Origin of the sequence: Pseudomonas sp. DL, from assembly GCF_047199225.1 — a bacterium.
In the GTDB taxonomy this organism is placed as follows: Bacteria; Pseudomonadota; Gammaproteobacteria; order Pseudomonadales; family Pseudomonadaceae; genus Pseudomonas; species Pseudomonas aeruginosa.
Genome location: NZ_CP178323.1, coordinates 3,995,792 through 4,052,134, shown reverse-complemented (window position 1 = coordinate 4,052,134; position 56,343 = coordinate 3,995,792). Strand labels below are relative to the sequence as shown.

Annotated in this window: 52 protein-coding genes (2 of these 52 only partly in view); 21 read left to right on the top strand and 31 right to left on the bottom strand. The window is 65.8% G+C overall.

Going from position 1 to position 56,343, the window contains the following annotated elements; genetic code table 11:
• Both ACI766_RS18780 and ACI766_RS18775 read right to left on the bottom strand, forming a co-directional pair.
• Window positions 1-1,336 carry the 5' portion of an NAD(P)/FAD-dependent oxidoreductase gene (locus ACI766_RS18780; protein ID WP_087823996.1) on the bottom strand. It extends 74 nt beyond the left edge of the window, so only the first 1,336 of its 1,410 coding nucleotides appear in the window; its start codon is at window positions 1,334-1,336; its stop codon lies off the left edge, out of view.
• 183 nt (window positions 1,337-1,519) lie between these two features.
• Window positions 1,520-2,296, bottom strand: a complete 777-nt coding sequence (locus ACI766_RS18775; RefSeq protein ID WP_003083169.1) for a DeoR/GlpR family DNA-binding transcription regulator — start codon at window positions 2,294-2,296, stop codon at window positions 1,520-1,522.
• 346 nt (window positions 2,297-2,642) lie between these two features.
• Between ACI766_RS18775 and eutH the strand changes: the two genes are divergently transcribed.
• Together eutH and ACI766_RS18765 are read left to right on the top strand one after the other, a co-directional pair.
• Window positions 2,643-3,878, top strand: a complete 1,236-nt coding sequence (gene eutH, locus ACI766_RS18770; RefSeq protein ID WP_003083171.1) for an ethanolamine utilization protein EutH — start codon at window positions 2,643-2,645, stop codon at window positions 3,876-3,878.
• Window positions 3,879-3,937: 59 nt separating this feature from the next.
• Entirely contained in the window at window positions 3,938-4,294 is a 357-nt protein-coding gene (locus ACI766_RS18765) for a DUF1937 family protein (RefSeq protein WP_003083172.1), read from the top strand.
• A gap of 81 nt (window positions 4,295-4,375) precedes the next feature.
• Here the strand turns inward: ACI766_RS18765 and ACI766_RS18760 are convergent, their stop codons facing one another.
• From ACI766_RS18760 to gcl, 10 genes are all read right to left on the bottom strand, one after another.
• Window positions 4,376-5,374, bottom strand: coding sequence for a sulfate ABC transporter substrate-binding protein (locus tag ACI766_RS18760; RefSeq protein ID WP_003087175.1), 999 nt, complete (start codon window positions 5,372-5,374; stop codon window positions 4,376-4,378).
• Between the two features lie 128 nt (window positions 5,375-5,502).
• Window positions 5,503-7,158, bottom strand: coding sequence for a mucoidy inhibitor MuiA (muiA, locus tag ACI766_RS18755; protein WP_019681922.1), 1,656 nt, complete (start codon window positions 7,156-7,158; stop codon window positions 5,503-5,505).
• 123 nt (window positions 7,159-7,281) lie between these two features.
• Window positions 7,282-7,908 carry a hypothetical protein gene (locus ACI766_RS18750; RefSeq protein ID WP_023086433.1) on the bottom strand — a complete coding sequence of 209 codons (627 nt, stop codon included), beginning with the start codon at window positions 7,906-7,908 and terminating at the stop codon, window positions 7,282-7,284.
• Window positions 7,895-8,746, bottom strand: coding sequence for an ion transporter (locus ACI766_RS18745; RefSeq protein WP_003083179.1), 852 nt, complete (start codon window positions 8,744-8,746; stop codon window positions 7,895-7,897). The genes ACI766_RS18750 and ACI766_RS18745 overlap by 14 nt, the downstream gene beginning before the upstream one ends.
• 65 nt (window positions 8,747-8,811) lie before the next feature.
• Window positions 8,812-9,726 (bottom strand): urea transporter, encoded by a 915-nt coding sequence (locus ACI766_RS18740; protein WP_023086432.1) that lies wholly within the window; start codon window positions 9,724-9,726, stop codon window positions 8,812-8,814.
• Between the two features lie 366 nt (window positions 9,727-10,092).
• Window positions 10,093-11,526 carry a pyruvate kinase gene (gene pyk, locus ACI766_RS18735; protein ID WP_087823995.1) on the bottom strand — a complete coding sequence of 478 codons (1,434 nt, stop codon included), beginning with the start codon at window positions 11,524-11,526 and terminating at the stop codon, window positions 10,093-10,095.
• Window position 11,527: 1 nt separating this feature from the next.
• Window positions 11,528-12,793, bottom strand: coding sequence for a glycerate kinase (locus tag ACI766_RS18730; RefSeq protein WP_023086430.1), 1,266 nt, complete (start codon window positions 12,791-12,793; stop codon window positions 11,528-11,530).
• 296 nt (window positions 12,794-13,089) lie between these two features.
• The gene (locus tag ACI766_RS18725; protein WP_003118701.1) at window positions 13,090-13,980 is read right to left on the bottom strand and encodes a 2-hydroxy-3-oxopropionate reductase; all 891 of its coding nucleotides are present in this window, start codon (window positions 13,978-13,980) and stop codon (window positions 13,090-13,092) included.
• A 74-nt stretch (window positions 13,981-14,054) separates the two neighbouring features.
• Entirely contained in the window at window positions 14,055-14,837 is a 783-nt protein-coding gene (hyi, locus tag ACI766_RS18720; RefSeq protein WP_003087181.1) for a hydroxypyruvate isomerase, read from the bottom strand.
• Between the two features lie 95 nt (window positions 14,838-14,932).
• Window positions 14,933-16,708: a glyoxylate carboligase gene (gene gcl, locus ACI766_RS18715; RefSeq protein ID WP_023086429.1), complete on the bottom strand. Its 1,776-nt coding sequence runs from the start codon at window positions 16,706-16,708 to the stop codon at window positions 14,933-14,935.
• 327 nt (window positions 16,709-17,035) lie between these two features.
• Between gcl and ACI766_RS18710 the strand changes: the two genes are divergently transcribed.
• Window positions 17,036-17,467: a GlcG/HbpS family heme-binding protein gene (locus ACI766_RS18710; protein WP_003083199.1), complete on the top strand. Its 432-nt coding sequence runs from the start codon at window positions 17,036-17,038 to the stop codon at window positions 17,465-17,467.
• Window positions 17,468-17,871: 404 nt separating this feature from the next.
• Here the strand turns inward: ACI766_RS18710 and ACI766_RS18705 are convergent, their stop codons facing one another.
• Complete coding sequence (locus ACI766_RS18705) at window positions 17,872-18,522, bottom strand: TetR/AcrR family transcriptional regulator (RefSeq protein WP_003083201.1); 651 nt, start codon at window positions 18,520-18,522, stop codon at window positions 17,872-17,874.
• 234 nt (window positions 18,523-18,756) lie between these two features.
• On the opposite strand from ACI766_RS18705, the gene moaA reads away from it, so the two are divergent.
• Complete coding sequence (moaA, locus tag ACI766_RS18700; RefSeq protein ID WP_003083204.1) at window positions 18,757-19,752, top strand: GTP 3',8-cyclase MoaA; 996 nt, start codon at window positions 18,757-18,759, stop codon at window positions 19,750-19,752.
• Between the two features lie 184 nt (window positions 19,753-19,936).
• Complete coding sequence (locus ACI766_RS18695) at window positions 19,937-20,266, top strand: low molecular weight protein tyrosine phosphatase family protein (protein ID WP_003145009.1); 330 nt, start codon at window positions 19,937-19,939, stop codon at window positions 20,264-20,266.
• Between the two features lie 91 nt (window positions 20,267-20,357).
• On the opposite strand, the gene ACI766_RS18690 is transcribed toward ACI766_RS18695, so the two are convergent.
• From ACI766_RS18690 to puuE, 11 genes are all read right to left on the bottom strand, one after another.
• The gene (locus tag ACI766_RS18690; protein WP_003083208.1) at window positions 20,358-21,725 is read right to left on the bottom strand and encodes a nucleobase:cation symporter-2 family protein; all 1,368 of its coding nucleotides are present in this window, start codon (window positions 21,723-21,725) and stop codon (window positions 20,358-20,360) included.
• Between the two features lie 682 nt (window positions 21,726-22,407).
• On the bottom strand, window positions 22,408-22,668 hold the full coding sequence (locus ACI766_RS18685) for a PAAR domain-containing protein (RefSeq protein WP_003083211.1): 261 nt from the start codon (window positions 22,666-22,668) through the stop codon (window positions 22,408-22,410).
• 12 nt (window positions 22,669-22,680) lie between these two features.
• Window positions 22,681-23,823 carry a T6SS immunity protein Tli4 family protein gene (locus ACI766_RS18680; protein WP_031628198.1) on the bottom strand — a complete coding sequence of 381 codons (1,143 nt, stop codon included), beginning with the start codon at window positions 23,821-23,823 and terminating at the stop codon, window positions 22,681-22,683.
• Window positions 23,820-25,529 carry an esterase/lipase family protein gene (locus ACI766_RS18675; protein WP_023086427.1) on the bottom strand — a complete coding sequence of 570 codons (1,710 nt, stop codon included), beginning with the start codon at window positions 25,527-25,529 and terminating at the stop codon, window positions 23,820-23,822. Before ACI766_RS18675 ends, ACI766_RS18680 begins: the two co-directional genes overlap by 4 nt.
• Window positions 25,526-28,054, bottom strand: coding sequence for a type VI secretion system Vgr family protein (locus ACI766_RS18670; protein ID WP_023086426.1), 2,529 nt, complete (start codon window positions 28,052-28,054; stop codon window positions 25,526-25,528). Before ACI766_RS18670 ends, ACI766_RS18675 begins: the two co-directional genes overlap by 4 nt.
• Before the next feature lie 181 nt (window positions 28,055-28,235).
• On the bottom strand, window positions 28,236-28,754 hold the full coding sequence (locus tag ACI766_RS18665) for an Hcp family type VI secretion system effector (protein ID WP_003083317.1): 519 nt from the start codon (window positions 28,752-28,754) through the stop codon (window positions 28,236-28,238).
• Window positions 28,755-29,372: 618 nt separating this feature from the next.
• Window positions 29,373-30,650, bottom strand: coding sequence for a urate hydroxylase PuuD (locus ACI766_RS18660; protein ID WP_003122923.1), 1,278 nt, complete (start codon window positions 30,648-30,650; stop codon window positions 29,373-29,375).
• A gap of 48 nt (window positions 30,651-30,698) precedes the next feature.
• Window positions 30,699-31,208: an ureidoglycolate lyase gene (locus ACI766_RS18655; protein WP_003083329.1), complete on the bottom strand. Its 510-nt coding sequence runs from the start codon at window positions 31,206-31,208 to the stop codon at window positions 30,699-30,701.
• A 54-nt stretch (window positions 31,209-31,262) separates the two neighbouring features.
• The gene (gene alc, locus ACI766_RS18650; protein WP_003083331.1) at window positions 31,263-32,261 is read right to left on the bottom strand and encodes an allantoicase; all 999 of its coding nucleotides are present in this window, start codon (window positions 32,259-32,261) and stop codon (window positions 31,263-31,265) included.
• Between the two features lie 17 nt (window positions 32,262-32,278).
• Complete coding sequence (gene uraD / locus ACI766_RS18645; RefSeq protein WP_014603106.1) at window positions 32,279-32,794, bottom strand: 2-oxo-4-hydroxy-4-carboxy-5-ureidoimidazoline decarboxylase; 516 nt, start codon at window positions 32,792-32,794, stop codon at window positions 32,279-32,281.
• Window positions 32,791-33,717 carry an allantoinase PuuE gene (puuE, locus tag ACI766_RS18640; protein WP_014603105.1) on the bottom strand — a complete coding sequence of 309 codons (927 nt, stop codon included), beginning with the start codon at window positions 33,715-33,717 and terminating at the stop codon, window positions 32,791-32,793. The genes uraD and puuE overlap by 4 nt, the downstream gene beginning before the upstream one ends.
• A gap of 372 nt (window positions 33,718-34,089) precedes the next feature.
• Here puuE and uraH point away from each other — a divergent pair, with 372 nt between their 5' ends.
• On the top strand, window positions 34,090-34,470 hold the full coding sequence (gene uraH / locus ACI766_RS18635) for a hydroxyisourate hydrolase (RefSeq protein ID WP_003087207.1): 381 nt from the start codon (window positions 34,090-34,092) through the stop codon (window positions 34,468-34,470).
• Window positions 34,471-34,710: 240 nt separating this feature from the next.
• Here uraH and ACI766_RS18630 read toward each other — a convergent pair whose 3' ends face one another.
• A complete protein-coding gene (locus ACI766_RS18630; RefSeq protein WP_003087209.1) occupies window positions 34,711-36,060 on the bottom strand; it encodes an NCS2 family permease in 1,350 nt (449 codons plus the stop codon).
• Between the two features lie 374 nt (window positions 36,061-36,434).
• On the opposite strand from ACI766_RS18630, the gene ACI766_RS18625 reads away from it, so the two are divergent.
• Window positions 36,435-37,214 (top strand): GntR family transcriptional regulator, encoded by a 780-nt coding sequence (locus ACI766_RS18625; protein WP_003083340.1) that lies wholly within the window; start codon window positions 36,435-36,437, stop codon window positions 37,212-37,214.
• Window positions 37,215-37,361: 147 nt separating this feature from the next.
• Here the strand turns inward: ACI766_RS18625 and ACI766_RS18620 are convergent, their stop codons facing one another.
• Window positions 37,362-38,423 carry an SMP-30/gluconolactonase/LRE family protein gene (locus ACI766_RS18620; protein ID WP_003082649.1) on the bottom strand — a complete coding sequence of 354 codons (1,062 nt, stop codon included), beginning with the start codon at window positions 38,421-38,423 and terminating at the stop codon, window positions 37,362-37,364.
• Window positions 38,424-38,563: 140 nt separating this feature from the next.
• Between ACI766_RS18620 and rnd the strand changes: the two genes are divergently transcribed.
• The 3 genes from rnd to ACI766_RS18605 all read left to right on the top strand — a co-directional run bounded on the left by rnd (window position 38,564) and on the right by ACI766_RS18605 (window position 41,165).
• Window positions 38,564-39,688 carry a ribonuclease D gene (gene rnd / locus ACI766_RS18615; RefSeq protein ID WP_003100123.1) on the top strand — a complete coding sequence of 375 codons (1,125 nt, stop codon included), beginning with the start codon at window positions 38,564-38,566 and terminating at the stop codon, window positions 39,686-39,688.
• On the top strand, window positions 39,685-39,978 hold the full coding sequence (locus tag ACI766_RS18610; protein ID WP_003082651.1) for a YcgL domain-containing protein: 294 nt from the start codon (window positions 39,685-39,687) through the stop codon (window positions 39,976-39,978). Before rnd ends, ACI766_RS18610 begins: the two co-directional genes overlap by 4 nt.
• 254 nt (window positions 39,979-40,232) lie before the next feature.
• Window positions 40,233-41,165, top strand: a complete 933-nt coding sequence (locus tag ACI766_RS18605) for a D-2-hydroxyacid dehydrogenase (RefSeq protein WP_015503252.1) — start codon at window positions 40,233-40,235, stop codon at window positions 41,163-41,165.
• An 11-nt stretch (window positions 41,166-41,176) separates the two neighbouring features.
• Here ACI766_RS18605 and aitP read toward each other — a convergent pair whose 3' ends face one another.
• On the bottom strand, window positions 41,177-42,133 hold the full coding sequence (gene aitP, locus ACI766_RS18600; RefSeq protein WP_023086424.1) for a CDF family iron/cobalt efflux transporter AitP: 957 nt from the start codon (window positions 42,131-42,133) through the stop codon (window positions 41,177-41,179).
• A gap of 67 nt (window positions 42,134-42,200) precedes the next feature.
• On the opposite strand from aitP, the gene ACI766_RS18595 reads away from it, so the two are divergent.
• From ACI766_RS18595 to hxuC, 5 genes are all read left to right on the top strand, one after another.
• On the top strand, window positions 42,201-42,476 hold the full coding sequence (locus ACI766_RS18595) for a metal/formaldehyde-sensitive transcriptional repressor (RefSeq protein WP_003082658.1): 276 nt from the start codon (window positions 42,201-42,203) through the stop codon (window positions 42,474-42,476).
• A 76-nt stretch (window positions 42,477-42,552) separates the two neighbouring features.
• Complete coding sequence (locus tag ACI766_RS18590) at window positions 42,553-43,002, top strand: YcgN family cysteine cluster protein (protein WP_003082662.1); 450 nt, start codon at window positions 42,553-42,555, stop codon at window positions 43,000-43,002.
• Between the two features lie 148 nt (window positions 43,003-43,150).
• Entirely contained in the window at window positions 43,151-43,678 is a 528-nt protein-coding gene (locus ACI766_RS18585) for an RNA polymerase sigma factor (protein WP_003082669.1), read from the top strand.
• Window positions 43,675-44,658, top strand: coding sequence for a FecR family protein (locus ACI766_RS18580; RefSeq protein ID WP_115282308.1), 984 nt, complete (start codon window positions 43,675-43,677; stop codon window positions 44,656-44,658). Before ACI766_RS18585 ends, ACI766_RS18580 begins: the two co-directional genes overlap by 4 nt.
• A gap of 128 nt (window positions 44,659-44,786) precedes the next feature.
• Complete coding sequence (hxuC, locus tag ACI766_RS18575) at window positions 44,787-47,342, top strand: heme receptor HxuC (protein ID WP_003112363.1); 2,556 nt, start codon at window positions 44,787-44,789, stop codon at window positions 47,340-47,342.
• A 6-nt stretch (window positions 47,343-47,348) separates the two neighbouring features.
• Here hxuC and lepB read toward each other — a convergent pair whose 3' ends face one another.
• Entirely contained in the window at window positions 47,349-47,888 is a 540-nt protein-coding gene (gene lepB, locus ACI766_RS18570) for a signal peptidase I (RefSeq protein ID WP_014834071.1), read from the bottom strand.
• A 76-nt stretch (window positions 47,889-47,964) separates the two neighbouring features.
• The gene (locus tag ACI766_RS18565; protein ID WP_023110232.1) at window positions 47,965-50,016 is read right to left on the bottom strand and encodes a S9 family peptidase; all 2,052 of its coding nucleotides are present in this window, start codon (window positions 50,014-50,016) and stop codon (window positions 47,965-47,967) included.
• 148 nt (window positions 50,017-50,164) lie between these two features.
• On the opposite strand from ACI766_RS18565, the gene ACI766_RS18560 reads away from it, so the two are divergent.
• The 4 genes from ACI766_RS18560 (at window position 50,165) to ACI766_RS18545 (ending at window position 52,491) form a co-directional block, all read left to right on the top strand.
• Entirely contained in the window at window positions 50,165-50,638 is a 474-nt protein-coding gene (locus ACI766_RS18560) for a hypothetical protein (RefSeq protein ID WP_003086834.1), read from the top strand.
• Between the two features lie 63 nt (window positions 50,639-50,701).
• Complete coding sequence (locus ACI766_RS18555; protein WP_003082677.1) at window positions 50,702-51,163, top strand: HIT family protein; 462 nt, start codon at window positions 50,702-50,704, stop codon at window positions 51,161-51,163.
• A gap of 3 nt (window positions 51,164-51,166) precedes the next feature.
• Window positions 51,167-51,940 carry a class II glutamine amidotransferase gene (locus ACI766_RS18550; RefSeq protein ID WP_003082680.1) on the top strand — a complete coding sequence of 258 codons (774 nt, stop codon included), beginning with the start codon at window positions 51,167-51,169 and terminating at the stop codon, window positions 51,938-51,940.
• A 26-nt stretch (window positions 51,941-51,966) separates the two neighbouring features.
• Window positions 51,967-52,491 (top strand): DUF2937 family protein, encoded by a 525-nt coding sequence (locus tag ACI766_RS18545; protein ID WP_003082681.1) that lies wholly within the window; start codon window positions 51,967-51,969, stop codon window positions 52,489-52,491.
• Between the two features lie 8 nt (window positions 52,492-52,499).
• On the opposite strand, the gene ACI766_RS18540 is transcribed toward ACI766_RS18545, so the two are convergent.
• Window positions 52,500-53,360 carry a LysR substrate-binding domain-containing protein gene (locus ACI766_RS18540; RefSeq protein WP_003082684.1) on the bottom strand — a complete coding sequence of 287 codons (861 nt, stop codon included), beginning with the start codon at window positions 53,358-53,360 and terminating at the stop codon, window positions 52,500-52,502.
• Window positions 53,361-53,527: 167 nt separating this feature from the next.
• Between ACI766_RS18540 and phnW the strand changes: the two genes are divergently transcribed.
• Window positions 53,528-54,643: a 2-aminoethylphosphonate--pyruvate transaminase gene (phnW, locus tag ACI766_RS18535; RefSeq protein ID WP_003086851.1), complete on the top strand. Its 1,116-nt coding sequence runs from the start codon at window positions 53,528-53,530 to the stop codon at window positions 54,641-54,643.
• A gap of 35 nt (window positions 54,644-54,678) precedes the next feature.
• Window positions 54,679-55,506, top strand: coding sequence for a phosphonoacetaldehyde hydrolase (gene phnX / locus ACI766_RS18530; RefSeq protein WP_003100114.1), 828 nt, complete (start codon window positions 54,679-54,681; stop codon window positions 55,504-55,506).
• Between the two features lie 50 nt (window positions 55,507-55,556).
• Here the strand turns inward: phnX and ACI766_RS18525 are convergent, their stop codons facing one another.
• Window positions 55,557-56,343, bottom strand: the 3' portion of a protein-coding gene (locus tag ACI766_RS18525) for a LysR family transcriptional regulator (RefSeq protein WP_003082689.1). It continues 125 nt past the right edge of the window; only the last 787 of its 912 coding nucleotides appear in the window; its start codon lies off the right edge, out of view; its stop codon occupies window positions 55,557-55,559.

Here is a 56,343-nt window from a genome sequence, read left to right as displayed (position 1 = left end):
CGTTGCAGTAGAAACCCTGGCAGCGTCCCATGCAGGCGCGAGTGCGACGCTTCAGGCCGCCGAAGTCGCCGGCTGGCAGCGGGCCTTCCAGGGCGGCGAGGATTTCCCGGCGGGTGACCATCTCGCAGTGGCAGACGATCTCGTCGTAGCCGGGACGCTGCCAGTCGCGCGGCAGGTGTTCGGCGAGGTTCGGTACCTGTGGCCAGAGCGGCTCGCGAACCGCTTCGTGGAAGCGCTCGCCCTGGTAGAGACGATAGACGTGGCGTGCGATGCCCAGCGCCGCGGTGAGACCGGTGGAACGGATGCCGCCGACACTGATCCAGTTGCGTCCGTCGACCTTGCGGATGCGGTATTCCTTCTTTTCGCTGGCCGGTCGCAATCCTGCGTAGGTGGCGGTGACCGGCATGCCGCGCAGGCCGGGGATCCGCTCGACGGCGGCGTCGATCAGTCGCTGCAGGGTGTCGCTGTCGACCCGTGCCTGTTCGCGGTCGTCCTGTTCCTCGGCGGTGGGGCCGGCGAGCAGGTTGCCGAAGACAGTACGGGTGAATACCACCCCCTTGGTCCGCTCGTTGGGTACCGGTAGCAGGATGTGCCGCAGCAGCGCCGCGGCGGCCTTGTCGAAGACCACGAACTGGCCCTTGCGCGGATGGATGGCGAAGCTCGCCGCGCCGAGCAGGCGCTGTTCCAGTTGGTCACCGAAGAGTCCGGCGCAGTTGATTACCTGGCGCGCGCGCAGATCGCCGCGGCGGGTATGCAACAGCCATTCGCCGCCGTCGAAGGCGCCGTCCAGCACTTCGACGTCGAAACAGGCCTCGGCGCCATGGGCCAGCGCCTGTTGCAGATAGGCGAGCGGCGCGGACCAAGGGTCGACCAGATGTTCCCCGGGGACCCGCACCGCGCCGAGCACGCTGCCGGCCAACTGCGGCTCCAGCGCCAGGACCTCGTCGCGACCGACCTGGCGGACGTCATCGACACCGTTGCCGTGGGCCTGCTCGACGATAGCCGGCAGGCGCGCCAGATCCTCGTCGCTCCATGCCGCCACCAGGGCGCCGGTTTCCAGCAGCGGCAGGTTGAGGCGCGCATGGATGTCGCGGTATTCGCGATAGCCCTCCTGCATGCAGGCCAGTTCGATGCTGCCGGGCGGCGCGTCGAAACCGGTATGGAGGATCGCGCTGTTGCCCTTGCTGGCACCGGAGAGGATGTCGGTGCTTTTTTCCAGCAGGACCACCCGCGCACCTTCCAGGGCGAAGCGGCGGGCCATGGCGCAACCCACCACGCCAGCGCCGATCACTGCAACGTCGAAGATCGCGGTCTTTGTCGCAAGCGGCTCAGTCATCGTTTCTGCCTGTTTCTTTTGGTATCAGTTTGCTTTTTGACCGTAACACTGATTTTCACACAGAATTCTATGTGAAATTTGTTGTTTTAATGTGGCAACTGAAAGAGAAACAGTCAATCGATTAATCGACGGGCAGCCACCGGCACAGCCCCGGCCTGTCTCCGGGGCTGCGCGCGAGGGGAGTCAGGCCTGCGGGGTGCGCAGGGGGGCTTCGTGGACTTCCACCCGCGCCTGTTGCAGGGCTTCCCAGAGTTCCCCGGTAGGCTTGCGGTCGACCACCAGGCGGTTGATCCGGCTCAGCGGGAAGACCTGGAACAGGGCGCGCCGGCCGAGCTTCGAGGAGTCGGCGATAACCGTCAGTTGGCGGGCCTGGGCGATCATGGCACGGGCGATCTCGGCTTCCTCGATGGAAAAATCCATGGCGCCATCGCCGTTCAGCGCGCCGACGGTGATCACCGCATGCTCGGCGTTGAACCGGGCGATCTGCTCGATGGCCAGGGCGCCGACGTTCTGTTCGGATTCCGGGCGGTACTCGCCGCCGATCATGAATGCACGGTTGCCGGAGGCGCCGACGCTGCCGGCGATCAACAGCGAGTTGGTGATCACCGTCAGATGGCTCTGGCGCGCCAGTTCGCGGGCGAACAGCAGGGTGGTGGTGCCGGTGTCGATGAAGATGCTGTCACCGGGCCCGAACAGGCCGGCGGCGTAGCGGGCGACTGCGCGTTTTTCCTGGGCGTGCTCGTTCATTCGCGTCTGGAAGGCGTTCTCGTGCTCGCCGCTGGGCGGCAGGGCGGCCCCTCCGTGGAATTTGCTGACCAGGCCTTGTTCGGCCAGCGCAGCGAGGTCGCGGCGAATGGTTTCCTGAGAGGTGGAAAGGGTCCGCGCCAGTTCGTCCACCGAGATCCGCTCGCGCTGGCGCAGCAATTCGAGAATGTGGCGGCGGCGTTCCTCGGGGCGCATCGTGTTCTCCCATGGGCCGCATCCTGGTGCGGCGATTGTTACCGTGAATCGCCCGGTAGCGCCTGGCGGCGCTGGGCGGAAGGGGGCGGGGCGAGGCTTTGCGCAGGCCCGGCGGAAAATCCCACAGGTCCGTAAGGCAGGTACGCTCTTGGATTGGCCGCCTACTTGACCGTATGGGTGACCAATTTAGGTAAAACGAACCTTCAAATCAACACGAAAACCAAATTGTGGCACGCGAAATGCGAGTGTTCGCTTCGGCGGAGCGACCGGCGTGGCCGGCCTCCCGACCAGACAACCAGAAGAACGCATCCCGCTACGGGAGCCTGCCGAGGGGAGAACGACGCAGATGGCCGAGTTCGGAAACTATGTGATTTACCTGATCATGCTGGGTGCGGTACTTGGCGCGCTGGCTTCCATCCTGCGCCCGGAAAGCGGTCTGGGCCGCGAGTTCGTCAACGGCATCCACGCCATCGGTCCGGTGTTCCTCGCCCAGGCCGGCATCATGGTAGCCATTCCCTATCTGTCGAAGGCGATTTCCCATGCCCTCGGCCCGTTCTTCCAGACCCTCGGTTCCGACGTATCCATCGCCGCGCTGTCGATCATCGCGGTGGACATGGGCGGCTACCAGTTGGCCGATGCCCTGACCGCCAACCGCGACATGTGGATTACCGCCATGCTGGTGGGCTACACCTCCGGCGCGACCATCGTCTACCTGATCCCGGTCGGCCTGACCATGCTCGAGCGCAAGGACCACAAGTACCTGGCGCTGGGGGCGATGGCCGGGTTGATCAGCATTCCGTTCGCGGTGCTGGCGGCGTTGCTGCTGATTACCCTCAACCACATCCCGGTGCGCGAACTGGTATCGACCGGTTCGCCGGCCCTGCACTACCTGTCGCTGGACTTCCTCGACATGCTTCGGCTGCTGGCGCCGCTGTTCGTCTTCTGCTTCCTGCTGGCCGCCGGCCTGAAGTACCGGGCGACGGCGATGGTCACCGGGTTCCTGGTATTCGGCAAGGTGATGGACGCGTTCATCAAGATGGCCCTGGCGCTTTCCATCGTCCAGCACTTCACCGGAGTCTTCACCAAGGTCTTCGGCGGCTGGGGCTTCGACCCGATGTTCGCCGACGAGAAAGAGTTGTTCCGCGCCATCGAGATCGCTGGCTACATCGGCATCATGCTGGCCGGGACCTTCCCCATCTGCTACCTGTTCCAGCGCTACTGCAAGCGCCCGATGGCGGTCCTCGGCCGTTACCTGGGGCTGTCCCAGCCGGGCGCCACCGCCTTTGTCATGGTACTGGCGAACATCATCGCCACCTACCACCTGTTCAAATACATGAATGCTCGCGACAAGGTGCTTTGCGTGGCCCTGGGCGTCTGCGCCCAGGCCACCATCGGCGATCACCTGGCATTCACCGCCAACTTCCAGCCGACGCTGATCCTGCCGATCCTGCTCGGCAAATTGTTCGGCGGCCTGCTGGCGGTATTCATCGCCATCCGCATCTCGGTGCCTGCCGCCGAGCGCTATGCGCGGCAGGAGCAGGAGCATGACGAGGCGGAAAAAAGCGCCCTGCACGCAGCCTGAAACATCCCCCGACGAGCGCCGCGAGCCATCGCGGCGTCGCTTTCCGCAACGAGGTAACCATGCGCAAGATATTCCTAGCCTGTCCCTACAGCCATGCCGACGCCGAGGTGGTCGAGCAGCGCTTCCGTGCCTGCAACGAGGTCGCGGCGACCATCGTCCGCGCCGGCCACGTGGTATTCAGCCAGGTCTCCATGTCCCACCCGATCAACCTGTGCCTGGCCGAGCTCGACCGCGCGGCGATCGGCAGGTTGTGGGCGCCGGTGGACGCCTTCTACATGGATCACCTGGAAGAGCTGATCGTCCTCGACCTGCCGGGCTGGCGAGACAGCGCCGGCATCCGCCGCGAGATGGAGTTCTTCGAGGCCGGCGGACAGCGGGTCAGCCTCTGGTCCGAGGTGGAGCACGAGTTTCGCTGAGGCGGCAGTGGCTGAACTGCAAGCCGAATGAAAAAGCCGGAAGCGCGAGCGCTTCCGGCTTTTTCGTCAAGCGGCGAGGGATCAGTTGGGGCTGTAGATCTGGTCGAATACGCCGCCGTCGATGAAGTGGGTCTTCTGCACGCTGCGCCAGTCGCCGAAGGTCTTCTCCACCGAGAAGAAGTCGACTTTCGGGAAGCGGTCGGCGAACTTGGCGAGGATCTCCGGGTTGCGCGGGCGCAGGTAGTTGTTGGCGGCGATGGTCTGGCCCTCGTCCGACCACAGGTACTTCAGGTAGGCCTCGGCCTGGGCGCGGCTGCCTTTCTTCTCGACCACCTTGTCGACCACCGCCACGGGGGGCTCGGCCTCGGCGGACACGCTCGGGTAGACCACCTCGAAGCCGCCTCGGCCGAATTCGCGGGCGATCATCTCGGCTTCGTTCTCGAAGGTCACCAGTACGTCGCCGATCTGGTTCTGCATGAAGGTAGTGGTGGCGGCGCGGCCGCCGGTGTCGAGCACCGGTACCTGCTTGAACAGCTTGCCGACGAATTCCTTGGCCTTGTTCTCGTCACCGCCGTTCTTCAGCACGTAGCCCCAGGCGGAGAGATAGGTATAGCGGCCGTTGCCGGAGGTCTTGGGGTTCGGCACCACTACCTGGACGCCGTCCTTGAGCAGGTCCGGCCAGTCCTTCAGGGCCTTGGGGTTGCCCTTGCGAACGATGAACACGGTGGCCGAGGTGAACGGCGCGCTGTTGTTCGGCAGGCGGGTCGCCCAGTCCTTCGGCACCAGGCCGCCGTTGTCGGCGAGGGCGTCGATGTCGGTGGCCTGGTTCATGGTGATGACGTCGGCGGGCAGACCGTCGATCACCGAGCGCGCCTGCTTGCTGGAACCGCCATGGGACATCTGGATGGTGATGTTCTCGCCTTTCTCCGCTTTCCAGTATTTCTGGAAGGCCGGGTTGTATTCCTTGTAGAAGTCGCGCATCACGTCGTAGGAGACGTTGAGCAGGGGCTGGGCGGCGTGAGCGGCGCCGCCGAGCGCCAGGCCGGCGGCCAGCAGGGAGGCGCTGAACAGTCGTTTCACAGGGCAGTTCCTTTGGGCATGTTGTAGTGGCTCGACTATAACGTCGGGTTATATGCAGGGTAAATATCAAAAACTGCTTTGCTTATTACCCGCTCGAGCCTATGCCGCGGCCGGCGCTTTGGCCAGCGCTAGTCGAGGCCGCTGACCGCCAGGTCCTTGGGATACTCCACGCTGAACTTCAGGGTGGCGCTGCGTTTCTCGCCGGGTTGCAGGGTCCAGTCCCACTTCAGCTTGCCGTCGTCCTCGCGCTTGATTTCCTGCGCCTTGGGTTCCAGCAAGGTGACCTGGATCTGCTCGTTGCGCGAGACCGGCAACTGGTCCTCGAACTGCACGCGTTCGGCGTTCTTGTGGTTGTTGCGCACGTCGATGCGGAATTCGTAGTTGACCCGCGTGCGGTTGCCGATCAGGCCGCTGCTGTCGGTGTAGCGCTTGACCAGCTTGCGTTCGATGCCGATGCCCTCGTCGGCGCCCAGTGCCAGTTCGAAGCTTTCCCCGGGCATCACCCCGCGCAGATGGCCGCTGGCGACGAAGCTGTTGCCGAGAAAGGTATTCAGGGTGCCGGGGAGCAGCGGGTAGTCGCTGTCGTTGCGGGTTTCCGCCTCCAGGTAGGCGGTTTCGCGCAGGGCCGGGGCCGCCAGGTAGCGCAGCTTGGCCGGCATTTCCAGGCGGGCGATGGTGACCTTCTGCGCGCTGCCGTCGCTGTTCAGGGTCGCCGGCACGGGGATGTGGAAAGAGGCGCTGGCGGCTCCGCTGCTGACCTCCGCGGTGGCGAGCCGCGCCTCGGCCAGCTTCGGCGCCGGGGCCGGCATGGCCATCTTCGCCGAGGTCCTGGCGATGGGCGCGGCTTGCGGCATGGGCGCCGGAGCGTCCTGCATGGCCATCTCGGCACCGTAGTAGGCGTTGGGCGCGTCGATGTCGACGATCCAGGGATTCAGCCGCGGTACGTTGCCGCCCAGGGCCGGACGGGCGGTGGAGAGGGTCAGGTCGATGTCGGTCCAGTCTTCGCCGCTGCTCTGCCGGACCAGGCCCTGGTAGGTCAGTTCGATGGTCTTCGCGCCGTCGCGCAGGCGCGCGTCGTAGGTCGGCTGCCAGGAGGCGTCGCGCAGGGTGTAGTCGAGCTTCACCTCGACCTGTGCCGGTTGCTCCAGGGCGACCCGCAGGACCGCGCGCTTGAAGCGCTTGCCGTCGCCGTTGAGGGTGCCGCGCTGCTCCTGCAACTGCTGCTTGCGCTGTTCCAGTTCGGCGGCGCGGTCGTCCAGCTGGCGCTGCTCGGCGAGCAGGCGTTCGAGGTTGCCTTCGGTCAGTTGCAGCAGGCTCTTCAGCTCGTCGATGCCGGGCATGGGGCGATCCTTGCCGGGCTGGGTGCTGCCGCTCTGGATGTCGGCGAGGAACTTCTTCTGCGCTTCGAGCACGCTGCCGCGGTCATGGATTTCCCGCAGTTGCCGGTCTATCTCGCGCAGTTGCTGGTCGAGTTGCTGCACACGGTTGTCGTCCGGGCGCTCGACCCGTTGCGCGGCGCTGCTGACGTCGAGCAGGGTGGCGGCGGCGCTGGCGCCGAGGGACGCGCGCAGGCTGGCGTCGTCGAGCTGGAAGGGCAGTTGCTCCAGGGCGATCTCATGCTGGCCCTTGGGCAATTGCAGGCGGGCGGTGCGGGTGACCACGGCACGGTCGGCGTAGACGGTGACCGCGCTGATGCGGCTGTCGACCGCTTGTGGCGCGGCCAGCAACGGAGCGCTGGCGAACAGGCCGGCGAACAGGAGCGGAGAGGCGGCGAGTCGATTCACGATATCTCTTCCTTGGGCGGATGGAGGGGCGAGGAACCCGTGCGTGCGGTTCCTTCCTGCTGCCTGAGACGCAAGCACGGCGAAAGACGGGTTAAGCGGCGCGAAGAAATTTTCCCGTGCGGCTCAGGCCGGCTGTTCCAGGCGCTCCAGGGCACCGCGCAGGTTGGCGCGGGCGGCGGCCTCCCAGCGCTGCCGCAGCGGTTCGCAGTGGTACAGCGCCGGTTGCTCCAGCAACTGGCGCAGCAACTTGCCGCGCCCGGCGCGGAACAGCGGTTCCGGCACCCAGGCGTATTCGGCGCGGACGTCCGCCTCGTAGCGTGCGTAGACCGGCGCCGGCGCGGCCAGGATGGCGAGGTCGAGATCCACCACCAGGGCTGCGTCGGCGTCTCCCGGCGGTGCCTGGTGACAGGTGGCCATGATCAGTTCGCGCAGGGCCGGCCGCAGCGCCGCCAGCCCGGCCTGGTCGAGCCAGCGCTCGGTGCTGGCGGCGCTGGCGGCCTCGTTGTCCTGGCGCTGGGTGTCGTAGACCAGGTCGTGGGTCCACAACGCCAGCTCCACCAGGTCCGGCCGCCGCGCCAGTTGGCGCCAGCGGTCGAAGTGCTCCAGGCAGGCGAGGATGTGGCGATCGCCGTGGTAGTGCCGGTCGGCCCCGCCATAGGCCGCCAGCAGCGCGTCGAAGGCATCCGCCGGCGGGTTGCCGCCGAGTCGCTGCCAGAGGGCGTCCCAGCGCTGCCGGTCAAGACTTCCCATGGCTGCCTTCCTCGCGAGGGAACAACGGGTTGCCGCAGCGGCAGCAGAATGCCGCCTGCACTTCGTGGGTCGCCTTGCGGCACACCGGGCAATCCCGCTGCAACAGGTTGGCCGGGTCCTGGCGCATCGCGGTGGCGAGTTCGGCGGTGAAGATCCCGGTGGGCACCGCGATGATCGAGTAGCCGGTGAGCATCACCAGGCTGGCGATGGCCTGGCCGAGCGGGGTCTTCGGGGTGATGTCGCCGAAGCCGACCGTGGTGAGGGTGACGATCGCCCAGTAGATGCCGCGGGGGATGCTGGTGAAACCGTGCTCCGGGCCTTCGACCACGTACATCAGCGCGCCGAACACGGTGACCAGGGTCATCACGGTGAGGAAGAACACGATGATCTTCTGCTTGCTGCCGCGCAGGGCGGTGAGCAGGAAATTGGCCTGGCTCAGGTACTGGCGCAGCTTGAGCACGCGGAAGATCCGCAGCATGCGTATCACCCGGACGATCAGCAGGTACTGGGCGTCGGGGTAGAGCAGGGCGAGGAAGCCGGGGAGGATCGCCAGCAGGTCGACCAGGCCGTAGAAGCTGAAGGCATAGCGCAGCGGCTTGGGCGAGCAGTACAGGCGCAGCAGGTATTCCACCAGGAAGATGCCGGTGAAGCCCCATTCGATGTAGGCCAGCAGGTCGCCGTAGTCCTGGTGGATCTCGTCGATGCTGTCGATCATCACTACCAGCAGGCTGGCCAGGATCACCAGCAGCAGCGCGCTGTCGAAGCGCCGGCCGTCGCGGGTGTCGGTCTGGAAGATGACGATGTAGAGGCGTTCGCGCCAGCTGTCGGGTGCGCTCATCGTGGCTCCTGATGATGGATGCGGCACCTTACCAGACTAGCCCGCCGGCGCCAGCGTTCCCCCGCTCAGGAGCGTCGCCGGCCGAGGCGCGCGCCGAGGCTGCCGGCCAGGCGCAGGTACAGGCGCTCGCCGCCGATGCAGAGCAGGCAGGCGAGGATGAACGGTGCGGTCAGAGCCGGCAGGCCGAGCAGGCCGAACAGCGGTTGCAGCGCCACCGCCAGGCCCATGCCGAGCAGTGGCGGCCAGACGCTGCGGTAGCGCAAGGCCAGGGCCAGCCCGGCAAGGGCGGCGTTCAGGCCGTAGAACCCGGCGAGCGCGCTCGCCCAGTCGTAGCCCAGCAGCCAGGCCAGCGGCAGGCTGGCCGCGGCGCCGGCGAGGGCCCAGGCGGCCGAGGGACGCGAGACCAGCAGCAGGCCGAGCCAGACCAGCAGCCCTGCCAGCGGTTCACCGAGGAAGATGATCTCGCCGATCCCCTGCGCTAGCGCCGCCAGCTCCGCCGTGCCGCTCCAGGCGCAGCTGAAGCAGCCGCCATGGGTCGCCGGGGCCAGGCCTAGCCAGGCGCCGAGGGGCACCAGCCACCAGCCGTTGAGGACGAAGCCCAGGGTATAGGGCGGTAGCCAGCGGCGTCGGCGCAGCCCATGCAGGAACAGGCGCTGCAACGCCACGCTGGCCAGGCAGCCGAGCGCTACCAGCGACACCAGTCCCGGCGACCAGGCGAAGCGGAATGCCAGCAGCATGCCGATCAGCACGGCGTTGTAGCCGTACAGCCCGGCCTCGATGTCGCTGTCGGCGCAACGCAACAGGCGCGCCAGCAACGGGCCGAGGGCGCCGCCAAGGAGGGCGCCGGCGAGCAGCGGCGGCGCGCCGACGGCGATCGCCAGCAGGCAGGCCAGGCCCAGGCGTGGGTCGCCCTGGAGGAACACCTGGCTGATGCCGCGCAGGAGGATTCGGGATGCATTGAGGAGAGGTTGCAGGGGCATGGCGGTCAGCGCGGCAAGGGCCGCTCGGCAGGCACGGAGATGCCAGGCCTGCGCGAGGGGCGGGGGTGGTAATTGTAGGGCCGGTAGCGGAGGCGACGCACCCCGGACGAGAAGGCCAGGCGAGGGTCATGCATGCAGGGCGTTCCAAGAAGAAAAAAAGACCTCCGGCAGGAGTTGAACCGGAGGCCTTGAATGTCCATGGCCTGCATGGGAGTGCGCGAGGGAGGCCATGGTCCGACAAGAAGGTCTTTCCCGGATGGATGGAGACGCGGCCCCGTATTTCCGGCCCCATCCATCCGAGAGAGACAAGGGTGGCCCGACCCGCATGCCCGGGGGGACAGAGCGGGCCGGACCGAACTCGTTGCTTCAGAGGCCTCCCAGCGGCGGCGCCACGGTCTCGATGCGCAGCATGTTGGTCGAGCCGGGGCGACCGAACGGCACGCCGGCGGTGACCACCACGGTGTCGCCGCGGCGCGCCATGCGCTGGGCCAGGGCGATGTCGAGGGCGGTCGAGCAGATCTCGTCGACGTGCGCCAGTTGCTCGTTGACCACCGAATACACGCCCCAGGCCACGGTCAGTCGCCGCGCGGTGCGCAGGTTCGGGGTCAGGCTGAGGATCGGCGCCTTGGGCCGCTCGCGGGCGGCGCGCAGGGTCGAGTTGCCCGACTCGGTGTAGTTCACCAGCACCGCCACCGGGAGGATCCGGCTGACCCGGCGGATCGCGCAGCTGATCGCATCGGAGACGGTAGCGTCGGGCTGCGGACGGTTGACCTCGAGCTGGACGTGGTAGTCCGGCTCGGCCTCCACCTGGCGAACGATCTTCGCCATCATCTCTACCGCCTCGCGAGGATATTGCCCGGAGGCGGTTTCCGCCGAGAGCATCACCGCGTCGGCACCGGCGCCCACCGCGGTGGCTACGTCGGTCACCTCGGCGCGGGTGGGGGCGGGGGAGAAGCGCATCGACTCAAGCATCTGGGTAGCCACCACCACCGGCTTGCCGAGCTGGCGGCAGACCTGGACGATGCGTTTCTGGATGCCCGGCACGCTCTCCGCCGGCACCTCTACGCCGAGGTCGCCGCGCGCCACCATGATCGCGTCGGCGCGCTCGGCGATCGCCTCGATGGCGCTCACCGCGCTGGGCTTCTCGATCTTGGCCATGAGGAAGGCCTTGTCGCCGATCAGCCCACGGGCCTCGTCGATGTCCTCCGGGCGTTGCACGAAGGACAGCGCCACCCAGTCGACCCCCAGTTCCAGGCCGAAGGCCAGGTCGCGGCGGTCCTTGTCGGTCAGCGGGCTGAGTTGCAGCACCGCTTCCGGCACGTTGACGCCCTTGCGATCGGACAGCTCGCCACCCACCGCCACGCGGGTCTCGATGGCGTCGCTGTGGCAGTTGACCACTTCCAGGCGGATCTTGCCGTCGTCCAGCAGCAGGCTCATACCCGGCTCCAGGGCATGGATGATCTCCGGATGCGGCAGGTTGACCCGCCGCTCGTCACCGGGGTCGTCGCTGAGGTCGAGGGTGAAGGTCTGCCCGCGCTGCAATTGCACGGCACCGGCGGCGAAGCGGCCGACTCGCAGCTTCGGACCCTGCAGGTCCATGAGCACGCCGATCGGGTAGTTCAGTTCCGCTTCCACCTCGCGCACCCAGGCGAAGCGCTGCCCGTGATCGGCGTAGTCGCCGTGGCTGAAGTTCAGGCGGAACAGGTTGGCGCCGGCCTCCACCAGGGCACGGATATCGTCGCGGCTGCGGGTGGCCGGGCCGAGGGTGGCGAGGATCTTGGCTTTCTTGTCGGCTGTCATGTCAGGACTCGAGGATGAGAATGGCGCGGAAGTCGTTCACGTTGGTGCGGGTCGGTCCGGTCACCAGCAGGTCGCCGAGGGTCTGGAAATAGCCGTAGCCGTTGTTGTCGTCGAGCTCGTCGCGGATTTTCAGCCCGGCCTTTTCGCCGCGCGCATGGGAGCAGGGCGTCATCAGCGCGCCGGCGTTGTCTTCCGAGCCGTCGATGCCGTCGGTGTCGCCGGCCAGGGCCCAGATGTTCGGTTCGCCCTTTAGCTCGGCGGTGAGGCTGAGGAGGAACTCGGCGTTGCGTCCGCCGCGACCGTTGCCGCGCACGGTGACGGTGGTCTCGCCGCCGGAGAGGATCACGCAGGGCGCCGCCAGCGGCTGGCCGTGCTTGCGGATCTGCCGGGCGATGCCGGCGTGGACCTTGGCGACTTCCCGCGCTTCGCCCTCCAGGTCGCCGAGGATCAGCGTCGAGAAGCCGGCCGCGCGGCACTTCACCGCTGCTGCGTCGAGGGCGTTCTGTGGCGTGGCGATCAACTGGAAGTGGCTGCGCGCCAGGCACGGGTCGTCGGGCTTGACGGTTTCCGAGCGCGGGTCGGCGAGCCAGTCGAGGACGTTCTGCGGCACGTCGATGGCGTAGCGCCTGAGGATCGCCAGGGCGTCGGCGGAGGTGGTCGGGTCGCCGACGCTGGGGCCGGAGGCGATCACCGTGGCCTCGTCGCCGGGAACGTCGGAAATCGCGTAGGTAAAGACGCTGGCCGGCCAGCAGGCCTTGGCCAGGCGACCGCCCTTGATCGCCGAGAGGTGCTTGCGCACGCAGTTCATCTCGCCGATGGCGGCGCCGGACTTGAGCAGCGCCTTGTTCACCGCCTGCTTGTCCGCCAGGCCAATGCCTTCGGCAGGCAGCGAAAGCAGTGCGGAGCCGCCGCCGGAGAGAAGGAAGATCACCCGGTCGCTCTCGTTCAGGCCGCTGATCAGTTCCAGCACGCGACGGGCGACGCGCTCGCCGGCGTCGTCGGGCACCGGATGGGAGGCTTCCACCACCTCGATGCGACTGCATTGCGCGCCGTAGCGGTAAGGCGCCACTACCAGGCCCTGGATCTCGCCCTGCCAGTGCTTCTCCACCACTTCGGCCATGGCTCCGGCGGCCTTGCCGGCACCGATGACGATGGCGCGCCCGCTGCGATCTTCCGGCAGGTGGTCGGCCAGCACCTGGTAGGGATGGCCGGCTGCCACCGCGGTATTGAACAGCTCGGTGAGAAAGGCGCGTGGATCGGTACTCATGACAGGCTCCGAATTTCTTGTTGTCGTGCCGCCGGTCGGACCGGCGGTCGCAGCGTCGTCGACGCTTCCATTCCGCAGCACCCGCGCCGGCGGGAACTGGGGAATGGAAGCGAGGCGCCCGGACGCAGAGGCCGTGAATCTCCCGGCCGGGCGTTCGCTTCCTTTACCCCGCCTTGTGGGCGGGGAAGGAAGAGGGCGGCGGCGAACACCGGAGTTCGCCGACCGTTCCTCTCCCCGAGCCCTTCGAAAAGGGGTTCGTCGCTCCGCGCGGGGTGACGGCCCGCGCGGACTGCGGATCACTCGTCGCGGATCGAGAAGTTGGCCATGTGCTCCAGGCCCTTGATCAGCGCCGAGTGGTCCCAGTTACTGCCGCCGATGGCCGCGCAGGTGCTGAACACCTGCTGGGCGTTGGCGGTGTTGGGTAGGTTCAGGTTCAGCTCGCGGGCGCCGGCCAGGGCCAGGTTTAGGTCCTTCTGGTGCAGGCTGATGCGGAAGCCCGGGTCGAAGGTGCCCTTGACCATGCGTTCGCCGTGTACCTCGAGGATCCGCGAGGAGGCGAAGCCACCCATCAGCGCCTCGCGCACCTTGGCCGGATCGGCGCCGTTGCGGGCGGCGAACAGCAGGGCCTCGGCGACCGCCTGGATGTTCAGCGCGACGATGATCTGGTTGGCCACCTTGGCGGTCTGGCCGTCGCCGTTGCCGCCGACGCGGGTGATGTTCTTGCCCATCGCCTGGAACAGCGGCAGGGCGCGTTCGAAGCTGTTCGGGCAGCCGCCGACCATGATGCTCAGGGTCGCCGCCTTGGCGCCGACCTCGCCGCCGGAGACCGGGGCGTCCAGGTACTGCGCGCCGGTAGCCTTGATCTTCTCGGCGAAGCCCTTGGTGGCGGTGGGGGAGATCGAACTCATGTCGATCACCACCTTGTTCGGGCCGACGCCCTCGGCGATACCGTCCTTGCGGAACAGCACATCCTCGACCTGCGGGGTGTCCGGCACCATGACGATGATGAACTCGGCTTCCTGGGCCACTTCCTTCGGGTTGGCCAGGGCAATGGCGCCGGCCTCCAGCAGGTCGGCCGGAGCGGCGTCGTGGTGGGTGGAAAGGAACAGGCTGTGGCCGGCCTTCTGCAGGTTCTGCGCCATGGGCTTGCCCATGATTCCGGTGCCGATGAATCCGATCTTGGCCATGAGAGTGTCTCCTGGTTCTGTCTGTCGAGTGGCTCCGCGCAGGGAGGCGGGAGCGTCTTGTTCGTGGGTGCGGATCAGACGACGTTGTGCGTCTTCATCCAGCCGAGGCCGGCTTCGGTGGTGGTGGCCGGCTTGTACTCGCAGCCGATCCAGCCCTGGTAGCCGATGCGGTCCAGGTGCTCGAAGAGGAAGCGGTAGTTGATCTCGCCGGTGCCCGGTTCGTGGCGGCCGGGGTTGTCGGCGAGTTGCACGTGGTTGATCGCCGCCAACTGGTTTTCCAGGGTGCGGGCCAGGTCGCCTTCCATGATCTGCATGTGATAGATGTCGTATTGCAGGAACAGGTTGGCGCTGCCGACCTTGTCGCGGATCTCCAGGGCCTGGCGGGTGTTCTGCAGGTAGAAGCCGGGGATGTCGAGGGTGTTGATCATCTCCATGACCAGGCGGATGCCTGCGGCTTCCAGCTTGTCGGCGGCGTAGCGCAGGTTGTCGACGAAGGTCTTCTCGACGCTGGCGCAGTCGTGCCCCTGCGGCCGGATCCCGGCGAGGCAGTTCACCTGGCGGTTGCCCAGCACCCTGGCGTAGGCGATGGCCTTGTCGACCCCCTCGCGGAACTCCTGGACCCGATCCGGGTGGCAGGCGATGCCGCGCTCGCCCTTGGCCCAGTCGCCGGCCGGCAGGTTGAACAGCACCTGCTCCAGGCCGTTGGCTTCCAGGCGGGCCTTGATCGCCTCGGCCTCGACGTCATAGGGGAAGAGGTACTCGACGCCGGCGAAGCCGGCCTTGGCGGCGGCGTCGAAGCGTTCGAGGAAATCCACCTCGGTGAACAGCATGGACAGGTTGGCGCAGAAACGGGGCATGTCTTGCTCCTATCGTTCGGTCAAACGTTCGGGAGGCCTTTCGCCGGGGGCGGGGTGCCGCACGCACCGTCCGCGCCTCCGGGAAAGGACGGCGATCAGTCGAGCAGCGAGATGGCGGTCGGCGCGTCGGCGCCTTTCTCGGCCAGTTCCTCGAACTCGTTGATGGCGTTGATCTCGGTACCCATGGAGATGTTGGTGACGCGCTCCAGGATCACCTCGACCACCACCGGCACCTGGTGCTGTTGCATCAGTTCGCGGGCCTTGGCCAGGGCGGCGCCGATCTCGTTCGGGTCGAACACCCGGATCGCCTTGCAGCCCAGGCCCTCGACCACCGCGACGTGGTCGACGCCGTAGCCTTCCAGCTCGGGGGCGTTGATGTTGTCGAAGGCCAGCTGCACGCAATAGTCCATGTCGAAGCCGCGCTGCGCCTGGCGGATCAGGCCCAGGTAGGAGTTGTTCACCAGTACGTGGATATAGGGCAGCTTGAACTGCGCGCCGACCGCCAGTTCCTCGATCATGAACTGGAAGTCGTAGTCGCCGGAGAGCGCCACCACCTGGCGGCTCGGGTCGGCCTTGACCACCCCCAGCGCGGCGGGAATGGTCCAGCCCAGCGGGCCGGCCTGGCCGCAGTTGATCCAGTGGCGCGGTTGGTAGACATGGAGGAACTGTGCGCCGGCGATCTGCGACAGGCCGATGGTGCTGACGTAGCAGGCATCCTTGCCGAAGAACTCGTTCATCTCTTCGTAGACGCGCTGCGGTTTCACCGGCACGTTGTCGAAGTGGGTCTTGCGCTGCAGCGTGCGTTTGCGCTGCTGGCAGCTTTCCAGCCAGGCGGCGCGCGACTTCAGCTTGCCGGCGGCCTTCCATTCGCGGGCCACTTCGAGGAATGCGTCGAGGGCGGCGCCGGCGTCGGAGACGATGCCCAGGTCGGGCATGAACACCCGGCCGATCTGGGTCGGTTCGATGTCGACATGGATGAAGCGGCGACCTTCGGTATAGACCTCGACGCTGCCGGTGTGGCGGTTGGCCCAGCGGTTGCCGATGCCGAGCACCAGGTCGGACTCCAGCAGGGTGGCGTTGCCGTAGCGGTGCGAGGTCTGCAGGCCGACCATGCCGGCCATCTGCGGGTGGTCGTCGGGGATTACGCCCCAGCCCATCAGGGTCGGGATCACCGGGATGCCGGTCAGCTCGGCGAATTCGCGGAAGCGCTCGGCGGCGTCGGCGTTGAAGATGCCGCCGCCGGCCACCAGCAGCGGGCGCTCGGCTTCGTCGAGCATGGCCAGGACCTTCTCGGCCTGGACCCGGGTGGCCTTCGGCTTGCTCACCGGGAGGGGCTCGTAGGCGTCGATGTCGAACTCGATCTCGGCCATCTGTACGTCGAACGGCAGGTCGATCAGTACCGGGCCGGGCCGGTCGCTGCGCATCAGCTGGAAGGCCTTCTGGAATACATAGGGGACCTGGGCCGGTTCCAGCACGGTGGTCGCCCACTTGGCCACCGGCGCGGCGATGCTGGAGATGTCGACCGCCTGGAAGTCTTCCTTGTGCAGGCGGGCGCGCGGTGCCTGGCCGGTAATGCAGAGAATCGGGATGGAGTCGGCGGAGGCGGAGTAGAGGCCGGTGATCATGTCGGTGCCGGCAGGGCCGGAGGTGCCGATGCAGACGCCGATGTTGCCGGCCTTGGTACGGGTGTAGCCCTCGGCCATGTGCGAGGCGCCTTCGACGTGACGGGCCAGGACATGGTCGATGCCGCCGATCTTCTTCAGCGCGGCGTACATGGGGTTGATCGCGGCACCGGGGACGCCGAACGCGGTATCCATGCCTTCGCGGCGCATCACCAGTACGGCGGCTTCGATTGCTCTCATTCTGGCCATCGTTTTGTTCCTCGTTCTTATACTAATTGTGTACAAAAGTTGGAACGATTCTAGGCAGAGGGGGAGCGCAAGGTCAAGATGGGTTGTATACGCTTGAAAAAGCCGCTGAAATCCATTTTTTCATAATAAAAACAATTAGTTGTAATGCTTGTTAGCAGGCTTATAAAACCAGCGTTTGAAAAAATGTATACAAAATTATATTCATATTGTTCTGGAATGTTGCTTTCGTAGGGCCGGTCGGCTACTAGATTGGGTACAAATTTCGAACGCGCCCGCATAGCGGGTGGTTTCCCGATTTCTAGCCTTAACAACTCGAGAGGAACGACCATGACCACCATCAGTCTGGAAACCGCGCTGGGCATTACCCGCCAGGCGCTGGCGGTGGGGCGCGAGCTGTCCACCGCGCCCCTGACCATCGCGGTGCTCGATGCTGGCGGCCACCTGGTGGCGCTGCAGCGCGAGGACGGCGCCAGCATGCTGCGACCGCAGATCGCCATCGGCAAGGCCTGGGGCGCCGTGGCCCTGGGCAAGTCGTCGCGGCTGCTGGCGGCGGATGCACAGCAGCGGCCTTCGTTCATTTCTGCGGTGAACACCCTGGCCCATGGCAATCTGGTTCCGGCGCCGGGCGGGGTGTTGATTCGCAACGACAAGGCAGAGGTGGTCGGCGCGGTCGGTATCAGCGGCGATACCTCGGATATCGACGAGCAATGCGCGATCCAGGGCGTGCTGGCGGTCGGGCTGGTGCCCGACGCCGGTTGAGCTTGCGGCCCGCTCACCAGGACCGGGCCTTCGCTCCCTTCTTCAGGTGGCGTACGCCGCCATCCACCAGGCTCTCCGTGCCATACCTGCAGCGGGGCTCGTTCGAGGCCAGGAATAGCGCGGCACTGGCGATCTCCAGCGGCTCCCCCAGGCGTCCCGGCCAATCTTCTCCCTCAGCGCCTGGGTGGCCTCGACATCGGTAGCGGCTTTGTCCAGCGCTGGCGTCCGGGTCGGTCCCGGGTTCAGGGCGTTGACCCGGATACCGCGCTCGAGCAACTCCGCCGATAGCGTCCAGGCGAGGTGTATGCGGAGCTGCCGCCGCGGGTCGAATACCGCGTCACGCCGCTCGGTGCGAAGCCGGCGCTGGGGCGGGGGCGGCACGTGATTGAGCGCGCCGCGGCGGGTCAGAGCGGCAGCGGCCGAAGCCGGCCGGTGCTCTTGCCGGATTGCCCGTCGGGCGTGCAGCCTTTCAGGACCAGGCGGGTGATGGTTTCCACCGCAGCGTCGTAGTCGGCGTCGCTGAGCTGTTCCTTGCCGGTGACGATGGAAATCTGCCAATCGAAGTCGGCATAGGTCTGGGTCGCCGCCCAGATGGCGAAGAGCAGGTGATGCGGGTCCACCGGGGCGAGCTGGCCACGGTCGATCCAGGTCTGCAGGCAGGTGACGTTGCGCTGGGCCTGGGCGTTCAGTTCGTCGAGGTATTCCTTCGGCAGGTGCGGCGCGCCGTGCATGATCTCGCTGGCGAAGACCTTGGAGGCATGCGGCAGCTCGCGGGAGATGCGGATCTTCGAGCGGATGTAGGCGGGCAGGGCGAGCAGCGGGTCGTCTTCCACGCGGAACGGTGCCGACGCTTGCAGCAGCGGCTCGACGATGCTTTCCAGCACGCAGCGATAGAGGTTTTCCTTGGACTGGAAGTAGTAGTAGACGTTGGGCTTGGGCAGGCCGGCGCGGGCGGCGATGTCGCTGGTCTTGGTCGCCGCGAAGCCCTTGTCGGCGAATTCCTCGCTGGCGGCGCGGAGGATCAGGCGCTTGTTGCGCTCGCGGATGCTGGTCATCAGTCCTTGTTCTTCATTGCTGCAACGGCGGCAGGAAGCCGAGGATGGTAGCACCCGCCCGGAGCGCCCCTCAAGCAAGGTGCGAGCGAGGCGGAGGCCCGGGAAATCCTGACCCGCCGGTTCATTTGCCCTATACATTTTCCGGTATTTGGAGTATTCGTTAGGGGTATCGAGTCGCCCGCTCGCACTCACCCACCGAGCGCCGGGCGAGCCCCCGGAACAGAACGAGTCACTATGTCCGATTCCCGCCTGGTCGATCCCTTCGGCCGTCGCATCACCTACCTGCGCCTGTCGGTGACGGATCGCTGCGACTTCCGCTGCACCTACTGCATGAGCGAAGACATGCAGTTCCTTCCCCGCGACCAGGTCCTCAGCCTGGAGGAACTTTACGCGGTGGCCGACGCCTTCATCGGCCTCGGCGTGCGGCGCATTCGTATCACCGGCGGCGAGCCGCTGGTGCGCAAGGGCATCACCGGCCTGCTGGCACGCCTGGGGCAGCGTGCGGAACTGGAAGACCTGGCGATCACCACCAACGGTTCGCAACTGCGCGAGCGCGCCGCCGAGCTGAAGGCCGCCGGCGTCCGCCGCCTCAACGTCAGCCTCGACTCGCTGCAGCGCGAACGCTTCGCCGCCTTCACCCGTAGCGATCGCCTGGAGCAGGTGCTGGACGGCATCCAGGCGGCGCGCGAAGCCGGTTTCGAGCGGATCAAGCTGAACTGCGTGGTACAGAAGGGCCGCAACGACGACGAGATCCTCGACCTGGTCGAGTACGCCCTGGCCAACCAGTTGGACATCAGTTTCATCGAGGAAATGCCGCTGGGCAGCATCACCAGCCACCGTCGCGAACTGACCCTCTGCACCAGCGACGAAGTCCGCGCGATCATCGAGCGCCGCTGGCCGCTGACCCCGAGCCTGGCGCGCAGCGGCGGGCCGTCGCGGTATTACCAGATCGGCGACGAGCCCAGCCGGATCGGCTTCATCTCACCTCACAGCAATAATTTCTGCGGCGACTGCAACCGCGTGCGCGTCACCGCCGAGGGCAAGCTGGTGCTCTGCCTCGGCCACGAGGGGGCGCTCGACCTGCGCGAACTGCTGCGCAGCCATCCCGGCGACCGCGAGCGCCTGAGCGCGGCACTGGTGGCGGCGCTGAACCTGAAGCCGGAGCGGCATCACTTCGACGCCCAGGAGCAGGTCCAGGTGCTGCGTTTCATGAGCATGACCGGCGGCTGACGGTATCCTCCTGGGACGATGGCACCAACGGCGCCATCCGCCGCTTCCTCCCCCATGCCACCCGGGTGACCGTGTTCCGGCACGCACCGCTCGCTGCCCCGTCCCGGGAAAAGCGACGCGGCGCAACGCCGAAACGCGGCGAAGAAGTCATGCTACCTGCCGCGCCAGCAAAGGAAAGCCTCCCATGCACCGGGTCCTGTTCATCTGCAGCCGCAACCGCCTGCGTAGTCCCAGCGCCGAACGGCTGTTCGCCAACTGGCCGGGCGTCGAGACCGATTCCGCCGGGCTGGCGGCGGACGCCGAGACGCCCCTGGAGCGGGAGCAACTGGAGTGGGCGACGCTGGTCGTCGTCATGGAGCGCCGCCACCGGCAGGCGCTGCTGCGCCGGCACGCCGCGGCGATGAAAGGCAAGCGCCTGGTCTGCCTGGATATCCCGGACGACTACGCCTACATGCAGGCGGAATTGCTGCATCTGCTGGAGCGCAAGGCGGGGCCTTTCCTTCGGCGGGACTGAGTGGTGCGGACCGCGAGCGGAGAAAAAGAAGCCGGACGAAGTCCGGCCCGAGGGAAGGGCGGACCGGGAGTGTCGCCGGTCCGCCAGGGAGTCAGGAGTGCTTGGGCGCCGGCGCGTGGCTGCCGCACAAGTGGCTGCGGTCGTTGCGGCTGAGGATGTTGAACAGCAGGTTCAGCACCACCGCCCAGATCGCGGTCATGGCGATGCCGCTATGGGTGATCGGCTCCATCCAGACCGGCAGGCGGGCGAAGAAGTCCGGGCGCACCACCGGCACCATGCCCATGCCGATGCTTACCGCCACCAGCAACTGGTTGCGGCGGTCGGTGATGTTGGCCTCGTGGAGGATCTGGATGCCGCTGGCGGCGACCATGCCGAACATGGCGATGCCGGCGCCGCCGAGTACCGCCGGCGGGATCGAGGCGACCAGGAAGGCGGCCTTGGGCAGCATGCTGAGGAGGATCAGGAAACCGGCGGCGGCCACCGTGACGTAGCGGCTGCGCACCCCGGTCATCTGCACCAGGCCGATGTTCTGGGCGAACGAGGAATGGGTGAAGGTGTTCAGGAAACCGGCGAAGAACGAGGCGCCGGCGTCGCAGAGCAGGCCGCGGCGCAGTTCGGTCGGGGTGATCTCGCGGCCGGTGATCTTGCCCAGGGCGAGGAACATGCCGGTGGACTCGACGAAGATGATCACTACCACCAGGCACATCGACAGGATTGGCGCCAGGTCGAAGGTCGGCGCACCGAAGTGCAGCGGGGTGACGATGTCGAACCAGGGGCGCTCGGCCAGACCGCCGAGGTCGACCATGCCCATGCCGCCGGCGATCGCGTAGCCCAGGCCCATGCCCATCAGCACCGAGATGTTGACCCAGAAACCGCGCATGAAGCGGTTGATCAGGAGGATGGTGCAGAGCACCAGGCTGGAGAGGAACAGGAAGTGCAGGGAGCCGAAGTCTTCCGCGCCCTTGCCGCCGCCGGCCCAGTTGATCGCCACCGGGAACAGGCACATGCCGATCGAGGTGATCACCGTGCCGGTCACCAGCGGTGGGAAGAAACGCACGATGCGCGACATGAAGGGGGCGATGAGCATGCCGAAGAAACCGGCGGCGATGGTCGCGCCGAAGATCCCGGTGATGCCCACGCCGGGCATCCCGGCCATCGCCACCATGCTGCCGACGGCGGCGAAGCTGGCGCCCATCATCACCGGCATGCGGATGCCCATCGGGCCGATGCCCAGCGACTGGACCAGGGTGGCGATGCCGGCGACCAGCAGGTCGGCGTTGATCAGGAAGGCGATTTCCTCGCGCGAGAGGCCGGCCGCCTGGCCGACGATCAGAGGCACGGCGACGGCGCCACCGTACATCAGCAGCACATGCTGGAAGCCCACCAGCAGCAGCTGCGTCAGCGGCAGGCGCTGGTCTACGGGCGAGTCGGGGATGCGGCGATCAGTTACCACGGACATGCAACACCTCAGGCGTTTTTATTGTTGTCAGTCGCAGGCGGACACCGGAAAAGGCAGGTTCCGGCGGCCGGGTATTTCTGGCCGAACATCCACCCCAGGCTTCAGGGCGATGCGGTGGGGTGTTTTATATCCCCGTTGTGTGCTCGATTCAATCGATTTTTTGTATACAAAGTAATTTTTTGTAGTTGACCAATCGGTCTACTACAGGCTTTCCAGAGCTGCTTCCACTGTATCCATAGAACTGGCGCCGGCTACCCCCGGGACGCCCGGCGGTGTACGACATTGGTCGGATAGCCGACGTGCTCTAGCCGCTGGGAGTTTTCAGCGACCCCTACCTCAGTGGGCACAAGCCCGGTGCAGCAAGGCCTTGAACCCTGTCGCCCGGGATCAGCCATGGGTCTTTGCGGAACGCCTGCTTGCATTGGCGACTACAAGCAGCGACGTGCGCGAGAGCAACCGGCTATCTGAGCGCCAGTAGATCCTGGCGGCAATGGAGACGCTCAACGAGCAAAGAGAATGCCGCCAGCGCTTGCTGGAGTGCACAACGGCAGACTGGCCAAGGTGCCAAGGCTCTGGGCAGGTCATGCTGGACAAGAAGCCGGCGGAGTTTTCCTGAGCGTTCTATAGGAGAGGCACGAAGGAGGTCGCCGAAGTCTTTCGGCATATCGAACGTCCCCCTTTTTCAGTTTTCGGCAGCGCCCAACGGGCCACTGGCAATCAGGCTGGCACCACAAGCTGTTTTCATCCCATGTAGCGCGACCGGGACCCCATTCACATCCAGCAGGGCGCTACCTTCGGTAATGGGGAAGGTTCCCTTGCACAAGGGACAAACCACTTGGTGGCCTACACCGGCCATCGGCTTGCCGTTGAGGTCGGTCTGGCCGAACGCCTCAATCACCGTGCCTCCATGGCTGGTGGTGTCGCCAAGGCGAATGATGTCCATCGCGGGTTGCTCCTATAGGTCGTCCAGCCAGCTGTCTTTTGGCTTCAGGCTGGAGAGGAATTCCTCGTAGACATAGTGATCACCCAGCGTTTGGCCGCCAGGCGTAGCGGGTTTCGGAGCAGGGGAAGGACCGGCATTTCCGCCACGTGGCGATGAAGACGTCGGGCGCACGCGAATCGAATCGACAATGGTGTCCCACAGTTCCAATGCTTCTTTATCCGATTTGAAGGCAGGGGGCGGTGGTTTACCGTTTTCATTGCTGCGTTCCAGTACCGCCAGTCCCGCAGTAAGATTGGGCTCGGTTAGCGATTCCTCCTTGCCTTGAACCTCCCACATGAAGGTATAGCCGCGCTGCCCCTTATCGCTTCCCGCAACCAGATACTCCTCTCCGGGAAGGCTCCCGACAGGATGCTTTCCTTTTCTTAATGTTTCCATACCTGCAAACGTGGAGAGCATGTTTTGCACGAAGCCGTCGACTCGCTCAAGAAGGCTGTTTAGCTCAGCTCCCGTGGAGGAGCGGAATTCAAAGCGCGCGCCGGGGTGCTCAGGGAAAGTGACTCCCACTCCAAACCTCTCCACTTGAAAACTATCCCCTGCAATATAAGCGTGGTCGATGCAAAAGCCCGGCTCGCTGGGGATTTCTTTTGGCGCGCGAGAACGTAGATTTCGAGCTAAAGCCCTAGATATCTCCACAGCATGTTGCTCTCTGTCTACCGAAACTTTCCCTTTCCAACGATAGGCATGCCACGTAGGCTTAGATGTAACATAGGTATCCAATAAATAGGTTTTAGAGGCAACCTCTGAAGACCAAGACAATAAACCTACTGATTCATTGCCAAAGTCAATTTTACGAAGAAACATGTTACCTTTGGATTTATGTCTCTGAGTCCTCCACTCTTGTTCAAGACGATCAACCCTGGCTGCCAGTTCGGTAGGTTTATCATCTAAGTACTCAATTCTGTCTCCCCATAGGTAGTATCCGGCATTGATTACCGCGTCAGGTGGCAGATCAATCAGAAAGCGACCAAAGCAATGAGTAATCCATCCGGTCTTGTCCATGGAAGAGCTCCGAGAAGAAGAAAACGAAGTGCAACTGGTCATGCTGGTCAAGACCACCACTCCAAGTACAGCAAGCAACCGACGGGGATGCATCATGTCCCTCCTTTGTCATTAGGATGCCAATCCGCCAACTGGGTGATTTTGATCACCCCATATAGCGCTGCCCATTGAGCACGAGCATCGTTGTAACTCTCCTGGTGCTCATAGCCCCGTTTGGTATTGGCCTGTCCCTTGCCCTTGCTGCCATGCCGAAAGCTGGCCTTGACGCCCGCCAGGGCAGGCGCCTGGCCGGAGTCGGTCGGTACCGTTTCGTCACCTCCGCTACCGGAAGCGTCCAGAGGATTTCCCGTCTCCAGCGGACCCTGCGCTATGGTGGGCAAGCCCCGGCGGAACCAACTGTTGTAAGTGCCGTTCTCATCGTCGTTGAGTGTGGCACCGGGGGTCTCCAGAGGGGTAGGGTCACCCTTCCAGATCAGGTCGCGCCAACTATGGCGGCTATCGTCAGCTCCGTAATGGGCATAGGTCTCTGAGTGATATCCTGCTGCTGACAATTCACCATGAAAATTAGCAATGCTATCTATCAAGTCTTCAAAGTTATCACGGGGGCCAACTCTTAAACCTTCTTTTTTGTCTGACATGTCCAGATATTGTGAATTTTGCTCAGGCACCAATCCATACCACGTAGTGTTCTTGTATATCTCTTCATAAGGGTCCTGATTCTGCGGATAAGCCCGAGGCTTTCCATCGATATCCTTGAGCACCTGCCCCTGCGCGTCGCATAGAAACAGCCAGGGACGCCCTTCCCGGTATTCCGCGCTAGGGGCCAATTCCAGCGCGCCGGCCGAATTGGCGACAATGGCTGTCACTTCACCGGCATTTCGCCCCAGCACGACCTGTGCGATACCTTCATAGCCACAGCGCATATGATGGTAGATGGTCGAGGAACCTGTCGCAGGTTGTACGCCATGCACCACCCCCAATACGCGCTCATAGCCGTGCAACTGCGTCAGGGCGCGAGCCACCAGCCCTCCCATCGAATGGGTGACCAGAATGACTTTCATACGACTCACTTGCTCGGGATCGAGACCATGCTCCTTCTGGTAGAAAGGCAACACCGTGTTCTCGAGGTAGTCGCGTACATCCAGCGCCGACTGCCGGTTGGACTGTAGCCAGTTATAGCCGGCGCACCAGACATCGAACTGGTATCGGCTGGCCCTGAGCAATTCCTCTTCATCGATCGGCCCAACCTTTCCCTGCTCCTCACCCTGATCTCCAGGAGGAGAGAGGGCTTCGTCATTCCACCATGCCTGGAGTTCCCGCCGGCTGACGATGTTATCCAGTCGCCTCTCCATTAATCCCATGACCGGGTTATACGCACTGCGCATGACCTTGCCCCAGCCGCGCAGGCGGGCAGCTTCTTCGGACAAACCAGATTGACCGACATCGATCGTACCCTGGTCATCGACTTCTACTTGCTCAGCCTTCAGGAGCTCCTGACGGGCCTTTGGACCCCTCCAGGCCCAAGTCCACAACGCACCGATGGAGGCAAACAGGTCATCCATGGGCCACAGACCATTCGGCGGCCTCCAGACCTCGCTTTTATCTGCCTTGTTGCGCAGGTTGGTTCCCATGATCCCCGGAATGAAGATCACCGGCAGGGGAGCGGTCTGCCGAATCAGTGCCACCTTTTCGCTCTGGTTGTCGGTACGGGTCAACTGCGCCTTGTAGACAGGCCGTCCCAGACTGTCGCGAGAGCGAGGGATGATCACATCCTGATTCGGCTCGAGCGGTTCGCTGCTCATGTGTTGGACTCCGTGTCGCTGTTGTGACTGCCCTTGCCCAGGATGCGTATCTGCACCGGGTCCATGGCCAGGTGTTGTTGCTTGGGTAAACGGCCCTGGCTGTCGGTCATCAGTTTCACCACACCACCATCGCCTCGTATCACTTCAACGGCGATATTGGGTAACGGCTCCAGCGTGGCTTCGTCGCGCAGGACATATCGGTCATCGAACGGTGTCGAATCCCAGGCGTTGAAGCTGGTCGATGCATGAGCGGGACCGACATGACTGTGCTTCGCCGCCTTGACCACGAAGTTGCCGGGCATGCCCAGCTCGATGTTGCCGCCCTTGAGGGTCAGGTAGGCGCCGCCGCACATCAGGGTGATGTGCTCCTTCGCGGTGACCAGCACGTGCTGCTGGCTGGCGCTGACCTCCACGCTCTGCTCGGCTTCCAGGCGGATGTCGTTCTTCTGCGCCTGCAGCAGCATCGGCCCCTGGTGGGTGATCTGGCGCAGCTCGCCGCCCTGGGCGAACAGGCCGATGTCGCTGCCGGCGTTGATCACCACCTTCTGCCCGGCGGTCACCTGCTGGTTCTGCCGGGCCACGCTGTCGACGTGCTCGCCGGCGGCCAGGGTCAGGCTCGCCGGCGTCGCCGCAGCGATCCCTGCCGGACCGCTCAAGGCGATCGCCGGCTTGCCTCCGTTGCTCTTGCCGGACTCGTCGTTGGCACCGTGGCCGAGGTCGCGCACGGCTTCCTGGAGGGTTTGCTGCGGCGCCGCGTCGTGCCCCACGCCCTGGTGCTCCCCGGCGTAGTCGCCCAGCTCGCGGGCCAGCTCCAGCGCCGCCTCCAGCACCTGCACCACGACGCCTCGGTCGAGATGGCCGGCGCCGGCCCTGAGCTGCTCCTCGGTGCTCAGCAGCAGCCCCTTGGCCGCACGCACCGCGCCATGTTCGTCGGTGCGCAGTTCGAAGCCCTCGCCGCGCGGCTTGCCGCCTTCGGGCCGAGGATGGGTCAGGTAGCCCAGGTGCAGCGCGCTGGCACCGTGGTCGCTCATCAGCGCCGCACTGATCTGCGCCGTGGTGTCGTCGATGCGCAGCTCGTTGGCCCGGCTGCCCTTGTACTCCTTGCTCTTGATGGTGCTGAGGATCTTGTGGTCGGGCAGCGCGTAGGGCGGCCGGTTGGTCGCCCGGTAGGTACGCCCGGTGACGATCGGCTGGTCGCAGTCGCCGTCCAGGTAATCGACGATCACCTCCTGGCCAATCCGCGGGATCGCCATGTGTCCCCAGTCGGCACCCGCCCAGTTCTGCGCGACCCGTATCCAGCAGGTACTGAACTCATCGTGACGTCCCTCGCGATCCCAGGGGAACTGGACTTTCACCCGTCCCCACTCGTCGCAATGGATCTCTTCCCCTGCCGGGCCGACTACCGTCGCGATCTGCGGACCATCGATACGCGGCCGAGGCAGCGGTGCGGGACGCCATTCGACGTCCTCGGGCACCAGTTCGGCGCGCAGGTCGTAGCTCACCCCCAGAGGGGCGTCGGCGGACTCTTCCTCCTGGCCGGCATACTGGGTGCCGCGATGGACCACCCGCACCGGCCGCCACCAGGCGTTGAAGTCGGCACGCGGATGACCTTCCAGGGCAAAGGCGTGGCCCGGGATCAGCCGCGGGTCGTCGCCGCTGACCGATGCCACCCGTGCATCGCGCCGATGTCCTCTGAGGCGGCTTTCGCTGAAAGGCCGGCCGGCGCCGCTCCGCTTGTAGCGACCGGGGTAGTCGTAGCGCTCGTAGGACGAGTCCTGATGCTCGAGCGCCTCGCCAGCGAGATGATGCTCCTGGTCGTAGGTCGGGCGCTTGAAGCTGTAGTCCCGCTGGGTCTGTCGAGCCGTACGAACATTTTCGCTGTAGCGGAAAGAATGAAGCACCGGCTGCGGGTTGTCGCCCTCCGGCTGGGCGCTGAACAGTACCGGGCCGCCGACGATACGCTCCTGGACGTAGAGCCGGTCGCTGCAGACCAGGGTGTGGCGGTGTTCGTCGAAGCGGAAGTAGTAGACCAGGCCTTCCTCGAAGGCCAGCCGGTCGTGCAGGTAGTGATCGCTGTCGCCGGCCTGCACGCAGTATTCGCGTGGCAGGTGCTCGTGGTAGATACGCTGTTCGTAGTCGAGCACCCGGTGCTCCTTGAGCAGCGCCTGGAGAATCTCCGGAACACTCTTCTCCTGGAATATCCGCCAGTTGCAGCACAGCTCCAGGCGCGCCAACTGCGGTTCCAGCAGCAGTTCGTAGCGGGTCCGGCGAAAACCCGAGCTGCCCTGGGTGAAGTGGCTGACGATGCCATGGACGTAGCGGGCCGGACGGCCCTCCTGCCAGAGGGTGAAGGTGCCCGGCTGGTCGAGTACCTGCCTGAAATCGATGGCGTTCTTGTCGCTGGCCAGCTTCAGGTTCAGGCGGAAAGGCTCGCAGAGCGCTTCTTCCAGTTCGAACTCGACGACATCGAACGCGAGTTTCCCTTCGCCGACGACGAAGGTGAATTTCAGGTCCCTTTGACGCATGGATCGTTCCTTGTTCCTGGCGGGCGGTTCCTCCCCCATCCGTTGGAGAAGCGAGCCCCACGTTACTCTTGCTCAGCCGCTGCCGAAAGTCTTGGCTCGGTGTCTATTTCGCGAAGTAGCGGACATTTTCGGCTCGACGGAGAACCGGCCGTACAGGTGTACGACCGGTGTGCCTGTCAACTCACCCTGCGACCGGCGAGCGCCAGTCGTCGGAGCCGGAGGTGCCGGAGACTTCGTGGGTCCAGGTGATCTTGCGGTAGGTGAAGTGCACGTCTTCCAGGTGGGTGAAGTGGGCGTTGCCCGGGTCCTGGCAGTTGTGCATGTAGTCCTTGATGTCGACGATGATCGCGTCTTCCAGGACGGTGGTGTAGTAGTGCTCCTGGGTGCCGGCGGCGGAGGTGCGGTACCACTGGATCTCGACCTTGGTCAGGCGCTCGCCGGAGGTCAGGGCGGCCAGCAGCAGGGGCGAGGCCTTGTCGAAGACCTTGGTGATGACCACCGGCTTGTGCACGCGCTGGCCGGTCGGCTGGCCGGACTGCGGGTCGCGCGGGATGATCACTTCGTGGTTGAAGCCCTGGACCATCACCTGGTCCTCGTGGCCTTCCTGGTAGGTGTTGCCGACCGAGTCCTCGGTGAAGGCGCCGGCGGTGATCAGGCCCTGCTTGGTGCCGGTGATGGACATATAGGCGGGGGTTGCCATGGATACGTTCCTTGTCGTTGAAAGTGCCCAGGCGATATGCCGGGGGCATCGGTGCTAGACAAGAACCGTGCCACTGGTCTTGAAACTCTTTTCCATCAAGGCGTTATTGGGGGAAGCCAAAAATTCGCTGGCGATTCTCATGGGAAGAACACTGAAAATTGCGCAACTTTTTGCGCACCGCTTGCAAAAAGTTGCGCACTCTCTCGGAGCCCTTTGGGTATTTGTTCCCTAGCGTTCTATCCACAACGTTATCAACCAAAAAGTTGCACAGTTCTTCATTGGCAAGGCAGCCGAAGATGGGGCGCGCACTATCACACGACGCAGCACAGGTCCCCCGGCCACACAGATCACCCGAGCGAAGTTTGCTGGGCAAATACGAGACGACACGTACCTGCGGATAGCGATGGTTGGTTGGTCGCTTTCAATGGTGGAGCGCCGCACGGTTTCGTTCCATCGGCCCAGGGTGAAGGAAAGTGAGTTATCGGAGAGGTTGGGGGCTGAAAGATATGGCCAGTTATGGCCAAAAGCCCTCTATGGAGAGGGCTTTTGGGGTAGGGCCAGCAGGGTTGTTCTGCTGCGGGGAACCGGAGGTGCGGTTCTTAGCCTTTCGGCCAAGGCTCAGTTGATCTGTGCGCCCTTGGCGATCCAGCTGCCGATCAGGTTGCGTTCTTCCTGGGTCATCTGCGTGATGTTGCCCAGCGGCATGATCTGCGAGGCCACGGCCTGGGCCTGGATCTTCGGTGCCAGTTGCTGGATCTGCTGCGGGGTGTCGAGCATGATCCCGCCTGGCGCGGTGCTGAACAGCTGGCTGGTCGGTTTCGCCGAGTGGCAGACGGTGCAGCGCTCCTGAATCACGTGATGGACCTTGTCGAAGTCGGCTCCGCTCGCGGCCCCGGCATTGGAGGCCTGGGTCGCGGCGGGCGCGGCTGGTGCGTCGCCGCCGGTCGCCGGTTGTGCCGGTGCCGCCGCCGGGGTGCTGGCCAGCGGTGCGGAAGCCTGCTGGTAGTTCGGCGTGGTGACGAAGGCCAGGGCGATCATGCCCAGCGCGCCGGCGGGCAGTGCCCAGGCGAAGCGGTTGCTTTCGTGGCGGGTGTTGAAGTAGTGGCGTACCAGTACCGCGAGCACCGCGATGGCGGCCAGGATCAGCCAGTTGTACTGGCTGCCGTAGGTGCTCGGGAAGTGGTTGCTGATCATGATGAACAGCACCGGCAGGGTGAAGTAGTTGTTGTGCCGGGAGCGCAGCAGGCCCTTGGCCGGCAGCACCGGATCGGGCTCGCGGTTTTCTTCGATGGCTTTCACCAGCGCGCGCTGGGCCGGCATGATCACCCTGAACACGTTGCCGACCATGATGGTGCCGATGATCGCGCCGACGTGCAGGTAGGCGCCGCGGCCGCTGAACACCTGGGTCAGGCCGTAGGCGGCGGCGACCAGCAGGACGAACAGGACCAGGCCGAGCAGGGCAGGGGTCTTGCCCAGTGCCGAATCGCAGAGGACGGTGTAGACGAACCAGCCGCAAACCAGCGAACCGATGCCGATGGCGATGGCCGCTGCCGGCGCCAGGTCGCTGCCGGGGGCGATCAGGTAGAGGGTCGGGTTCAGGTAGAACACGATGGTCAGCAACACCACCCCGGACATCCAGGTGGAGTAGGCCTCCCATTTGAACCAGTGCAGGTTCTCCGGCATTTTCGGCGGAGCCAGCTTGTACTTCTCCAGGTGGTAGATGCCGCCACCGTGGATTGCCCAGAGGTCTCCGGACAGGCCTTCACGCGGGTTGCTGCGGTTGAGGTTGTTCTCCAGCCAGACGAAATAGAACGAAGCGCCGATCCACGCGATCCCGACGATCATGTGAATCCAGCGCACCAGCAGGTTCAGCCATTCGATGAGATGTGCTTCCACAGTCTTGTACCTCTTGCCCTGGCCGGCGGACCGGCGGCAGGACCTCTCTTATTGGTTTGATTGGGGGTCGAGGAGGAGCTGTTCGTCCTCGGTGAAGAAATGCTCGTCGCAGTTGTTCCCGGAACCGCTGCGATCGACCACCAGGAAGTCATCCCGCTTTTCGATCGTCAGCACCGGATGGTGCCAGACGCCGCGGTGGTAATTGACGCCCTGCCTTCCGTTGGTCAGGAAGGCGCGGACGAGGCCCGGTACAGGTACATCGCCAAGTGGCGCGACCACGACCAGAAAGGGGTTGCCGAGCAGCGGGATGAAGGCCTGGCTGCCCAGCGGATGGCGTTCCAGCATGCGGATGCGCAACGGCATTTCCAGCTTCTCGGCGCTGAAGATGCTGATGATCGCGTTATCTTCCGGCTGCGCGGTCTCGACCGTGGCCAGCTTGTGATAACGGCGGGTGGAGCCGTTGTTGATCATGAAATAGTCGCTGCCGGCGGTTTCGATCACGTCACCGAACGGGGCGAAGGCTTCCTTGGTCAACGGCTCGATCTTGAGAGTGCGCATACTGATCCTGTCGATTCTGTTTGTTGTATTCCGGACGCACGCGGGGCCCGGGTCTCACGGTAATTGTGGCCTGCCGAACAGGCGCAGGCGGCTGACGCCGCCGTCGGGAAAGATGTTCAGGCGTACATGGGTGATCGGGCCGAGGGCGTTGAGGTGCCGCTCGAACCGGTGTTCCTGGTGCATTTCCAGCTTCTGCGCTGGCAGCAGCTCGCGCCAGAAGAGGCTCTGCGCCTCGATCCGGGCCTCGTTCCCGCCTTCCACGAAGGCGGCCTGGATGCTGCAGCTTTCCGGATAGTTGCCCTTGAAGTGCAAGGTATCGACGACCGCCGCCTCGATGCTGCCGGGATGGCCGAGGGCGACGATCACCCAGTCGTGGCCCGGCGTGCGGCGGCGGCCGGTTTCCCAGCCGTCGCCCATGTTGATGGCACGTCCGGGGTTGAGCAGGTTGCCCATGCGTCCGAAATGCTGGTCGGAACAGGCCAGCGCCCGGCCGCCGTTGACCGCTGCGGCCAGGTCGAGCGCCGTTCCCGGCGGCTGGCTGCTCCAGTCGCGGTAGGGCACGCCATAGAGGCGCAGGCGGGCGATACCGCCGTCCGGGTAGATGTTCAGGCGCAGGTGGGTCCAGGGACGTTCGTCGTCTATCGGGTGGTAGTGATGGCTATCGCCCTGCAGCCCCACCGCCGGCAGCACTTCGCTCCAGGACGTGCTGTCGTCCGGGTCGCCTTCGGCGCAGAAGCAGCCATCCAGGGAAGCCGCCGGCGGATGGTTGCCGGTGAAGAAGCGGGTGTCGATGTCGACGCCCTTCAGCACGCCCGGCACACCCAGGCGGATCACCGCCTGGTCATGGCCCTCGAAGCGCTTGCGGCGGGTTTCCCAGCCGTCCATCCACTTGCCGCTGTCGTCGAACACGCCTTCCTTCCACACCGGTTCGCCGGCCTGCAGCATGCGGCTGGCGGGGGCGAACCATTCGTCGCTGACGGCGACCACCTGGCTGCCCAGGCGCGCGTCGGCGAGGTCGAGGTAGTGGCGGAAGGGCGCGTGTTCGGCGTTCATGCTCGTCTCCGCAGGCCTCAGAGCTGCTGCAGGCGGAACAGGGCGATCTTGTTGATCTCGGCCAGCGCGGTAGCGAACTCCTCGTCGGCGGAGTGCTGGATGCGTTCCTCGAAGGCCGCCAGGATCTGATGGCGGTTGCTGCCCTTCACCGCCTTGATGAAGGGGAAGCCGAACCTGGCCTTGTAGGCGTCGTTGAGTTCGGTGAAGCGGGCGAACTCCTCGGCGCTGCATTCGTGAATCCCGGCGCCGGCCTGCTCGGAGGTGCTGGAGGCGGTCAGTTCGCCACGGATCGCCGCCTTGCCGGCGAGGTCCGGGTGGGCGTTGATCAGCGCCAACTGGGCCTCGCGGCTTGCCGACAGGAGAATGTCGGCCATGCGCTGGTGCAGGCCCTCGATATCGTTGAGGTTGTCGTCGATACCCAGGTCATAGGCCTTCTCGGCGACCCAGGGGGAGTGTTCGTAGATGTCGGCGAAGGCTTCGACGAAGGCCTCGCGGGACAGCGAGGCGGGGGTCAGGGTCTGGAAACGGCTCATGCCTCGGTCTCCTGGAAAGGATGCTCACGGTGCCAATGGCGGGCGATGTCTTCGCGGCGGGCGAACCAGACCTTGTCGTGGCTCTGCGCGTACTGGATGAAGCGCTCCAGGGCGGCCATCCGCGCCGGGCGACCGATCAACCGGCAATGCAGGCCGATGGAGAGCATCTTCGGCGCCGCTGCGCCTTCTTCGTAGAGCACGTCGAAGGCGTCCTTCAGGTACTGGAAGAACTGCTCGCCATTGTTGAAGCCCTGCACCTGGGTGAAGCGCATGTCGTTGGTGTCCAGGGTATAGGGAATCACCAGGTGCGGTTTCTCCGCGGTGCTGGCCGGGTCCCAGTAGGGCAGGTCGTCGTCGTAGGTGTCGGAGTCATAGAGGAAGCCGCCTTCCTCCATCACCAGGCGCCGGGTGTTCGGGCCGGTGCGTCCGGTGTACCAGCCCACCGGGCGCTGGCCGGTGAGTTCGGTGAGGATGCGGATGGCTTCGAGCATGTGCTCGCGCTCCTGGGCCTCGTCCATGTACTGGTAGTCGATCCAGCGGTAGCCGTGGCTGCAGATTTCGTGGCCGTCGGCGACCATCGCCCTGATCACCTCAGGGTTGCGCTGCGCCGCCATGGCCACGGCGAACACGGTGAGCGGCACGTTGCGTCGCTTGAACAGCTTGAGCAGGCGCCAGACCCCGGCGCGGCTGCCGTATTCGTAGAGCGATTCCATGCTCATGTGGCGCACGCCCTGCAAGGGCTGGGCAGCCACCATCTCGGAAAGGAACGCCTCGGACTCCTTGTCGCCATGCAGGACGCAGCGCTCGCCACCTTCTTCGTAATTGAGCACGAAGGACAGGGCGATGCGGGCATCGCCGGGCCAGTGAGGGTGGGGAGGGTTGTTGCCGTATCCGATCAGGTCGCGTGGGTAGTCAGCGCTCACAGCAGTGTTCCTTATTGTGGATGGGGCGGCGGGCCGGACGGGCCGGGGATGCCGTGATGGATTTATTGTATACAAGTTTGCCTGCGGTCTGTAAATACAATCCTGCTTGCCGATCCCTGCCATTCATCCAGCAAAAAACCTGCCCGACTGGTCAGTTAGCGAAGAATGAGGCCCTGCGGGGTGGGGCTTGTGGAAGGAATGCCCGATTTCGGGGCGGCTGCCGCATTTTCGGTTGTGGCGGTGTTTTTTGTATACAATTCATCGAAGGATAACTTATATTGCTTCGCAAGCGGCTCCCTGGCGGGCTGCAAGCGAGCGGCGCCGGGCAGGTCCCGGAGCGATCCCCATCGAACGAAGGCAAGAGGAGGAGTGGTGTCCGCCAGCGGGCGCCCGCAACCCATGGGACGTTTGACCACGCATGTACTGGATTCCGCACACGGCTGCCCCGGCCATGGCATCAAGATCGAGCTGTACCGGGTAGAAGGCCAGCAACTGGAACTGATCGCCACCACCCTGACCAACCACGACGGCCGCTGCGACCAGCCGGTGCTGCAAGGCGAGGACTTCCGTCCCGGGGTCTATCAACTGGTGTTCAACGCCGGCGACTACTATCGCGCCCGCGGCGTGCAATTGCCGGAGCCGGCCTTCCTCGACCAGGTGGTGCTGCGTTTCGGCATCGCCTCCGCCGACGATCACTACCACGTGCCGCTGCTGATCTCGCCCTACAGCTATTCGACCTATCGCGGCAGCTAGGTGCGTGCCACGAAACACTGACTCTCCGAGTCCTTTTCCCTGGCCCGCCATCGAGCGGGCTTTTTTTCGTTCGCGGGGAGTGCGCCGAGGGTTGCCGGTTATCCGCCACTCGTGGGCAGGAAGGGAAATGCGGCGCAGGGTACGAATGGGCGGGGGATGAAGCTGCGCGTCGCGAGCCCTGCGGGGCAACGACAGGTTCGAGGCGGATAGCCGCGTGCGGCCATCCGCCATCCGGGCGGGTCAGAGGAAGATGAACTTGGCGACGAAGATCACGAACAACGCATAGAGGCTGGCCGAGACTTCGCGGTGCTTGCCGGTGAGGACCTTCATCGCGACGTAGGTGATGAAGCCCAGGGCGATACCGTCGGCCACCGAGAAGGTCAGCGGCATCATGATCACCGTGACGATCGCCGGGATGGTCTCGGTGTGCTCGTCCCAGTCGATGTGCGCCATTCCGCCCATCATCAGCATGGCCACGTAGATCAGCGCGCCGGCGGTGGCGAAGGCGGGGATCATCCCGGCCAGCGGGGCGAAGAACATCGCGGCGACGAACAGCACGCCGACCACCACCGCGGTGAGCCCGGTACGTCCGCCGGCGGCCACGCCCGCGGCGCTCTCCACGTAACTGGTCACCGGCGGGACACCGAGCATGCCGCCGAACACGCTGGAGGCGCTGTCGGCCTTCATCGCTTTCGACAGGTTCTCGATGCGCCCGTCCTCCTTCACCAGGTGCGCGCGCTGGGCGACGCCCATGAGAGTGCCGGCGGTATCGAACATGTGCACGAAGAGGAAGGCCAGGATCACGCTGATCATGGTGACGTTGAACGCGCCGGCGATGTCCATCGCCAGGAAGGTCGGCGCCAGGCTCGGCGGCGCCGAGAACACCCCGCCGTACTGCACCAGGCCGAGGGCCCAGCCGACCAGGGTGACGCTGAGGATGCTGATGAGGATGCCGCCGAACACCCGGCGGTACTCGAGCACGGCGATCATCAGGAAGCACAGTGCCGCCAGCAGCGGGCCGGGCGAGGTGAGGTGGCCGAGCTTGATCAGGGTCGCCGGGCTGGCCACCACGATGCCGGCGGTCTTCAGGCCGATCAGGCCGAGGAACAGGCCGACTCCCGCACCCATGGCGAACCTGAGGCTGCGGGGGATGCTGTTGAGCAGCCATTCGCGGACCCGGGAGAAGGTCAGCAGCATGAACATCACCCCGGAGATGAACACCGCGCCCAGGGCGATCTGCCAGCTGTAGCCCATGGTGCCGACCACGGTGTAGGTGAAGAAGGCGTTCAGTCCCATTCCCGGCGCCAGGCCCACCGGCCAGTTGGCGTACAGGCCCATCAGGAAGCAGCCGAGGGCGGCCGCCAGGCACGTGGCGACGAACGCCGCGCCGTGGTCGATGCCGGCGTCGGCCATGATGTTGGGATTGACGAAGATGATGTAGGCCATGGTGATGAAGGTGGTCAGCCCGGCCGCCAGCTCGGTCCTGACCGTCGTACCATGCTGGCGGAGCTTGAACAGGCGTTCGAGCAGGCCGGTGGCGGGCGGTGTCGCAGCGTAGATCCCTTGTTCTTCTTGTTTGGTGCTTTCCACAGCAGGTACTCCTCATCGCTCTTGTTGTTAGGTCCTGCGGGCCGGTTGGTTACCAGGTCCCTGACGCGGCTCGAAGGTGATGTGAGGGCACGATTTTCTGACCTCTGGGTCAAGAACTCGTGCGAGCGATTATGCCTTTGTATACAAAAAGGTCAAAGAATGTTTGAGGGTGTTTCGCCACATTTTTATCAGCTTTCCGTCACGCCCCCTTCCGGGCGGTGCCGCGCGCTCGGAACGAGGGGCGGAAAGGGGTGGTGCGTCGGATGCCGCTGCTTGTGTACACTATTTCGCTATCAGCCGCCGGCGTGCCTCACCCACGCCCGTGAGCGAGGATCAGCCCAGGCCACAAGCCGGACGCACAAGGTTCGAGACCGATGACCGATCAGTTGCAACACATCAGGAAGCCACCGCGCACCGGCAAGGCTGCCCGCAGCGGTACCCAGGACGAGATCGTCTACGCCCACATCTTCGACGCCATCCTCGAACAACGCCTGGCCCCCGGCACCAAGCTGAGCGAGGAGGCGCTCGGCGAGATATTCGGTGTCAGCCGCACCATCATTCGCCGCGCCCTCTCGCGCCTGGCCCACGAGCAGGTGGTGCTGTTACGGCCGAACCGCGGCGCGGTGGTCGCCAGCCCGAGCATCGACGAGGCCCGGCAGATCCTTTTCGCCCGCCGCACAGTCGAGCGCGCCATCACCGAACTGGCCACCGACAACGCCACCGCCGAGCGTCTGGCCGAGTTGCGCGAGATGGTGGTGCAGGAACAATCCAGCTTCGCCCGTGGCGACCGGGGCGCCGGCATCCGCCTGTCCGGCGAGTTCCACCTGAAGCTTGCCGAGATGGCGCGCAACGCTCCTCTGGTGAGTTTCCAGCGCAGCCTGGTGTCGCAGACCTCGCTGATCATCGCCCAGTACGAAAGCGGCGGTCGCTCGCACTGCTCGTTCGACGAGCACAACGAGATCCTCGACGCCATCGAGAAGGGCGACAAGGAGCGCGCGGTGACCCTGATGATGCACCACATGGAGCACATCGACAGCAAGCTCAACCTGGAGAGCGACAACGCTTCCGGCGACTTGCACGCGGTGTTCTCGCACCTCCTCGGCGGCAAGAAGAAGCCACGCCGGGCCAAGGCCGACAGCGATTCGGCGGCCTGATCCGAAGCATTGAAAAGCCCCGCGATGCGGGGCTTTTTCGTTTCCGCTGTCCCGTCCTGAATAAGGTTTACACCTCCCATGCCGATTTTCCGGAGAACTAGATGGAGCAAGGTGTAAACCTACTTCAGGACTAGACGCTCGGCTTTTTCAGGGGATCGCCAGGCGACCGATCCGGTCGTTTTCCAGGCTGCCGAAGTAGAGCTGGTCGCCCACCGGCTTCGCCGAGGTGATCATGCGCAGGTGGTGGCCGCTGGTGTCGTGCAGGCTGCGGACGATCCTGCCCTGTTCGTCGATGGCGATGACCAGCCCGTAGGCGGTCGGCTTGGGCAGGAACATGCGCGGCAGCTTGGCCAGCTGCGCCTTCAGCCAGGGATGCCGGTGGAGGAAGTCGGCGTCGGCCTTGCGCGGGGTCGGCAGGGCCACCCAGAAGGTACCCTTGCGGTCGCCCTGGAGGTTGTCCGGCAAGCCCGGCAGGTTGTCGATGAACACCTCGTGCTGGCCAGCCTTCTCGCCTTTCAGCCAGTAGCGGGTGATGCGATAGCGGTAGGTCTCGTTGACCAGTACGAAGTCCTCGTTTGCCGAGAGTGCCACGCCATTGGCGAAGTACAGGTCCTTGAGCAGCACCTCGGTCTTGCCGGTGGACGGGTCGTAGCGCAGCAGGCGGCCGTGCGGTCGGGCCTCGAGCAGGTCGAGGATGTAGTCGGGCTGGTGGAACTTGCTGGAAGCGTCGCTGAAGTAGATGCGGCCGTCGCTGGCGATGTCGAGGTCGTCGGTGAAGGCGAAGGGGACACCGTCGGCCTCGGTGGCGAGGGTTTCCACCTTGCCCTGCGGATCGATGCGCAGCAGGCCTTTCCAGGCGTCGGCGAGGATCAGGTTGCCGGCGGCATCGAAGTCCATGCCCAGCGGGCGGCCGCCGGTGTCGACGAAGGTCTCGACCTTGCCGCTGGCGTCCAGGCGTACCACGCGGCCGTCGGCGAGACCGGCATAGACGCGGCCCTGGCTGTCCACGGCGGTGTCCTCGGGGCCGTGCAACTGGCCCTGGCCAAGCAGCTCGGCCTTCATCAGGGTGTCGTTGGGTTCGAGGACCCCGGTCATCTGCGGAGCGGCCGGAGCATCCCAGGCGAGCGGGTCGATCGGGCTGGTCTTCAGGGCCAGGTAAAGAGCCGCGCCAGCCAGCAGGAGGACGATTATTCCGCTGAGCTTCTTCATGCAGTTCCCTTGTTCGGATTGTCGGACAAAGGGCGGAGTATGGACATTCGCTACGCTCATCGGCAAGCGCGGTGCCGAGCGGAATGCTCGCATGGCGCCAGGCTCTATATAATGCGCCGCACTTGACCAAGGAGATGTTCGTGACCGCGCCCGAAATCCAGTGGATCCGCGATGATGCCAGCCTGGCGCAGCAATGCCGGGAATGGCGCACACAGCCGTACCTCGCGCTCGATACCGAGTTCATGCGCGTCGATACCTTCTATCCCGCGGCCGGTCTGGTGCAGGTGGGCGATGGCCGGCAGGAGTGGCTGATCGATCCGCTGCTGATCCAGGACTGGAGCCCCTTCGCCGAGCTGCTCGAAGACGAGCGGGTGGTGAAGGTGCTGCATGCCTGCAGCGAAGACCTCGAGGTGTTCCTGCGCCTCACCGGCAGCCTGCCGGTGCCGCTGTTCGATACGCAGTTGGCCGCCGCCTATCTCGGCATGGCCCATTCGATGGGCTACTCGAAGCTGGTGAAGGAGGTGCTGGACATCGACCTGCCCAAGGACGAGACCCGTTCCGACTGGTTGCAACGGCCGCTCACCGAGATGCAGATGCGCTACGCCGCCGACGACGTCCAGCACCTCGCCCAGGTCTACCTGGCCCTGGATGCGCGGCTGAGCGAGGAGAAACGCGCCTGGCTGCTGGAGGACGGCGCCGAACTGGTCGCCAACCTCTGCCGCGAGAGCGATCCGCGCGAGGCCTACCGCGAGGTCAAGCTGGGTTGGCGGCTGCGTCCGCAGCAACTGGCGGTGCTCCGCGAACTCTGCGCCTGGCGCGAGGAGCAGGCACGCCTGCGCAACCGGCCGCGCAACCACGTGCTGCGCGAACGCACCCTGTGGCCGCTGGCGCGCCTGCTGCCGAAGAACAAGACCGACCTGGCGGCGATCGAGGACATGCATCCGCGCACCGTGCGCCAGGACGGCGACTTCCTCATCGAACTGATCGCCCAGGCTGCGCGCCTGCCGCAGAGCGAATGGCCCGAGGCGCTGCCCGAGCCGCTGCCGCCGGAGGTCACCCCGCTGCTCAAGAGCCTGCGCGCCATCGGCCAGCGCGAAGCGGAGACCCTGGGCATGGCGCCCGAACTGATGCTGCGCAAGAAAGTCCTCGAGGCACTGCTCAAGAGCGGCTATCCCGACGGTCCCTACGAACTGCCCGATTCCCTCCGCGGCTGGCGCCGCGAACGCATGGGCCAGGCCCTGCTGGACGCCCTGGAGAGCGCATGAAACGAATCTGTTCCGTCTACAAGAGCCCGCGCAAGAACGAGATGTACCTCTACGTCGACAAGCGCGAGGCGTTGAGCCGCGTGCCCGAGGCCCTGCTGGTGCCGTTCGGCGCGCCGCAACATGTCTTCGACCTGCTGCTCACCCCCGAGCGCCAACTGGCCCGCGAGGATGTCGCCAAGGTCCTGGAGAACATCGAGAAGCAGGGCTTCCACCTGCAGATGCCGCCGGGCGAAGAAGAGTACATCGAGCATCTCCCGGAAGAGTTGCTGCGCATGAACGACCCGCTCTGACGCGAGCCGTACCCCGCTGGCGCCGGCTTACCGGCGCCACTTTCACGACGTGAAACCCGCTCTGTGCAAGGCTGCGCCTTCGGTGCATGATGTCCGCAAGATGTCGCACGATAGCGGAACCCCTGGCAGCGACCGTGGTCTACCAGCGCCAATCCTGCTGCTCTCGAGGGCTTCCCTCCAGGAGCCGTGATGCATGAAAGAACAATATTCTCCGGCCTGATCGCCAGCCCTTGTCCGGCTTGGCAGTGTGACCCATGCGCTTGCTGATTCTCGAACGTGACCACGCTCTCTATGCCGCGCTGCTGATGGCGGCCGACCCCAGCCTGAAGGTGGTGGCGGGGGACGACCCCCTGCAACTCATCGACGCCGCCAGCGAGTGCTCGATCTGGCTCGGCCAGCCCGACCTGGTGGCGCAGATGCTGCGCCAGGGCGTGCATCCGGTCTGGGTGCAGTCGACCTGGGCGGGCATCACGCCACTGCTGGCCGCCGACCTGCCGAAGGACTACAGCCTGACACGCGCGGTAGGCATCTTCGGCCAGGTGATGAGCGAATACCTGCTGACCTACATGCTCGCCCACGAGCGCCAGTTCCTCGGCCGGCTGGCCAGCCAGGTCGGTTCGCAATGGGATAGCCGCGCGCCTGGCGGGTTGCGTGGCCGGCAGGCGGTGATCGTGGGTACCGGGGAGATCGGCCAGGCGGTGGCGCATACCCTGTCCGGCTTCGGCATGGACCTGACCGGGGTGGCGAAGAATCCGCGTTCGCTGGTGCCGTTCAACCGCATGGGCTCGCTCGACGACCTCGGCCGCCTGGTGGAGACGGCCGACTACCTGATCAACCTGCTGCCCGACACCCCCGATACCCACGACATCTACGACCGTGCGCTGTTCGCCCGGCTCAAATCCACGGCGCTGTTCATCAACGCCGGGCGTGGCGTCGCGGTGGTGGACGCCGACCTGGTGGCGGCGCTGGAGAACAACCAGTTGGCCGGCGCGGTGATCGACGTCTGCCGCGAAGAGCCGCTGCCGGCCAACCACCTGTTCTGGCATACCCCGCGCCTCTTGCTGACCGGCCACACCGCCGCGCCGACCCTGCCGGGGGCGATGGTCGAACTGTTCCGCGACAACCTCGCGCGCTTCTGGGCGGGCACCGCCATGCGTGGCGAGGTGGACTTCGCTCGCGGCTACTGAGCCGCGTTCCCTCAGGCAGCGAGCGGGAGCAGCGGATTCACCTCGACGGTGATGTGCACCAGTTCCTCATGCTCGGCCAGGCGGCGCTTGAAATAGTCGGCGCTGCCTTCCTCGGTGGTCAGCAGACTCAGCAGGCAGGCGTACTTGCCCTGGCCGACCTGCCACAGGTGCAGGTCGAGCAGTTCCGCCGGCAGCGGGCTGCTGGCGATCGCTGCGCGGATTTCCGCAGCCACCGGCGCGTCCATCTGCGCATCCAGCAATACCCGGCTGCTCTGCCGGATCAGGCCGCATGCCCAGACACTGACCAGTACCGCGCCGACGATACCCATCAGCGGGTCCAGCCAGGCCGCGTTCCACAGCAGGCCGCCGGCCAGCGCGACGATCGCCAGCAGCGAGGTGGCGGCATCCGCCAGCACGTGCAGGTAGGCGGCGCGCAGATTCAGATCGTGCCGGTGGGCATGATGGTCGTGGTCGTGGTGATGGTGCGAGTGGCCGTGCCCGTGGTGGGCATGGCCGTCGCGCAGCAGCCAGGCGCAGGCGAGATTGACCAGCAGGCCGAGCGCGGCGACCAGCATCGCCTGCTGGTAGTGGATCGGGCTGGGGTCGAGCAGGCGTTCGACCGATTGGTAGAGCATCAGCCCGGCCACCAGCAGAAGCAGCAGGGCGCTGGTGTAGCTGCCGAGCACCTCGATCTTCCACGTACCGAAGCTGAAGCGCGGGTCGTTGGCATAGCGCCGCGCGGCGCCGTAGGCGAGTACCGCAAGACCCAGGGCCAGGGCATGGGAGCTCATGTGCCAGCCGTCGGCGAGCAGGGCCATGGAGTTGAACAGCCAGCCGCCGGCGATTTCCGCGACCATCATGCAGGCGGTGAGCAATACCGCCCAGCGCGTGTTGCGCTCGGCCAGCGGGTTGCCCTGGTCGAACCGATGGGAGTGGCGCAGGGGCCGGGTAGTCGGGGTGCCGGGCATTGGCTACTGTCCTGTCGAGACGTCGAAAATATACTATACCCCAGTATATTACCTTGAGGAGAGAGCGGTGGCCCATACCATCCATGGGAAGAAGAAGCTCCTGGCGCGGGTGCGCCGCATCGCCGGGCAGACCCGGGCGCTGGAGCAGGCGCTGGAAGAGGGCAGCGAATGCGCGGCGGTGCTGCAACAGATCGCGGCGATCCGCGGTGCGGTGAACGGCCTGATGAACGAAGTGCTGGAGGGGCACATCCGCGAACACCTCGGCGCCGAGCAGGCGAGCGCGGAGCAGCGTCGCGAAGACCTGGAACTGGTGGTGACCGCGCTGCGTTCCTACCTGAAGTAGCCATGTGCCGGCCGGTGCTTGGCCTGGAGGGGGCGGGGGACTAGACTATCGCGCCTTTTCACCAGCCCCCGATGCCATGGCCGCCAAAGTCGAACCCTTCTGGAAACGCAAGACCCTCGCCCAACTCGACCAGGACGAGTGGGAGTCGCTGTGCGACGGTTGCGGCCTGTGCTGCCTGCAGAAGCTCGAGGACGAGGACGACGGCAGCGTCTACTACACGCGTATCGCCTGCAAGCTGCTCGACCTGCAAAGCTGCCGCTGCACCAACTACGCCGAGCGCATCCGTTTCGTCCCCGACTGTATCCAGCTCACCCCGGCGCAGGCCGACGAGTTCCAGTGGTTGCCGCCGACCTGCGGCTATCGCCTGGTTGCCGAAGGCAAGGACCTGCCGCTCTGGCACCACCTGGTCTGCGGCGACCCGGAGCGGGTCCACAAGGAACGCATTTCCCAGTCCGGGCGCATGCTCAGCGAGACCCAGGTGGCCGAGGACGACTGGGAGGACTACCTGATCTTCCGCGCCGGCTGAGCTCGCGTCCGTCGCACTTCCTTACCTTGTGAAATGATATGTATTATCATTCGCATATTTGCAAGGGACTTCCGTATCCGACGGAAGCGGGGAGGCGAGGTGTTGCAGCGGGTCAACGGCGCGGGGGGCGCCGCCGGAGGATGCACGGATGGATGAGCGCTTCCGTGGTTCCGTCTCGCATGCCTATCAGGCGTTCCATGGCGAGTTGCTGCGCTTCCTGCGCAAGCACCTGGGCAGTTCGGCGGACGCCGCCGACCTCGCCCAGGATACTTTCGCCCAGTGGCTGAAATGGCCGGGCCGGCAATCGGTCGAGCAGCCGCGCGCATTTCTTTTCCAGATCGCCCGCAACCTGTTGCGCGACCATTGGCGCCGGCAGCAGAGCCGCGGCCAGGATCTCGACCGGCCGGCGGCGAACGACGAACCCGCCGCGCTGGAAGGCGAGGCGGCCGGGCCGGGGGAGCGTTTCGAACAGCAGCAGCGCCTCAGCCACCTGGCGGCCGCGCTGGCCGAGCTGCCGCCGCGGCGGCGCGAAGCGTTCGTCCTGCACAAGTTCGACGGCCTGTCCCAGGTCGAAGTGGCCGAGCGCATGGGAATCTCCCTGAGCATGGTGGAAAAGCACATCGCCAGCGCCTTGCTGCACTGCAAGCGGCGGCTTGGCCAGGGAGGCGAAGGATGAAGCCGCTGGAACGACTGGAACCGCTGTTCGCAGACGAAACCGAAGAGGACATCGATCACCGCGCCGCCTACTGGTTCAGCCGGCGTCGTTCCGGGCATTTCAGCGCTGCCTGCCGGGCCGAGCTGGAGGATTGGCTACGCGCCGATCCGCGCCATCGCGAAGCGCTCGAGGGCATGGAGCGGCTCTGGCGCGAGTTCGACGGCCTGCCGCGCCCGGCGCTGGACGATATTCCCGAGCCGGTGCCGGCCTGGTGCCTGCCCCGGGCGCTGGCGGCGGCGTTCTTCGTATTCTGCGCGCTGCTCGTCGCCACCCTGTTCTGGCGCGACCAGTCGCTCGGACCGAACCTCGCCTACGGCACGGCACCTGGCGAGCAGCGCGAGGTGGTCCTGGCGGACGGATCGAAGCTGTTCCTCGACGTCGATACCCAGGTGCAGGTGCGTTACGCCGAGCGCACCCGCGACGTGCTGTTGAAGAAAGGCGAGGTGTTCTTCGTAGTCAGCCACGATCCGGCCCGGCCTTTCCGGGTCGGCAGCGGCGACAGCCGGGTCACCGTACTCGGTACCCAGTTCAGCGTCCGGCGCAACGCGCAGGCCCTCGCGGTGGCGGTGAAACAGGGGCGCGTGGCGTTGCAGCCGTCCCTGGAGAAGGATGCCGAACATGTGCTGCTGGCTGGCGACAGCGCGCGCCTGGACCTCGCCGAGCAGCGCCTGGAACTCGGCCATGTGGCGCCGGAGCAGGTCGCCAGTTGGCGCGATGGGCAACTGGTGTTCCGCGACAAGCCGCTGGGCGAACTGGTGGAGGAACTGTCGCGCTATCGCGCCGCGCCGATCCGCCTGGGAGATCCCCGGCTTGCCGGCAAGCGGGTCTCCGGTACGGTGCGGATCGCCCGCCCCGACGATTTTCTCCTCGCCCTGCCGGCGCTATTGCCGGTGCGGGTGCAGCCGCAGGCTGGTGGCGAGGTGCTGATCCTGGCGCGCTGAGGCGCGTCGTCAGCATTAATGAAAATATTTTTCATTCGCATATGTGGGTTTTTCTCCCTGCTGCGTCTTCTCTGCTGTCCGTCGCCGCTGCCGGCGACATCCAGCAGTCACTTGGGGAGAGTTCCAGCATGACCTTGCCTTTCACCCGCGCCGCCTGGCGCCCGCTGTGTTCCGCCGCCGTGCTCGGCGCCGCGTTGTGGGCCGCCGGCGCCAGCGCTGCCGAACGACGCTTCGACCTGCCGGCGCAGCCGCTGGCCGCCTCGCTGTCGCGCCTGGCGCAGCAGGCGCAGGTCCAGGTGCTGTTCGACGAGTCGCTCCTGCGGGGCCTGCGCGCTCCGGCGCTGAGCGGCAGCTACGGGGTGCGCGAGGCGCTGGAGCGGTTGCTGGTCGGTTCCGAGCTGGAGCTGGTGGAGGCGGGCGGCGGCTACGTGGTGCGCCGGCGCCAGGTCGACGCCTACAGCGACAACGCGCTGCAACTGGACGCGCAGACCATCGTCGGCAACGGTCGCGAAGTGGACGCCAGCAACGTCGGCCGTTCGACCCTGACCCGGCGGGATATCGAACGCCAGCAGGCGGACAACATCCCCAGCCTGCTGCAGACCCTGCCCGGAGTGACCATGGGCGGCTCGCCCAAGCCGGGCGGACAGACCACCAACATCTGGGGCCTGGGCGACGCCGAGGACGTGCCCTATACCCTGGACGGCGCGCAGAAGAGCGGCTTCGAGCGCTACCAGCAGGGCACCGTGTTCATCGAACCGGAAATGATCAAGCGCATCGAGGTGGAGAAGGGACCGCACTCGGTGTTCACCGGCAATGGCGGCTTCGGCGGCACCGTGCACATGGAGACCAAGGACGCGCCGGACCTGCTGCGCGAAGGCCGCGACGTCGGCGCCATGCTCAAGTACGGCTATCACTCCAACGACCAGCAGAAGATCTACTCCGGCGCCGTGTTCGGTCGCAGCGAAGACCGCCGCGTCGATGCCCTGCTCTATCTCAACGGTCGCGACGGCCGCGACATGAAGCTGGCCGACAACCTGCCGCTGTCGCCCACCGACTACCCGATCAACCCCAAGCGCCTGCCCAACAGCGCCCAGGACGAGAAGACCGGCCTGTTCAAGCTCAACCTGCACCCCACCGAGGAGCACGACCTGGGTTTCACCTACCTGCGCTCGAAAAGCTCGCGCTGGACGCCGTTCTCCGCCAGCAGCTACCCGACCCCGCCGAGCCAGTGGACCATCGACCGCTACGGCTACGAGCTGGGCCTGACCCGCCTGCTGGCCCACCGCGATACCACCGACACCACCTGGACCGGCAAGTACAACTACCATCCGCTGGACAACCCCTGGATCGACCTGCAACTGAGCTATTCCGACGCCCGCACCGAGCAACTCGACCGTCGCGAGGACACCGCCTTCTACCAGCTCGCCACCGGTGGCAAGCGGATGCGTACCGAGTACCAGGACAAGGTCCTGGAACTGCGCAACACCAGCCGTTTCGATACCGGAGCGCTACAGCACGAGCTGACCCTGGGCGCGGCGCTGCACAAGCACAAGCGCGACATCCTCATGCACATGCCGGGCAAGACCTACGAGACCCCGCGCTACAATTACGGCTGGCTGCAACCGGCATTCATGCCGGCCGGCAAGCAGGACACGCAGAGCTTCTACATCCAGGACGCGATCACCTACGGCAGCCTGACCGTCACCCCATCGATGCGCTTCGACAGCGTGCGCAACGACGGCCAGGCCAACCTGGCGCCGATCTACGACAATCCCAAACTCGGCCATGACTATCGCGCCCAGACCTACTCCGGCTGGTCGCCGCGGCTGTCGGTGTTCTGGACCGCGACGCCGAACCTGGCGTTCTTCGCCGACTACACCGAGACCTGGCGAGCGCCGGTGATCGACGAGCAGTACGAAGTGCAGAACAGTTCGACCATCGGTGGCAGCAGCCGCGACCTGGACGCCGAGCGCATCCATGCGATCCGTGGCGGCAGCGTGATCAACCTGCCGGACCTGCTGGTCGCCGGCGACAGCCTGCAGATCCGCACCACGTTGTTCCAGAACCGCATCAAGGACGAGATATTCCGCACCCGCAGCGTCGGCTGCCGCCAGCAGTCGATCGACAACGGCAGTATCGGTGGTAGCTGCGGCGACATGCTGCCGCTGAGCAACTACCGCAACCTGCCGGGCCTGACCATCAAGGGCTTCGAGATCGAGAGCTTCTACGACAGCCAGCGGCTGTTCGGCAGCCTGTCCTACTCGTGGATGACCGGCAAGCACGATGGGGCCTACAGCAATCCCTGGGGACCGAACGTGTGGGCGCGCGACATCCCGCCGCCGAAATGGGTGGCCATGCTCGGCCTGAAGGTTCCGGAATGGGATGCCAAGCTCGGCTGGCAGGGCGAGTTCGTGCGCAAGACCGACCGCCTGCCCAGCGATCGCTACAGCGGCGGGATGGGTACCGGTTCCGGTGATATCTACTGGGATCACGCGGCCAACGACAGCTACGACACCCATCGGCTGTTCGCCGAGTGGGTCCCGGCCAAGCTGGGCCTGAAGGACACCCGCATCGACTTCACCGTGGACAACCTGTTCAACCGCTCCTATCGCCAGCCGCTGGGCGGCGACCTGGTCTACAGCCAGGGACGCAACGCCAAGATCAGCGTCACCCAGTTCTTCTGAGGGGCATCAGCGCACCGAACCGATGCGCCGGGTGTCCTCGGCATACCAGACGGCGAACACCCGGCCGACCAGGTCGGCGCGCGGTACGTAGCCCCAGTAGCGGCTGTCGTTGGAGTTGTCGCGGTTGTCGCCGAGCATGAAGTAGTGGCCGGCGGGGACGGTCCGCTGGGCCATGCGCAGGGAGTCCGGCTGGCGCAGCGCCTGTTGCGCCAGGTAGGGCTCCGTCACCGGGCGCTCATTGACGTAGAGCCGGCCGCCATCGATCCGCACGCGATCGCCGGGTATCCCGGCGATGCGCTTCACATAGGCGATGCTGCGCTGCGGCGGGAAGCGGAACACCACCAGGTCGCCGACCTGCGGGTCGGCGAAGGCGTAGCGCGCGGCGTTGGCGAGGATGAAGTCGCCCTGTTGCAAGGTCGGTTCCATCGAGCGCGAAGGGATCTTGTACAGCGCCACGCCGAGGAGCCGTGCGCGCGGGTCGAGACTGGCGGTGCCGAACGGATTCGCCAGGTAGACGGCCAGCATGATCGCGGCGAGCAGGCCCATGGCGGGCCAGAAGCGTCGTTTCACGAAGGTTCCCTTTTTCGTGGCGGAAGGCCGGCGTCGCCGGCCCCCGCGGTGGTCATACCAGGCCGAGGACCTTGAGCAGGAAGGCGTATTCCAGCGCCACGTCCTTCAGCCCCTGGTAGCGGCCGCTCATGCCGCCGTGGCCGGCGCCGAGGTCGGTCTTGAGCAGCAGCAGGTTGGCGTCGGTCCTGGTCGCCCGCAGTTTCGCCACCCACTTGGCGGCTTCCCAGTACTGCACGCGGCTGTCGTTGTAGCCGGCGACCACCAGCAGGTGCGGGTAGTCCTGGGCCCTGACGTTCTCGTAGGGCGCGTAGGCGGCGATCCGCGCATGCACCTCGGGCTCCTGCGGGTTGCCCCACTCATCGTATTCGGTGACGGTCAGCGGCAGGTCCGGATTGAGCATGCTGTTCAGCACGTCGACGAACGGCACCTCGGCGATGGCCGCGCCGAACAGTTGCGGGCGCTGGTTGAGCACCGCTCCGATCAACAGCCCGCCGGCGCTGCCGCCGCTGATGGCGAGACCCTCGGGACGGCAGTAGCCCTCGGCGAGCAGGTGCTCGGCGCAGGCGATGAAGTCGTCGAAGCTGTTCTGCTTGTGTTCCAGCTTGCCGGCCCGGTACCAGGCTTCGCCCAGTTCGCCGCCGCCACGGACATGGGCGATGGCGAAGACGAAGCCGCGTTCGAGCAGGCTCAGGCGGGCGTGGGAGAACCAGGGATCGAGGCTATGCCCGTAGGCGCCGTAGCCATAGAGATAGAGCGGCGCGGGGCGCCCGGCGGCGATGCCGTCGAGGACTTCCTTGCGCGCCACCAGGCTGACCGGCACCTGCGTGCCGTCGCCGCTGCTGGCCCAGATGCGCCGGCTGGCGTAGGCGTCGGCGTCGAAGGGGCCTTCCACCGGGGTCTGCTTGAGGACGGTCTGCGTGCCATCGGCGAGGTTCAGCTGGCGTACCTGCGCCGGACGGTTCAGGGCCTCGTAGCGCAGTCGCACGCAGGGGCTGTCGAATTCCAGGCTGTCCTGCACGTAGAGGCTGTAGGCGGCGTCCGGCAACTGCACGCGGTAGGCCGGCAGGCCCTGCGGTTGCACCTCGATCACCGGCAGGCCGCCGTCGCGCAGGCCGAGGATCACCGCCTCGGCGTTCAGGCTGACATCTTCCAGGGTCCGCTGCGGGTCGTGGGCCACGCGCAGTTGCCAGTGCTCGCAAGTCGGCCGCGACTCCTCGGCCTGGTAGAGGGCGAAGTTGATCCCCGCCTGGTTGCTGCGGATCAGCCACAGGCCCCGGCCGTCGAGGCGACCGTGGTCGGGGTAGTACTCGTGGCCTTCCTCGCGCGGCGCCAGGCAACGGAACGTTCCCTGCGGCTGGTCGGCGTCGAGCACCCAGGCCTCGCTGGTGGTCTTGCTGTTGAGCAGGAGGATCAGCTGGCGTTCCGAGCTGGAGCGGTAGCAGTGCAGGAAGAAGCGCCCGTCGCCTTCCTCGAACACCAGCTCGGCGCCGGCCTCGCCCAGGCGGTGGCGATAGAGCTTGTGCGGGCGGTGGGTGTCGTCCAGTTCGCCGAAGAACAGCGTGCGGTTGTCGTTGGCCCAGGTCAGGCTGCCGTCGCAGTCGTCGAAGGGCAGGGCCTGCACCGCGCCGCTGGCGAGGTCCTTGACGAACAGGCGGTAGATCTCGTCGCCGCTGGTGTCCAGGCTGTAGGCCAGCAGGCTCTGGTCGGGGCTGATGCTGAAGGCGCCGAGGGAGAGGAAGCCGCCGTCGGCCAACTGGTTGGGATCGAGCAACAGTTGCTCGGCGCCTTCGTCGACCGCCAGGCTGCCGTCCGCCGGACGGGGGCAGCGGTAGTGGCGCGGGTATTCGTCGCCGGCGGTGGTGCGCTGGTAGTACAGCCACGGACCCCACGGACTGGGCAACGACAGGTCGGTCTCGCGGATGCGTCCCCTGATCTCCTCGAACAGGGTCTCGCGCAACCCGGCCTGGTCGGCCAGTTCGCTATCCAGGTAGGCGTTCTCGGCCTTCAGGTAGTCGAGCACCTCCGGGGCGTCGCGCTCCTCCAGCCAGGCGTAGGGGTCGCTTCCGGCGTCGCGGCGGGCGATGGGGGGCTGCGGATGGGGCATCGGGAATCCTCGTCGATCCGGCCATGCGCGAGGCCGGGAAATCTGAATAAAACTGGCGGCGCGGCGCCCGCCATCGGTGGGTAGGCGCGTCGGCATGCAAAAGCGGCTATCATAAGCCCCCCATCACCGCTATCGCCACGCACGCCGCATGAATGAACAAGACTATCTGATCGCCTGGGGCGCCTACGCCATCGCCGGACTCGGCCTGATGCTGGTGTTCTGGCTGATGACCGGCTGGATGTGGCGCTGGCTGCGCGAACCCCTGCGGCTGATCGTCTTCATCCTGCTGTTCACGCCGACTCCGGTGGACCCGCAGAACGACCTCTACGCCCCGGCCATCGCCATCACCGCGCTGGATGTCGTGTTCAAGGTCGGCAACAACGCCTGGCGCGCGGTCTCCGACCTGGCCCTGGTGGCGCTGCTCGGTTTCGGCCTGTACCTGCTGATCGCCGCCATCCGCTGGCCGCTGGAGCGGGCCTGGAAGAATCGTCGGCATCCGTCGCAGGACGCCGAGGACGAGCCGACCCTGCGGCAGATGATGCAGCCCGAGTTGATGCCGGACGTCGACACCCGCACCGACGAGCACGGCGACCGGCGCATGCGCATCGAGCCGCGCCTGTAGCCTTTCGCGACGAAATCCATTCTTGCGCTACGCCCGGCAGGCGTTCAGCATGAGGCGAGGCCTATGTCGGGATTTCCCATGGATTGCGTGTTCTGCGCCATAGCGGGTGGCCGCGAGCCGGCGCACAGACTCTTCGAGGACGAGCATTTCATCGTCCTGCTGGACATCTTTCCGCTGCGACCGGCGCACGTGCTGATCGTAGCCCGCGAGCACGCCCCGCACCTGAGCGATCTTTCCGCCGCCGCCCGCGACGCCCTCCTGGCGCTCGCCGAGCGTATCGGTCGCGCATTGCGCCGGGCCGGTTTCGGCGTGGAAGGCATCAACCTGTTGCTCAACGATGGCGTGGCGGCCAACCAGCACGTGGCGCACCTGCATCTGCACCTGATTCCCCGGCGTCGCGGCGACCTGCCGCGACTGCTCTGGCGCGCCCTGACCCGTTTCCTGCCGGTCGGTCGCGCGAGCCTGCAGGCGCGTCTGCAGCGGGAACGAGAACTACTACGTACAGCCTTGCTCAGGGAGGTTTGAGCCATGTGTGAACTATTGGGCATGAGCGCCAACGTCCCGACGGACATCGTCTTCAGCTTCACCGGACTGATGCAGCGCGGCGGCGGTACCGGCCCGCACCGCGACGGTTGGGGCATCGCCTTCTACGAAGGACGCGGCGTGCGGCTGTTCCAGGACCCGCTGGCGAGCGTCGATTCGGAGGTGGCGCGGCTGGTGCAGCGCTTCCCGATCAAGAGCGAGACGGTCATCGGGCACATCCGCCAGGCCAACGTCGGCAAGGTCGGGCTGAGCAACACCCACCCCTTCATCCGCGAACTCGGTGGGCGCTACTGGACCTTCGCGCACAATGGCCAACTGGCCGACTTCCAGCCCAAGCCCGGTTTCTACCGCCCGGTCGGCGAGACCGACAGCGAGGCGGCCTTCTGCGACCTGCTGAACCGCGTGCGCCGGGCTTTCCCCGAGCCGGTGCCGGTGGAGGTGCTGTTGCCGGTGCTGATCTCGGCCTGTGACGAATATCGCAAGAAAGGTGTGTTCAATGCCCTGATCAGCGACGGCGACTGGCTGTTCACCTTCTGCTCCAGCAAACTCGCCTACATTACCCGCCGTGCGCCATTCGGCCCGGCGCGGTTGAAGGATGCCGACCTGACCGTGGACTTCCATGCGGAAACCACGCCGGACGATGTGGTCACGGTGATCGCCACCGAGCCGCTCACCGACAACGAGAACTGGACCTTGCAGCAGAGCGGCGAGTGGGTCCTCTGGTGGGGCGGCGAGGTGTTGGCCAAGGGGCGGGTCTGAATCGCCGCCGTGAACGAGGAGAGCGCATGTTCCGCAGTTACCTGAGACTGCTGCTGTTCACCCTGGGCCTGCTGCTCGGGGTGCAGGTGCCCGGTTTCATCGACGACTACGCCAAGCGCGTCGACGCCCATCGCCTAGAGGCCGCGCAGAACATCCAGGGCTTCCAGCAGACCGCCGGGCAGTTCTTCAATGGTAGCCTGGAGGAACTGGTCAGGCATTACCGCAGCAACAGCGATCCGGTGTTCCAGCGCGACGGCGAGAACCTCGACCGCCTGATGCGTCGCGCGCGCATGCTCGACGCCGAGTGGCAGGCCATGCAGGGTCCCTGGTACGCCCGCGCCTGGCACATGCTGCGCGCACCGAACCATGAGTTGCTGATGGAAACCTATGCCAGCTACAGCTACCAGGTCCTGCTCAAGCCCGAGGTGATCGCCTGGGGCCTGGGCTGCGCCTTGCTGGTCGCCTGGATCGCCGAGCTGATCGTGTATTCGCTGGCCTCGCTGTTCGGCTTCGGCGAAGACCGCCGCACCCGCGAGCGTCACTGGAGCTGAGGCGCGACTCAGGCCGCCGCCAGTTCCAGGAATGCCCTGATCACCCGTAGGCCGCGGCGCTTCTCCAGGCAGCCGATCAGGTGGCGGTTGGTCAGCTCGGGACCGACCAGCGGCACCGCGCGAACCCGCGGATCGTTGCCGACCTCCAGGGAAGACACCACGCCGACGCCCAGTTCGGCGGCCACCGCTTCGGTCACCGCTTCCCGGCTGTCCAGCTCCAGCAGCACCCGCGGCTGCACGCCCTGCTCGGCACAGGCGCGGTCGAAGGTGCGGCGGGTGATCGAACCGGGTTCGCGCAGCACCATGATCTGCTGGTCGAGCTCTTCCAGCGGTACGCCTTCGTTGCGTTCGCACCAGGGATGCTGGCGAGGCAACAGGGCGCAGATGCGCGAATTCACCAACTCCTCCAGGAACAGCCCGGGACGCGCCTCGACCTCGGTCAGCACGGCGACGTCGACGTGTTCGCTGAGCAGCGCCGCGAGGGTCTCCTGGGCGTTGCCCAGACGCAGGTTGACGGTGATTCCCGGATAGCTCGCGCGCAGCCGGGCGAGCATCGGCATCACCAGGTGCGGGCCGTCGGCGGCGACTTCGAGGCGGCCGGAGACCAATTGTCGATTGGCGTCGAGCAGGGCCTCGGCTTCTTCCTCCAGGGCGAACAGGGTGCGCGTGATCGCCACCAGGCGCGAGCCCTCCTCGGTCAGTTCGATGCGCCGGGCGGTGCGCCGGAACAGGGTGACCTGGTAGTGCTCCTCGAGTGCCTTGACGTGTCCGGTCACCGCCGGCTGGCTGATGCACAGGCGCTCGGCGGCGCGGGTGAAACTGCCTTCGCGGGCGACGGCGTCGAAGGCGCGGAGCTGGAAGAGATTCATGGTATCGGCCTGGCTTATGGCTGGCATCGGAACAAACAATTTGAACGATAGTAGCGCGGCGCTCACCTTATGTCTCCAGGCTTCCCTGGAACGCCGGCGCGGAACGACCGCCCGGACCGCGAAGCCCGATCCGGTTTCTTTGGCCGATTCCCGCAGAGGAAATGAGCATGAGCACTGCCGAACGCGCACCCATCCTGCTGACCCCCGGTCCGCTGACCACCTCCTACCGTACCCGTCGGGCGATGATGGTCGACTGGGGCTCCTGGGACAGCGATTTCAACGAACTCACCGCCAGCGTCTGCCAGCGCCTGCTGAAGATCGTAGGCGGCGAAGGCAGCCACACCTGCGTACCGTTGCAGGGCAGCGGCACCTTCGCCGTGGAAGCGGCGATCGGCACCCTGGTGCCGCGCGACGGCAAGGTCCTGGTGTTGATCAACGGTGCCTACGGCAAGCGCCTGGCGAAGATCTGCGAGGTCCTGCAACGGCCCTTCAGCACCTTCGAGACCGAAGAGAACGTGCCGACCACCGCCGCTGACGTCGAGCGTCTGCTGGCCGCCGATCCGGCGATCAGCCATGTGGCGCTGATCCACTGCGAGACCAGCACCGGCATCCTCAATCCGCTCGAGGCCATCGCCAAGGTCGTCGAGCGTCACGGCAAGCGCCTGATCGTCGATGCCATGAGCTCCTTCGGGGCGATCGGGATCGATGCCCGGAAAGTTCCGTTCGATGCCTTGATCGCCGCCTCCGGCAAGTGCCTGGAGGGCGTCCCCGGGATGGGCTTCGTCTTCGCCCGCAGCGCCGCCCTGGAAGCCAGCGCCGGCAACTGCCACTCCCTGGCCATGGACCTGCAGGACCAGCACGCCTATATGCGCAAGACCGGGCAGTGGCGCTTCACCCCGCCGACCCATGTGGTCGCCGCCCTGCACGAAGCGCTCAGCCAGTACGAAGAGGAGGGCGGCCTGCCGGCGCGCCAGCGGCGCTACGCGAGCAATTGCGAAACGCTGCTCGGCGAGATGGCCCGGCTCGGTTTCCGCAGCTTCCTGCCGGCGGAAATCCAGGCGCCGATCATCGTTACCTTCCACGCGCCGCGCGATCCGCGCTACCGCTTCGCCGACTTCTACCAACGCGTGCGGGAGAAGGGCTTCATCCTCTATCCGGGCAAGTTGACCCAGGTGGAAACCTTCCGCGTCGGCTGCATCGGCCACGTCGACGCCGCGGAGATGCGGCAGGCGGTCGCCGCCATCGGCGAGGCGCTGCGCGAACTGGAAGTCCTCGAGATCTGAACTGAACGACAACGAGCAGAAAAGGGTTCACGACAATGAATTACAACCAGCCAGCCACCCTCCAGGCCGCCATCCTCGACTGGGCGGGAACCGTGGTCGATTTCGGCTCCTTCGCGCCGACCCAGATCTTCGTCGAGGCTTTCGCCGAATTCGGCGTCCAGGTCAGCCTGGAGGAAGCGCGCGGTCCGATGGGAATGGGCAAGTGGGACCACATCCGCACCCTCTGCGACATCCCGGCGATCGCCGAGCGCTACCGCGCCGTCTTCGGCCGCCTGCCCAGCGACGACGATGTCACCGCCATCTACGAGCGCTTCATGCCGCTGCAGATCGAAAAGATCGCCGAACATTCGGCGCTGATCCCCGGCGCCCTGCAGGCGATCGCCGAACTCCGCGGGATGGGCCTGAAGATCGGTTCCTGTTCCGGTTATCCGGCGGTGGTGATGGAGAAGGTGGTAGCCCTGGCCGAGACCAACGGTTACGTCGCCGACCACGTGGTGGCCACCGACGAAGTGCCCAACGGCCGGCCATGGCCGGCCCAGGCGCTGGCCAACGTGATCGCCCTGGGGATCGACGATGTGGCGGCCTGCGTGAAGGTCGACGACACCTGGCCGGGTATCCTCGAAGGGCGCCGCGCCGGGATGTGGACGGTGGCGCTGACCTGCTCGGGCAATGCCCTGGGCCTCACCTACGAGCAGTACAAGGCGCTGCCGGCGGCCGAACTGGAGCGCGAGCGGACGCGTATCGAACAGATGTTCGAAGGTTCGCGTCCGCACTACCTGATCGAGACCATCGCCGAGCTGCCGGCGGTGGTCCGCGACATCAATGCGCGCCTGGCGCGCGGCGAGATGCCGCAGGGTAACTGAGCCACGTCTGTGCCGAGGCCGCCGCGGGCAACCGCGGCGGCCTCGGTTTTCTAACCGGCGTCCGGGTGCCCCAGGCGAGTCTTGAGGAAGTCGATGAACGCGCGGACCTTCGACGGCAGGTGGCGGGTCGGCGGATAAACGGCATGCACGCCCTGGAGCGGAAACCCGTGGTCCGCCAGCAGGCGTTGCAGTGCGCCGCAGCGCAAGTCGGCCTGCACCAGCCAGTCCGGCAGCACGGCGATACCCAGGCCGTCGAGGGCAAAGGCGCGCAGGGCCGCGGCGTTGTCGGCCAGCAGCATGGGATGGCGCGGTCCGCGGTAGCTGCGCAGGGCGCCGTCGGGGGCGCGTACTTGCCAGGGCAGGGAGTCCGCCAGCCGGCTGTGACCGAGATTCTGCAGGCGCTCCAGACTCTCCAGGTCGGTCGGCGGCGGTTCGCCGAGCGCCGCCAGGCAGGCCGGGCTGGCCACCGCCAGGACCTCGAAGCTGGCCAGTTGCACCGCATGGTGGGTGGAGTCCTCCAGGCGCCCCAGGCGGATCGCGACGTCGAAGCGTTCGCCAATCAGGTCGGCATGCAGCGATGAGGTCGACAATTGTACCTGCAACGCCGGGTGCAGCCGGGCGAATGCCTGCAGGGCCGGCACCAGTTGGCGCAGGCCGTATTCCTGGGTGGTGGTGACGCGCAGGCTGCCACGCAGTTCGCCATGCTCGGCGCGGGCGTCGTCGATGGCCAGGCGCGCCTCGTCGAGCACCTTCACGCAGCGCTGGTAGAAGCGTTCGCCAGCATCGGTCAGGGCCATCCGCCGGGTGCTGCGGCTGAGCAGAGAAACGCCCAGCTCG

Bases quoted from the DNA above. Each gene is read 5' to 3' on its own strand.
- ACI766_RS18540 (WP_003082684.1), bottom strand. From the start codon at position 53,360: ATGAATCTCTTCCAGCTCCGCGCCTTCGACGCCGTCGCCCGCGAAGGC.
- phnX (WP_003100114.1), top strand. From the start codon at position 54,679: ATGAATTACAACCAGCCAGCCACCCTCCAGGCCGCCATCCTCGACTGG.
- ACI766_RS18685 (WP_003083211.1), bottom strand. From the start codon at position 22,668: ATGGACATCATTCGCCTTGGCGACACCACCAGCCATGGAGGCACGGTG.
- ACI766_RS18565 (WP_023110232.1), bottom strand. From the start codon at position 50,016: ATGCCCCATCCGCAGCCCCCCATCGCCCGCCGCGACGCCGGAAGCGAC.
- alc (WP_003083331.1), bottom strand. From the start codon at position 32,261: ATGAACGCCGAACACGCGCCCTTCCGCCACTACCTCGACCTCGCCGAC.
- ACI766_RS18745 (WP_003083179.1), bottom strand. From the start codon at position 8,746: ATGAGCGCACCCGACAGCTGGCGCGAACGCCTCTACATCGTCATCTTC.
- hyi (WP_003087181.1), bottom strand. From the start codon at position 14,837: ATGCCCCGTTTCTGCGCCAACCTGTCCATGCTGTTCACCGAGGTGGAT.
- ACI766_RS18655 (WP_003083329.1), bottom strand. From the start codon at position 31,208: ATGCGCACTCTCAAGATCGAGCCGTTGACCAAGGAAGCCTTCGCCCCG.
- ACI766_RS18675 (WP_023086427.1), bottom strand. From the start codon at position 25,529: ATGAGCAGCGAACCGCTCGAGCCGAATCAGGATGTGATCATCCCTCGC.
- ACI766_RS18750 (WP_023086433.1), bottom strand. From the start codon at position 7,908: ATGGGAAGTCTTGACCGGCAGCGCTGGGACGCCCTCTGGCAGCGACTC.
- gcl (WP_023086429.1), bottom strand. From the start codon at position 16,708: ATGGCCAGAATGAGAGCAATCGAAGCCGCCGTACTGGTGATGCGCCGC.
- ACI766_RS18670 (WP_023086426.1), bottom strand. From the start codon at position 28,054: ATGCGTCAAAGGGACCTGAAATTCACCTTCGTCGTCGGCGAAGGGAAA.
- ACI766_RS18725 (WP_003118701.1), bottom strand. From the start codon at position 13,980: ATGGCCAAGATCGGATTCATCGGCACCGGAATCATGGGCAAGCCCATG.
- ACI766_RS18775 (WP_003083169.1), bottom strand. From the start codon at position 2,296: ATGCGCCCCGAGGAACGCCGCCGCCACATTCTCGAATTGCTGCGCCAG.
- ACI766_RS18610 (WP_003082651.1), top strand. From the start codon at position 39,685: ATGAAACGAATCTGTTCCGTCTACAAGAGCCCGCGCAAGAACGAGATG.
- ACI766_RS18665 (WP_003083317.1), bottom strand. From the start codon at position 28,754: ATGGCAACCCCCGCCTATATGTCCATCACCGGCACCAAGCAGGGCCTG.
- ACI766_RS18710 (WP_003083199.1), top strand. From the start codon at position 17,036: ATGACCACCATCAGTCTGGAAACCGCGCTGGGCATTACCCGCCAGGCG.
- ACI766_RS18605 (WP_015503252.1), top strand. From the start codon at position 40,233: ATGCGCTTGCTGATTCTCGAACGTGACCACGCTCTCTATGCCGCGCTG.
- ACI766_RS18740 (WP_023086432.1), bottom strand. From the start codon at position 9,726: ATGCCCCTGCAACCTCTCCTCAATGCATCCCGAATCCTCCTGCGCGGC.
- ACI766_RS18555 (WP_003082677.1), top strand. From the start codon at position 50,702: ATGTCGGGATTTCCCATGGATTGCGTGTTCTGCGCCATAGCGGGTGGC.
- ACI766_RS18765 (WP_003083172.1), top strand. From the start codon at position 3,938: ATGCGCAAGATATTCCTAGCCTGTCCCTACAGCCATGCCGACGCCGAG.
- ACI766_RS18585 (WP_003082669.1), top strand. From the start codon at position 43,151: ATGGATGAGCGCTTCCGTGGTTCCGTCTCGCATGCCTATCAGGCGTTC.
- ACI766_RS18625 (WP_003083340.1), top strand. From the start codon at position 36,435: ATGACCGATCAGTTGCAACACATCAGGAAGCCACCGCGCACCGGCAAG.
- uraD (WP_014603106.1), bottom strand. From the start codon at position 32,794: ATGAGCCGTTTCCAGACCCTGACCCCCGCCTCGCTGTCCCGCGAGGCC.
- ACI766_RS18730 (WP_023086430.1), bottom strand. From the start codon at position 12,793: ATGAGTACCGATCCACGCGCCTTTCTCACCGAGCTGTTCAATACCGCG.
- aitP (WP_023086424.1), bottom strand. From the start codon at position 42,133: ATGCCCGGCACCCCGACTACCCGGCCCCTGCGCCACTCCCATCGGTTC.
- ACI766_RS18620 (WP_003082649.1), bottom strand. From the start codon at position 38,423: ATGAAGAAGCTCAGCGGAATAATCGTCCTCCTGCTGGCTGGCGCGGCT.
- ACI766_RS18580 (WP_115282308.1), top strand. From the start codon at position 43,675: ATGAAGCCGCTGGAACGACTGGAACCGCTGTTCGCAGACGAAACCGAA.
- ACI766_RS18695 (WP_003145009.1), top strand. From the start codon at position 19,937: ATGCACCGGGTCCTGTTCATCTGCAGCCGCAACCGCCTGCGTAGTCCC.
- ACI766_RS18545 (WP_003082681.1), top strand. From the start codon at position 51,967: ATGTTCCGCAGTTACCTGAGACTGCTGCTGTTCACCCTGGGCCTGCTG.
- hxuC (WP_003112363.1), top strand. From the start codon at position 44,787: ATGACCTTGCCTTTCACCCGCGCCGCCTGGCGCCCGCTGTGTTCCGCC.
- lepB (WP_014834071.1), bottom strand. From the start codon at position 47,888: ATGGGCCTGCTCGCCGCGATCATGCTGGCCGTCTACCTGGCGAATCCG.
- phnW (WP_003086851.1), top strand. From the start codon at position 53,528: ATGAGCACTGCCGAACGCGCACCCATCCTGCTGACCCCCGGTCCGCTG.
- ACI766_RS18680 (WP_031628198.1), bottom strand. From the start codon at position 23,823: ATGATGCATCCCCGTCGGTTGCTTGCTGTACTTGGAGTGGTGGTCTTG.
- ACI766_RS18590 (WP_003082662.1), top strand. From the start codon at position 42,553: ATGGCCGCCAAAGTCGAACCCTTCTGGAAACGCAAGACCCTCGCCCAA.
- ACI766_RS18550 (WP_003082680.1), top strand. From the start codon at position 51,167: ATGTGTGAACTATTGGGCATGAGCGCCAACGTCCCGACGGACATCGTC.
- pyk (WP_087823995.1), bottom strand. From the start codon at position 11,526: ATGACAGCCGACAAGAAAGCCAAGATCCTCGCCACCCTCGGCCCGGCC.
- ACI766_RS18705 (WP_003083201.1), bottom strand. From the start codon at position 18,522: ATGACCAGCATCCGCGAGCGCAACAAGCGCCTGATCCTCCGCGCCGCC.
- moaA (WP_003083204.1), top strand. From the start codon at position 18,757: ATGTCCGATTCCCGCCTGGTCGATCCCTTCGGCCGTCGCATCACCTAC.
- ACI766_RS18560 (WP_003086834.1), top strand. From the start codon at position 50,165: ATGAATGAACAAGACTATCTGATCGCCTGGGGCGCCTACGCCATCGCC.
- eutH (WP_003083171.1), top strand. From the start codon at position 2,643: ATGGCCGAGTTCGGAAACTATGTGATTTACCTGATCATGCTGGGTGCG.
- ACI766_RS18690 (WP_003083208.1), bottom strand. From the start codon at position 21,725: ATGTCCGTGGTAACTGATCGCCGCATCCCCGACTCGCCCGTAGACCAG.